Origin of the sequence: Mycobacterium sp., from assembly GCF_019247615.1 — a bacterium.
Taxonomy (GTDB): domain Bacteria; phylum Actinomycetota; class Actinomycetes; order Mycobacteriales; family Mycobacteriaceae; genus Mycobacterium.
In genome coordinates this window covers 1-53,266 of the sequence record NZ_JAFBAT010000226.1, presented here as the reverse complement: position 1 = coordinate 53,266, position 53,266 = coordinate 1, and the positions used below count along the sequence as shown (strand labels likewise).

The 53,266-nt window shown below is 67.4% G+C and carries 44 protein-coding genes and 1 pseudogene; 20 read left to right on the top strand and 25 right to left on the bottom strand.

The genetic code is table 11. The features are described from left to right. The 3 genes and pseudogenes from JO059_RS15820 to JO059_RS15810 form a co-directional block, all read left to right on the top strand. Positions 1 to 183: pseudogene (locus JO059_RS15820) on the top strand (hypothetical protein); the annotation flags it as partial. Further along, the gene (locus JO059_RS15815; RefSeq protein WP_293320302.1) at positions 180 to 1,280 is read left to right on the top strand and encodes a VWA domain-containing protein; all 1,101 of its coding nucleotides are present in this window, start codon (positions 180 to 182) and stop codon (positions 1,278 to 1,280) included. The pseudogene JO059_RS15820 and the gene JO059_RS15815, both read left to right, overlap by 4 nt. Then, a complete protein-coding gene (locus JO059_RS15810) occupies positions 1,267 to 2,169 on the top strand; it encodes a hypothetical protein (RefSeq protein WP_293320301.1) in 903 nt (300 codons plus the stop codon). The genes JO059_RS15815 and JO059_RS15810 overlap by 14 nt, the downstream gene beginning before the upstream one ends. Here the strand turns inward: JO059_RS15810 and JO059_RS15805 are convergent, their stop codons facing one another. Beyond that, the gene (locus JO059_RS15805; protein WP_293320300.1) at positions 2,170 to 3,333 is read right to left on the bottom strand and encodes an acyltransferase; all 1,164 of its coding nucleotides are present in this window, start codon (positions 3,331 to 3,333) and stop codon (positions 2,170 to 2,172) included. Between the two features lie 167 nt (positions 3,334 to 3,500). Here JO059_RS15805 and JO059_RS15800 point away from each other — a divergent pair, with 167 nt between their 5' ends. Both JO059_RS15800 and JO059_RS15795 read left to right on the top strand, forming a co-directional pair. Next, positions 3,501 to 4,790, top strand: coding sequence for a DUF3068 domain-containing protein (locus tag JO059_RS15800; protein WP_293320299.1), 1,290 nt, complete (start codon positions 3,501 to 3,503; stop codon positions 4,788 to 4,790). A gap of 3 nt (positions 4,791 to 4,793) precedes the next feature. Next, positions 4,794 to 6,497 (top strand): hypothetical protein, encoded by a 1,704-nt coding sequence (locus JO059_RS15795; protein ID WP_293320298.1) that lies wholly within the window; start codon positions 4,794 to 4,796, stop codon positions 6,495 to 6,497. On the opposite strand, the gene JO059_RS15790 is transcribed toward JO059_RS15795, so the two are convergent. After that, the gene (locus tag JO059_RS15790; RefSeq protein ID WP_293320297.1) at positions 6,481 to 7,647 is read right to left on the bottom strand and encodes a glycosyltransferase family 4 protein; all 1,167 of its coding nucleotides are present in this window, start codon (positions 7,645 to 7,647) and stop codon (positions 6,481 to 6,483) included. The two genes, JO059_RS15795 and JO059_RS15790, sit on opposite strands and share 17 nt — an antisense overlap. Before the next feature lie 172 nt (positions 7,648 to 7,819). Between JO059_RS15790 and JO059_RS15785 the strand changes: the two genes are divergently transcribed. From JO059_RS15785 to JO059_RS15770, 4 genes are all read left to right on the top strand, one after another. Further along, complete coding sequence (locus JO059_RS15785) at positions 7,820 to 8,587, top strand: class I SAM-dependent methyltransferase (RefSeq protein ID WP_293320296.1); 768 nt, start codon at positions 7,820 to 7,822, stop codon at positions 8,585 to 8,587. 93 nt (positions 8,588 to 8,680) lie between these two features. After that, on the top strand, positions 8,681 to 10,153 hold the full coding sequence (locus JO059_RS15780) for an aldehyde dehydrogenase (protein ID WP_293320295.1): 1,473 nt from the start codon (positions 8,681 to 8,683) through the stop codon (positions 10,151 to 10,153). Positions 10,154 to 10,481: 328 nt separating this feature from the next. After that, positions 10,482 to 10,610 (top strand): hypothetical protein, encoded by a 129-nt coding sequence (locus JO059_RS15775; RefSeq protein ID WP_293320294.1) that lies wholly within the window; start codon positions 10,482 to 10,484, stop codon positions 10,608 to 10,610. Positions 10,611 to 10,711: 101 nt separating this feature from the next. After that, the gene (locus JO059_RS15770) at positions 10,712 to 11,275 is read left to right on the top strand and encodes a TetR/AcrR family transcriptional regulator (RefSeq protein ID WP_293320306.1); all 564 of its coding nucleotides are present in this window, start codon (positions 10,712 to 10,714) and stop codon (positions 11,273 to 11,275) included. A 3-nt stretch (positions 11,276 to 11,278) separates the two neighbouring features. Here the strand turns inward: JO059_RS15770 and JO059_RS15765 are convergent, their stop codons facing one another. From JO059_RS15765 to JO059_RS15710, 12 genes are all read right to left on the bottom strand, one after another. Beyond that, a complete protein-coding gene (locus JO059_RS15765) occupies positions 11,279 to 11,575 on the bottom strand; it encodes a hypothetical protein (protein WP_293320293.1) in 297 nt (98 codons plus the stop codon). Next, positions 11,572 to 13,065, bottom strand: a complete 1,494-nt coding sequence (locus JO059_RS15760; RefSeq protein WP_293320292.1) for a fatty acid--CoA ligase family protein — start codon at positions 13,063 to 13,065, stop codon at positions 11,572 to 11,574. The genes JO059_RS15765 and JO059_RS15760 overlap by 4 nt, the downstream gene beginning before the upstream one ends. Before the next feature lie 94 nt (positions 13,066 to 13,159). After that, a complete protein-coding gene (locus JO059_RS15755) occupies positions 13,160 to 13,957 on the bottom strand; it encodes a crotonase/enoyl-CoA hydratase family protein (protein ID WP_293320291.1) in 798 nt (265 codons plus the stop codon). 36 nt (positions 13,958 to 13,993) lie between these two features. After that, the gene (locus tag JO059_RS15750; protein WP_293320290.1) at positions 13,994 to 15,403 is read right to left on the bottom strand and encodes a wax ester/triacylglycerol synthase family O-acyltransferase; all 1,410 of its coding nucleotides are present in this window, start codon (positions 15,401 to 15,403) and stop codon (positions 13,994 to 13,996) included. A 44-nt stretch (positions 15,404 to 15,447) separates the two neighbouring features. Then, entirely contained in the window at positions 15,448 to 16,656 is a 1,209-nt protein-coding gene (locus JO059_RS15745) for an alpha/beta hydrolase (RefSeq protein WP_293320289.1), read from the bottom strand. A gap of 45 nt (positions 16,657 to 16,701) precedes the next feature. After that, positions 16,702 to 17,220, bottom strand: a complete 519-nt coding sequence (locus tag JO059_RS15740) for a hypothetical protein (RefSeq protein WP_293320288.1) — start codon at positions 17,218 to 17,220, stop codon at positions 16,702 to 16,704. Position 17,221: 1 nt separating this feature from the next. Beyond that, on the bottom strand, positions 17,222 to 18,529 hold the full coding sequence (locus JO059_RS15735; RefSeq protein WP_293320287.1) for a molybdopterin-dependent oxidoreductase: 1,308 nt from the start codon (positions 18,527 to 18,529) through the stop codon (positions 17,222 to 17,224). Further along, a complete protein-coding gene (locus tag JO059_RS15730; protein ID WP_293320286.1) occupies positions 18,526 to 19,179 on the bottom strand; it encodes a methyltransferase domain-containing protein in 654 nt (217 codons plus the stop codon). Before JO059_RS15730 ends, JO059_RS15735 begins: the two co-directional genes overlap by 4 nt. A 244-nt stretch (positions 19,180 to 19,423) precedes the next feature. Further along, a complete protein-coding gene (locus JO059_RS15725) occupies positions 19,424 to 19,783 on the bottom strand; it encodes a Rieske 2Fe-2S domain-containing protein (RefSeq protein WP_293320285.1) in 360 nt (119 codons plus the stop codon). After that, positions 19,780 to 22,299: a nitrite reductase large subunit NirB gene (gene nirB / locus JO059_RS15720; RefSeq protein WP_293320284.1), complete on the bottom strand. Its 2,520-nt coding sequence runs from the start codon at positions 22,297 to 22,299 to the stop codon at positions 19,780 to 19,782. Before nirB ends, JO059_RS15725 begins: the two co-directional genes overlap by 4 nt. 18 nt (positions 22,300 to 22,317) lie before the next feature. Next, positions 22,318 to 22,671, bottom strand: a complete 354-nt coding sequence (locus JO059_RS15715; protein ID WP_293320283.1) for a molybdopterin oxidoreductase — start codon at positions 22,669 to 22,671, stop codon at positions 22,318 to 22,320. Next, a complete protein-coding gene (locus JO059_RS15710; protein ID WP_293320282.1) occupies positions 22,668 to 24,773 on the bottom strand; it encodes a molybdopterin oxidoreductase family protein in 2,106 nt (701 codons plus the stop codon). Before JO059_RS15710 ends, JO059_RS15715 begins: the two co-directional genes overlap by 4 nt. Positions 24,774 to 24,978: 205 nt before the next feature. Here JO059_RS15710 and JO059_RS15705 point away from each other — a divergent pair, with 205 nt between their 5' ends. After that, positions 24,979 to 25,878 (top strand): alpha/beta hydrolase, encoded by a 900-nt coding sequence (locus JO059_RS15705; RefSeq protein ID WP_293320281.1) that lies wholly within the window; start codon positions 24,979 to 24,981, stop codon positions 25,876 to 25,878. Between the two features lie 7 nt (positions 25,879 to 25,885). Here the strand turns inward: JO059_RS15705 and JO059_RS15700 are convergent, their stop codons facing one another. Continuing rightward, positions 25,886 to 27,190, bottom strand: coding sequence for an amidohydrolase family protein (locus tag JO059_RS15700; protein WP_293320279.1), 1,305 nt, complete (start codon positions 27,188 to 27,190; stop codon positions 25,886 to 25,888). Then, entirely contained in the window at positions 27,184 to 28,377 is a 1,194-nt protein-coding gene (locus JO059_RS15695; protein WP_293320305.1) for a CoA transferase, read from the bottom strand. The genes JO059_RS15700 and JO059_RS15695 overlap by 7 nt, the downstream gene beginning before the upstream one ends. Before the next feature lie 519 nt (positions 28,378 to 28,896). Here JO059_RS15695 and JO059_RS15690 point away from each other — a divergent pair. From JO059_RS15690 to JO059_RS15665, 6 genes are all read left to right on the top strand, one after another. Further along, the gene (locus tag JO059_RS15690; RefSeq protein ID WP_293320277.1) at positions 28,897 to 30,099 is read left to right on the top strand and encodes a PPE family protein; all 1,203 of its coding nucleotides are present in this window, start codon (positions 28,897 to 28,899) and stop codon (positions 30,097 to 30,099) included. Positions 30,100 to 30,107: 8 nt separating this feature from the next. Beyond that, positions 30,108 to 30,974, top strand: a complete 867-nt coding sequence (locus tag JO059_RS15685; RefSeq protein ID WP_293320275.1) for a WecB/TagA/CpsF family glycosyltransferase — start codon at positions 30,108 to 30,110, stop codon at positions 30,972 to 30,974. Between the two features lie 66 nt (positions 30,975 to 31,040). Next, complete coding sequence (locus tag JO059_RS15680) at positions 31,041 to 32,504, top strand: sugar transferase (protein ID WP_293320304.1); 1,464 nt, start codon at positions 31,041 to 31,043, stop codon at positions 32,502 to 32,504. Positions 32,505 to 32,517: 13 nt separating this feature from the next. Beyond that, entirely contained in the window at positions 32,518 to 33,981 is a 1,464-nt protein-coding gene (locus tag JO059_RS15675; protein ID WP_293320273.1) for a flippase, read from the top strand. Continuing rightward, positions 33,978 to 36,005: a glycosyltransferase gene (locus JO059_RS15670; RefSeq protein ID WP_293320271.1), complete on the top strand. Its 2,028-nt coding sequence runs from the start codon at positions 33,978 to 33,980 to the stop codon at positions 36,003 to 36,005. Before JO059_RS15675 ends, JO059_RS15670 begins: the two co-directional genes overlap by 4 nt. Continuing rightward, positions 36,002 to 37,057: a glycosyltransferase family 4 protein gene (locus JO059_RS15665; RefSeq protein ID WP_293320269.1), complete on the top strand. Its 1,056-nt coding sequence runs from the start codon at positions 36,002 to 36,004 to the stop codon at positions 37,055 to 37,057. The genes JO059_RS15670 and JO059_RS15665 overlap by 4 nt, the downstream gene beginning before the upstream one ends. Here JO059_RS15665 and JO059_RS15660 read toward each other — a convergent pair. The 4 genes from JO059_RS15660 to JO059_RS15645 all read right to left on the bottom strand — a co-directional run bounded on the left by JO059_RS15660 (position 37,015) and on the right by JO059_RS15645 (position 41,321). After that, complete coding sequence (locus tag JO059_RS15660) at positions 37,015 to 37,644, bottom strand: class I SAM-dependent methyltransferase (protein ID WP_293320267.1); 630 nt, start codon at positions 37,642 to 37,644, stop codon at positions 37,015 to 37,017. The genes JO059_RS15665 and JO059_RS15660 overlap by 43 nt on opposite strands. Before the next feature lie 50 nt (positions 37,645 to 37,694). Further along, positions 37,695 to 38,207 carry a PadR family transcriptional regulator gene (locus tag JO059_RS15655; protein ID WP_293320265.1) on the bottom strand — a complete coding sequence of 171 codons (513 nt, stop codon included), beginning with the start codon at positions 38,205 to 38,207 and terminating at the stop codon, positions 37,695 to 37,697. 138 nt (positions 38,208 to 38,345) lie between these two features. Next, positions 38,346 to 39,026: a methyltransferase domain-containing protein gene (locus JO059_RS15650; RefSeq protein WP_293320263.1), complete on the bottom strand. Its 681-nt coding sequence runs from the start codon at positions 39,024 to 39,026 to the stop codon at positions 38,346 to 38,348. Positions 39,027 to 39,311: 285 nt separating this feature from the next. Continuing rightward, a complete protein-coding gene (locus JO059_RS15645; protein ID WP_293320261.1) occupies positions 39,312 to 41,321 on the bottom strand; it encodes a hypothetical protein in 2,010 nt (669 codons plus the stop codon). A gap of 234 nt (positions 41,322 to 41,555) precedes the next feature. Between JO059_RS15645 and JO059_RS15640 the strand changes: the two genes are divergently transcribed. Continuing rightward, positions 41,556 to 42,881: a glycosyltransferase family 4 protein gene (locus JO059_RS15640; RefSeq protein WP_366516221.1), complete on the top strand. Its 1,326-nt coding sequence runs from the start codon at positions 41,556 to 41,558 to the stop codon at positions 42,879 to 42,881. On the opposite strand, the gene JO059_RS15635 is transcribed toward JO059_RS15640, so the two are convergent. After that, on the bottom strand, positions 42,817 to 43,875 hold the full coding sequence (locus tag JO059_RS15635) for a polysaccharide deacetylase family protein (RefSeq protein WP_293320257.1): 1,059 nt from the start codon (positions 43,873 to 43,875) through the stop codon (positions 42,817 to 42,819). The genes JO059_RS15640 and JO059_RS15635 overlap by 65 nt on opposite strands. 129 nt (positions 43,876 to 44,004) lie before the next feature. Between JO059_RS15635 and JO059_RS15630 the strand changes: the two genes are divergently transcribed. From JO059_RS15630 to JO059_RS15620, 3 genes are all read left to right on the top strand, one after another. Continuing rightward, on the top strand, positions 44,005 to 44,961 hold the full coding sequence (locus JO059_RS15630; protein ID WP_293320255.1) for a methyltransferase domain-containing protein: 957 nt from the start codon (positions 44,005 to 44,007) through the stop codon (positions 44,959 to 44,961). Between the two features lie 39 nt (positions 44,962 to 45,000). Continuing rightward, on the top strand, positions 45,001 to 46,020 hold the full coding sequence (locus JO059_RS15625; RefSeq protein ID WP_293320253.1) for an FkbM family methyltransferase: 1,020 nt from the start codon (positions 45,001 to 45,003) through the stop codon (positions 46,018 to 46,020). A 123-nt stretch (positions 46,021 to 46,143) separates the two neighbouring features. Beyond that, complete coding sequence (locus JO059_RS15620) at positions 46,144 to 46,899, top strand: class I SAM-dependent methyltransferase (RefSeq protein WP_293320251.1); 756 nt, start codon at positions 46,144 to 46,146, stop codon at positions 46,897 to 46,899. 83 nt (positions 46,900 to 46,982) lie between these two features. On the opposite strand, the gene JO059_RS15615 is transcribed toward JO059_RS15620, so the two are convergent. From JO059_RS15615 to JO059_RS15600, 4 genes are all read right to left on the bottom strand, one after another. Further along, positions 46,983 to 47,636, bottom strand: a complete 654-nt coding sequence (locus JO059_RS15615) for a class I SAM-dependent methyltransferase (RefSeq protein WP_293320249.1) — start codon at positions 47,634 to 47,636, stop codon at positions 46,983 to 46,985. Positions 47,637 to 48,496: 860 nt separating this feature from the next. Further along, on the bottom strand, positions 48,497 to 49,963 hold the full coding sequence (locus JO059_RS15610; RefSeq protein ID WP_293320247.1) for an O-antigen ligase family protein: 1,467 nt from the start codon (positions 49,961 to 49,963) through the stop codon (positions 48,497 to 48,499). Further along, positions 49,960 to 51,345, bottom strand: coding sequence for a polysaccharide biosynthesis tyrosine autokinase (locus tag JO059_RS15605; protein WP_293320245.1), 1,386 nt, complete (start codon positions 51,343 to 51,345; stop codon positions 49,960 to 49,962). Before JO059_RS15605 ends, JO059_RS15610 begins: the two co-directional genes overlap by 4 nt. Before the next feature lie 208 nt (positions 51,346 to 51,553). Continuing rightward, entirely contained in the window at positions 51,554 to 53,161 is a 1,608-nt protein-coding gene (locus JO059_RS15600; RefSeq protein WP_293320303.1) for a hypothetical protein, read from the bottom strand. Between the last annotated feature and the right edge of the window lie 105 nt (positions 53,162 to 53,266).

Below are 53,266 nucleotides of genomic sequence, written 5' to 3'. Positions count from 1 at the left end.
GCCGGCACCGACCCGGCACTGGCCGCGGTGCTGGACAAGATCCGCGCCAGCCCCCCCGAGGTGGTCTCGCCCGGCGGCACCGCCGTCACCCGCCGCCCGGAGGACCACCCGACCGTGCCGCTGCTGTGCGCCTTGGGCGTGGCGACCCTCTTGTTCGTCTCGCTGGCGGTGGCGCGCCGATGACCTTCGATCCAATCGTCCCCGCGGGCTGGTTGTTGGCGATCGCGACGGTATTGATCGTGATCCGGGTGGCCGCCCTCACCCGGGTGCTCGCAGGCGCGGGCAGCGGTCGGCTTCTGCGGGTGCTGCTGCGCTGGAGCGCACTCACCGCAGCCGGTCTGCTGTTGGTGCTTGCTGCCGCCCGGCCCGGCCTCCTGCGCGACGACCTGCACGGCGCGGCTGCCGCGGGCGGATCCGCCCGCGCAGCCGCCGCCAACGTGTTCTTCGTGGTCGATCGCTCGGTGGACGGGCGCGTCACCGATTACGGCTCGAACGCAGGCAACTCCAGATCGCGGATGTCGGGCATCCGCGACGACATCGCCGCGCTCGTCGACCAATATCCCGGGGCCCGCTTCGCCGTCATCAGCTTCGCCGCCACGGCCAGCCTGGACTGGCCGCTATCCGACGACGCGTGGAGCCTAGAGCCCCTCGTCAGGGGGATGTCGACCTACACCGAGGTGCCTCCCGACGCGATGTTCCAGGTCAACGCCGAGGCGGCGAACGGCCTATTGCGCGCCAAACTCGCCGAGGCCAGCGAGGCGTACCCCGGCTCCAAGAACCTGGTGTTCTATTTCGGAGAAGGGGCCGGCGGCTCGCGCGCCGCGCAGGGCGGCCTCGACATCCCTCACAGCTCGATTGCCGGGGGCGCGGTGCTGGGCTACGGGACCCCCGCCGGCGGCCCGGTCCCGCAGGCCTTGCTCAACGGCAACGTCGTGTACGAGTGGGACGAGGCCGCCAACCGCGCGGCCAACTCGGGGCTCGACGAAGACGCCCTCAGGGGCATCGCCGGCGTGCTGGGAGTGCCGTATTTCCACCGAGACAACGTGTCCGGGGGTTCCATCGCCCGGGTGATGCCTGCCGTCGACCTGACCGCCTCGGCGGCGCGCGATTCTTCCGCTTACTCGCATTCGGGATCAACCGGCATCGAGCGCACCGAGCTCTATTGGGTGCTCAGTGGGCTGGCTGCCCTGTTGGCGCTGGGCGAAAGCTACCCGACGTTGCGGGACATCCGCCGCAACCGCCCACCCCGACGAGTGGAATCTGCGGATGCTGCAACGTAATCCGCGCTCCCTCGCCCGCCATGGCGGGCTACGCCTGGCCTCGTGGTGGCAACGGGGCCCATCGCGGTTGCGGCTGCGCCGGCGGCTCATCGCGTACTCGCTACCCGTCGCGCTGCTGCTGGTGACCGGGATGGTCATGATCGTCTCCGAGATGCTGGCCGGCCACGCCGCGATCTCCGACTTCGCCCGTCGGGACGTCGATGGCCTGCGAGCCGACGTCTCCGCTCTGCGGGCGTTGAACATCGACCCGGGCCGCGTGTCGTTCGTCGCCGGAGATCTGGCGGCGCTGGAGGGCAACCTCGACGCCGCCGACGAGCGGTTCGCCGCCGCCCTGGCCCGCGGCGCCGACCCGTGCGCGGTACGCATCAACCTCGAGTTGGTCCGCGAGAGCCAGGGAGACCTCGCTGCGGCCGGCGCCGACACGACGCGCGCCCGGCAACGCTACGACGGTGCGCTGCAGAGCATTTTCGGTGCGCCACCGCGCTGCTTCCAAGACAACACCGACCCCGACCCGGATCGCCGCCGCATCCGCAACGATGCCGCCGCCCGAGTCAGCGCCAAGATCGACGCGCTAAGCCGGCTAGCGCCGCCGGCAAGGGCGAACCCGATTCCTTCGATGAGCGCGCCGGCGCCCCCACCACCGCCGCCACCGCCGGCTCCCCCGTTCGGGTCCCGCCGTGCCGGACTGGACGGGGGCCCCGGGGCGCTCAACGACATCAGCCCCGACCGGATCCCGGTGTCCGACGGTGAATCCCAGGGTTCTCTTCCGGGCCACCGACTGGGCACCGGCGACGGCGGCAGCCCCCTGGACCGACTGCAGGACGCCCTCGCCGACGCCGACTCCACCGGCGCCAGCGGTCATGCCGCGGTGACGGGCCCGCATTCGTGATCACGGCGCGATCGCATCGGCCTCGCGGTCGATGTCCTGCCCCTCCCGGGGCCTCACGCGGCGTTCCCACCGGCGCAGCGCTTCCCGGCACGGCGACTCGATCAGCCCGTAGCTGACGGCGGCGACCGCCCAGCCGAAGATCAGCGTCAACACCAGTACCGTCGGCATCCGGCCGGTGAAGGGGAACGTCCCGAGCACCGGGAAGACCAGCGCGAGCGCGGCCAAGTGCCACACGAACAGGCCGTACGACCAGCGCCCCAGGGTCACCATGGCGGCGCTGCCGAGCACACGGTGCGGCGTGTCGGGACGGTCCAGCACCAGCGGGGCCACCAACGCGAACGCCACCAGAGAACCCATCGCCGTCTTCACCGCGAACTGGGTGGCGGTGCCGGGAACCAGTCCCTCGGGACCCGCCAGCGGGGACGCCGCCACCAGATATGCCAGCAGGGCCACGACAGCCATCAAGAATCGCCGCCGCGCCAAGCGCACCGGCAGGCCGAGCCCGCTGTGGGCCCACTCCGCCAGCAACATGCCCGCGGCGAACCACGAAAAAAACGCCGGCGGCCAGTTCAGCGGATTGATGCCGGACCGACCGTGCAGGGGTAGCCAGCCCCAGGCCAGGCTGAGGACCGCGAGGCCGAAGATCGCCCCAGCGCGGGCCCCTACCGGCAACCTGCGGGCCAGCAACGCCAGGACCGGCAAGGCCAGATAGAAGCTGACCTCGACCGACAGGCTCCACATCTGGGTCAGGCCACCGGTCAGGGTCAGCGGCACATAGATCTGGGTGAGCGTCAGGTTGGCCAGCCACACGGTCGGGCTGGCGTGATCCGCGTCGGGCAACAGGGTCAGGATCACGACGACCGCCACGACGTAGGCCGGCATGATGCGGACCGCTCTCGACCGCAGGTAATGGCCCGTGCGGGGCCGGGTAGCCAGGTCCCTCGCCGCGGCGGCGTGGCCGCGCCACAACAGGAACCCCGACAACGCGAAGAACACCGCCACGGCGAGGTCGAAGCGGCCGAACAGCCGGCCGGCGGCGCCGCTGGAGTGCCCCGTCTGGAAGGCGACGTGCGTGACGACGACGCCCATGGCCGCGCAGGCGCGCATGCCCTCCACGGCGGGCAGGAAGCTGCGAGTCCCCCCCACCTGCCGGCCGTCCGTCATGGAGACAAGTGTGCCTGTCGTGCGCCGCCGGCCGGTGGGTTGGTAAGCCGGGGCCTTAAATTCTGCTGTTAGGGTCGAACGGGTTTGCCAGGCTGCTTGGCTGGTCGGGGTGGGTTGCGGCCGACGAGTCTTTCGACTTTCGAGAACCATTAGGAGGACACAGCAACGTGAACCGAGCAGTCATGTTGCGGTTCGCCGCATGCGCGATCGTCGGACTCGGAGCCGCCCTGCTGATCGCCGCGCTGCTGCTGTCGACGTATACCAGCAGCAGGATCGCCAAGATCCCGCTCGACCTCGACAACACGTTGATCAGCGACGGCACCGGAACCGCGCTCGACTCCGCGTCGTTGTCCGGTGACCACATCGTCGTCAACCAGAACGTTCCGCTGGTTTCGCAGCAGCAGGTCAGTGTCGAGTCGCCCGCCAACGCCGACGTCGTCACGTTGCAGGTCGGCACGTCGGTCCGGCGCACCGACAAGCAAAAGGACAGCGGGCTGTTGCTGGCGATCGTCGATACCGTCACCCTCAACCGCAAGACGGCGATGGCGGTGTCGGACGACACCCACACCGGCGGCTCCGTGCAAAAGCCGCGGTCTTTCGGCGACGAGAATCCGCCCACCGCGATCCCGCTGCGCCACGAAGTTCTTTCCTTCCGTTTTCCGTTCCACACCGAGAAGAAGACGTACCCCTACTTCGATCCCATTGCGCAGAAGCCGTTCGACGTCAACTACGAGGGGCAAGACGACGTCAACGGCTTGACCACGTACCGGTTCACCCAGAACGTTGGCTACAGCCCCGACGGTAGGCTGGCCGCCCCCGTGGTGTACCCGTCGCTGTACCCCGGGAACGAGGACGGCAAGGTCACCACATCCGCCGGGATGTGGGGTGTCGGCGGCGACCCGGCCGAGCAGGTCACCATGACCCGCTATTACGCTGCGCAGCGGACCCTCTGGGTGGACCCAATATCGGGCACCATCGTCAAGAAGAGCGAGCATGCGAACCACTACTTTGCCCGCGATCCGCTCAAGCCCGAGGTGACGCTCGCCGATTACCGCGTCACGTCCAACGAAACCACCGTCGAATCCCAGGTCAACGCGGCGCGCGACGAGCGCGACCGGCTGGCGCTGTGGTCGCGGGTGCTACCGATCACTTTCACCGCGGCCGGGGTGATAGCGCTGATCGGCGGCGGATTGCTCGCTTCGTTCAGCCTGCGGACCGAAAGCGTCCTCACCGATCCCGGCCTGGACCGGGGCGACCAGGAATTCTTCGGCCGCAGTGGGCTCGAAGAACCGGTGCCCGGCGCCGAGGCCGAAACCGAGAAGCTGCCGGCGCAGATTCCCACTGCGCGCGAGGAGTCCGGCTCTGAGGGACCCACCGCCGCCCCTGCGGGTTCCGACGAGCCACTCGATCCGGGGCCTGCCGAGCCCAAGCCGCCCGGGCCGCCCGACCGGGAATAGCCGATGCGTTGGGCCCGGCCCGGGTACGCGCTGTTGTTGGCGCTGCTGGTGATCGGGCCGCTGCTGAAGCCCGGGTATTTGTTGCTGCGCGACGCGGTGTCCACCCCGCGCTCATACCTTTCCGATACCGCACTCGGGCTGACGTCGGCGCCGCGCGCGACGCCGCAGGACTTCGCGGTGGCTCTCGCCTCGCGGCTGATCGACGGCGGCATCGTGGTCAAGGCGCTGCTGGCCCTGGGGCTTTGGCTGGCCGGGTGGGGCGCCGCCCGCCTGGTCGCGACGGCATTGCCCGGCGCCGGCGCCGGAGGTCAGTTCGTCGCCATCACACTGGCGATCTGGAATCCCTATGTCGCCGAACGGCTCCTGCAGGGTCATTGGAGTCTCCTCCTCGGTTACGGCTGCCTGCCATGGGTTGCGGCCACGGTGCTGAGGTTGCGCGCGGAGGACGGCTCCGGCTGGCCCCGGATGTGCGGGCTGGCGTTCTGGGTGGCGCTGGCCGGGCTCACCCCGACCGGCTTGTTGCTCGCCGCGACGGTGGCGCTGGTCTGCGCGACCGCACCCGGGACCGGACTTCCGCGCCGGCTGTGCGCCGCGGCGGGGTTGTGTGCCGCCCTGCTGGCGGCGCTGCCCTGGCTGACCGCATCGGCATTGGGCGCATCCTTGAGCCCTCACCGGGCGGCCAACGGGCTGGGGGTCAACGCGTTCGCGCCGCGAGCCGAGCCGGGCCTGGGCACGCTCACCAGCCTGGCCAGCCTCGGCGGCATCTGGAACGGCGAGGCCGTACCGGCTTCTCGCGCAACGCCGTTCGCGGTGCTGTCGGCCGTGGTGCTGCTCGGTCTCGTACTGGCCGGGCTACCGGCGGCGGCACGCCGCGGAGTAGCGGTGCCGCTTCTCGTCCTGGCGGCGGTCGCCGTCCTGGGGCCGGCCGCGCTGGCCACCGGGCCTGGCCTGCACGCACTGCGCGCGCTAGTCGACGCCGCACCCGGTTTCGGCGTGCTGCGCGACGGGCAGAAGTGGGTGGCTCTCGCGGTGCCCGGGTACACGCTGGCGGGCGCCGGCGCGGTCGTGACGTTGCGCCGGCGGCTGCCGACGGGAGTCGCGGCGCCGCTCTGTTGCCTCGCGCTGATCCTGGCGCTGCCGGACCTGGGCTGGGGCGTGTGGGGCAGGGTGTCGTCGGTGCGCTACCCGCGCGGGTGGGCCGCGGTGGCGTCAAGGATCAACGCCGATCCGCAAGCCGTCACCGTGTTGCCCGCCGGTGCCATGCGGCGGTTCTCCTGGGCCGGGCCGGCGCCCGTGCTGGATCCGCTGCCGCGCTGGGTGCGCGCCGACGTCCTGGCGACCGGTGACCTGACCATCGCCGGGGTCGTCGTCCCCGGGGAGGGGGATCACGCGCGCGCGGTCGAGGACCTGCTGTTGTCAGGCCCCGATCCCGCGACGCTGGCCCCGGCCGGTGTGGGGTGGCTGGTCGTCGAAGCGGACAGCGCCGGTGACATCGGTGCGGCCGCCCGGACGCTCGGCGCGCTGGCGCCGGTCTATCGCGACGATCACTTCGCCCTCTATCGGATCGGCGGCGACACCGCTGGTGTCTCGCCGGCCCGACGCAGGGCGACCGTCATCGCGCATCTGGTGTGGCTGGCAGCGCTGCTGGGGGGTGCTGCGGGTGTGGCGGTCGGCGAGTGTCGGCGCCGGGTCAGACCACGCCGCTGACGTACCCGCCTGCCTGCACCGCCTCGAGGACACCGCGCATCGCGTCGGCGCTTTGGGTCCACGAGAATTCACCGCTGCGCGTGTGCGCCTTGGCGCCGAGTTGCTCGCGCAGCAGCGGATCGGACAGCAGTTGCTCGAGGCGGTCCACCAGCTCGGCGCGGCTGTCCACCAATATCCCGGTCACCCCGTCGACGATCGAGTCGGACAGGCCGCCGGAGGATCGATATCCGACGGTGGGCACCCGGTGCTGGGCGGCCTCGATCACCGCCAGACCCCAGCCCTCCTTGCGGGAGGGCAGCACGTGCACCCAGGAACTCTGCAGCACATGGTGTTTGGTCACGTCGTCGACGTGGCCGTGGAAGGTCACCGCCTCGGACATGCCGAGGCGCCGGACCTGGTCGACGAGTCGCTGTCGCCACCAGCCGCCGCCGACGATGTCGAGGTGCAGGCCGGGTATGCGCGGCCGCAGGGCGGCCACCGCCTGCAGTGCATCCTCGATGCGCTTGTGCGGCACCAGCCGCGACAGCACGACCACTCGCGGAGCGGACGAGCGCGGTCCGGACATCGATCGCGGCGGCGCCTCGTCGAGGCCGTTGCGGACGACGGCGATCCGCTCGTTGCCGACACCGAGGGAGACCAGATCCCTGGCCGACGGAAGCGACACCGTCACGTACTGATTGCGCCGGTTCAGCCACGGCGACAATCTCGACTCGACATACCAACCGATCCGGCCGAGGACGGGTCCGGCCACCGGCCACTGTTCGCGGTGGCAGTGATGGACCAACACCACCACCCGCCGGCCATGCACCAGCCGGGCGAGGAACGGCAGGCCGTTTTGCGTGTCGACGACGACATCGGGCCGCGCTCGCCGCAGCGGGCCAACGCCCAGCCGCGCCCCCAGTTCGCTGAGGCCCATGGCCAGCAACGCCCAGACGTACACCGAGTATCGGCCGCCGACGCGCTTTATCCGCACGCCGTCCATCACCTCGCGGCGCGGCGCACCGGGATAGCGGGCCGTGCGCAGCGTGACCGCGACCCCGGACGCCGCCAGCTGTGCGCCGATGCGCTGCAAGTAGGCCTCGCTGCCGCCCCCCTGCGGGTGCCCCGTGTCGCGCCAGCACAGCAGCAGCACCGAGCGCAGATCAGACATCGGTCAACAGCCTAGACTGCCGGGCGCGGCGAAGCGGCCAAGGCTCGGCAGGGCAGATGCGGGGGTGGGATCCCCCTACCAGGTCGTGGGCCGGATGCGCGGGCCGGCCCGTTATCTGTGAGGCATGACCAACGGGGTTTGACGCCTGCCGGCCCGCCCATAGGGTTGGCCGGTGGCCGTCACCGATGCATTCGCACGGCGGGCAACGCTGTCGCGCTCGCTGCGACTGCTGGCGGAGTTCCGCTACGAGCGGCATGACCCGGCCCGGTTCTATCGCGCATTGGCCACCGATACCGCGGCGATGGTCGGCGACCTGTGGGCGCAATCCCACGGCGAGGCTCCGGTCGGGCGCACGCTGCTGGACGTCGGCGGGGGCCCTGGCTACTTCGCGGCGTCGTTCACCGACGCCGGTGTCCGCTACGTCGGCGTCGAGCCAGACCCGCGCGAGATGCACGCGGCCGGACCGATCGTGCACGACATGACGGCCACGTTCGTCCGCGCGTCGGGCATGGCGCTGCCGTTCGCCGACGACTCGGTAGACATCTGCCTGTCGTCCAACGTCGCCGAACACGTGGCCCGGCCATGGCAACTCGGCCGCGAGATGCTGCGGGTGACCAGGCCCGGCGGCCTCGTCGTCCTGTCCTACACCGTCTGGCTGGGGCCATTCGGGGGTCACGAGATGGGTCTGACCCACTACCTCGGCGGGACCCGCGCCGCCGCGCGCTACGCGCGCAAACACGGTCATCCGGCGAAAAACAACTACGGGTCGTCGTTGTTCGCGGTGTCCGTGGCCGACGGTCTGCGTTGGGCCGCAGAAACCGGCGCTGCGGCGGCGGCATTTCCCCGCTACCACCCCCGATGGGCGTGGTGGCTGACATGGGTGCCGATGCTGCGCGAGTTCCTTGTGAGCAACCTCGTCCTGGTGCTCCAGCCGCGATAATGGAACATGTTCTAATTTGGCGGCGGCTTGGGTAGGGTGGCGCCATGCGCGCCGGCGACGATGCAGCGCGGAGCAATGAGGAGGAGCGGCGCAATGCCCGACAGCCCTAAGACCGAGTACGACAAGCTTTTCATCGGCGGCAAGTGGACCGAGCCGTCGACGTCCGAGGTCATCGAAGTGCACTGCCCGGCCACCGGTGAGTACGTCGGCAAGGTGCCGCTCGCGGCGGCGGCCGACGTGGACGCCGCCGTCGCCGCCGCCCGCGCGGCGTTCGACAGCGGCCCGTGGCCGACGACTCCGCCCAAGGAACGCGCGGCCGTCATCGCCAACGCGCTCAAGTTGATGGAGGAGCGCAAGGATCGGTTCACCGAGATCCTCGCGGGCGAAACGGGTCAGCCCCCGATGGGCATCGAAACGATGCACTGGATGAGTTCGATGGGGGCGATGAACTTCTTCGCCGGCCCGGCGGTCGAGCAGGTCAAGTGGAAAGAGACCCGCAACGGCGGCTACGGGCAGAGCATCGTGTACCGAGAGCCGATCGGCGTGGTGGGCGCGATCGTGGCGTGGAACGTGCCGCTGTTCCTGGCGGTCAACAAGCTGGGTCCGGCGCTGCTGGCCGGCTGCACCGTGGTGCTCAAGCCCGCCGCCGAAACACCTTTGAGCGCAAACCTGTTGGCGGAGGTCTTCGCCGAGGCGGGCCTACCCGAGGGCGTGCTGTCGGTGGTGCCCGGGGGGATCGAGACCGGGCAGGCGCTGACCTCCAATCCCGATGTCGACCTCTTTTCCTTCACCGGTAGCTCGGCCGTCGGCAAGGAAATCGGCCGGCGCGCCGCGGAGATGCTCAAGCCGTGCACCTTGGAGCTCGGCGGAAAGTCGGCGGCCATCGTCCTCGAGGACGTCGACCTGGCCGCCTCGATCCCGATGCTGGTGTTCTCCGGGATCATGAACACCGGGCAGGCGTGCGTCGCCCAGACGCGCATCCTGGCACCGCGCTCGCGCTACGACGAAATCGTCGATGCCGTCAGCGGTTTCATGCAGGCGCTGCCGGTCGGACCGCCGTCAGACCCGGCCGCCCAGATCGGTTCGCTGATCTCGGAGAAGCAGCGCGCCCGGGTCGAGGGCTACATCGCCAAGGGCGTCGAAGAGGGCGCCCGCCTGGTGTGCGGCGGCGGCCGCCCCGAGGGCCTTGACGACAAAGGCTTCTTCGTCCAGCCAACGGTCTTCGCCGACGTCGACAACAAAATGACGATCGCCCAGGAGGAGATCTTCGGGCCGGTGCTGAGCATCGTCCCCTACGACAGCGAAGAGGACGCGATCAAGATCGCCAACGACTCGGCGTACGGGCTGGCCGGCAGCGTGTGGACCACCAACGTGCCGCGGGGCATCGAGATCGCTGAGAAGATCCGGACGGGCACCTACGCGATCAACTGGTACGCGTTCGACCCGTGCTGTCCGTTCGGCGGCTACAAGAACTCCGGCATCGGCCGCGAGAACGGGCCGGAAGGCGTCGAGCACTTCACCCAGCAGAAGAGCGTGCTGATGCCGATGGGCTACACCGTCGAATAGCTGATAGGCCGAAACTGGCGGCCCGGGAATCGCACCCGTCGGCGCTCGATGCCGCGCGTCATGCACCAGCCCTGCGCGACGGCTACGAGAGCGACGGGCTGGGCGCGCAGGCGGCCGCAAGCGCCCAGTCGACGCCACGCCCCGGGGCTAATTATGCAAAAAAGCATAGTTATGACGTCGGTACCCAATCGTGACCGTTGCTTCAACGCACAGGTGTTTGACTTCTCCCCAGCTGGGCAGTTTAGTTAGGGAACAAATTTGCTTATCAGACGGACCGTCTTCTATGCTTGCCACCATAACCATGTGCGGCAAAAAGCCGGGAGAGAAAATGTGGATCATCGAGCTCAACGTCGCCGGCTATCAGTTCACGCGCGAGCTGCCCGACCTGAAGCGCCGCCAGTTCCGCTTCGGGCGTAAGGCGCACTGGCCTACGCCGCGGCACTCAGACGCTGCGTGAGCCTGGCAGGGGCCGCGAGAATGCCGACCACGACTGAGCCGACGACGATCGACCCGAAACCGCACACCGCGCCGACGAAGCGCCGCGACACGCGGAAAAGGATGCTCATCAGCGCCGCCGAGGTGATGCGCGAGCGCGGGGCGGCCGGGGTGACCATCGATGAGGTACTCGCTCGCAGCGGCGCGCCGCGCGGGTCGGTGTACTACCACTTTCCCGAGGGCCGCAATCAGATTCTCACCGAGGCGCTGCGGCACTCCGGTGAGGCGATCACCGCGATGATCGACGATGCCGCCCGTTGGGGCGGCAGGGCCCTGCTGCGGGAGTTCATCGAGCACTGGGAACGGCTGCTGACCGATTGCGACTTCACCGCGGGCTGCCCGGTGGTGGCGGCGGCGATCGGATGCGACGACGACCCCAACCTGTCCGCCGAGGCCAGTGCCATCCTGGGCCGCTGGTGTGCCGCGCTGACGCGGGCGTTCGTCAACGACGGCTTCGCTGACGACGATGCCTGCTCGCTGGCCGTGATGTCGGTCTCCGCACTGGAAGGCGCGATCGTGCTCGCCCGCTCTACCCGCAGCACCGACCCGCTGCACCAGGTCGGCGACCAGCTCGAATTCCTCATCAAGGCAAGGGAATTCGTGGTTCGCAACAATATCGGGCAGTGACTGTCAGTCGCTGGCCGGTAGCGGTTTGACCTCTTTGAGCTGCAGCGCTGTCGTGCCGATGCTCAGGCTGCCGGCGCCCGGCTTGGTCACCAGCACCTCGGCACCGGTTTCGTCGACGTAGCGCTTGCCCATCACGGTCCCGCCGGCGAATGCCGGGTCGAGCTCGCCCGATCGTTCGCCGCCGATCGGGATCATCGGCGCGCCACCGCAGTGGAGGTCGTCGAGGCTGTCGGCGCTCCTGACGACGATGACCTGCGTGTCACACACCTGGCTGGCGAGACGAGTTCCATTCTTGATCATGCGTTGAGCCCTTCTAGCGTCTCGATGATCTCCCGGCGAAGCACCTTGCCGGTGGGGGTGGTCGGCAGCTCGTCGCGAAAGACTACCCGGTCCGGGGTTCGCGACCCCCGCAGGTTCTTGCGGACGTATTCGCGCAATTCGTCGGGATCGGGGTCGAGTCCCGTCACCGGCACCACGACGGCGACTATCGCCTGACCCCACTGCGGATCCTCGACACCCACCACCGCGACGTCGCGCACGTGCGGGTGCTCGATCAGTACCTCCTCCAGCTCGGCCGGCGCGATGTTCTCGCCCCCGCGGATGATGGTGTCGTCGCTGCGGCCGCCGATGTAGAGGTAACCGTCGTCGTCGAGCATTGCGATGTCTTTGGTTGGGAACCAACCGTTTTCGTCGAGAACCGAGCCGATGCCGGCATAACGGCCGGAAACCTGCTCGCCGCGCACGAACAGCTCGCCGGTTTCACCCGGCCCGAGCACGTTGCCATCCTCGTCGCGGATCTGCAGTTCGATGCCGGGCACCGGGCGCCCGACCGATCCCAACCGCCTGGCCACTTTGCGATCGGCCGCACAATGCGCCTGGCGGTGATCCTCGGGGGTGAGCACCGCGATCGTCGAACTCGTCTCGGTCAGGCCGTAGGCGTTGACGAAGCCGACATGCGGCAACAGCTCGAGGGCCCGCCGGACCAGCGGCAGGCCCACCTTCGAGCCGCCGTAGGCGAGGTTGCGCAGCGACGGCAGCTCATCACCGCCGGCCTCGAGCACCGTGACGATGCGGTCCAGCATGGTCGGAACCACCGTCGCGGTCGTCACCCGCTCGGCGTTGATCAGCCGCACCCATTCCCCAGCGTCGAAGTTGGGTAGGTAGACCATCTTCCGGCCGGCGTACAGGTTCGACAGCGCGGCACCGACGCCAGCGATGTGATACGGCGGCACACAGATCAGCGCCGCGTCCGTCGGTTCCGCCGACTCGAATTCGACGGTCCCGGTGACATAGCTGGTCAGGTTGTTGTGCGACAGCTCGACGGCCTTGGGTTGCGACGTGGTGCCCGAGGTGAACAGCACGACCGCGACGGATTCCGGATCCGGAAATTCCGTGTAGGCCTCGCCGGCGCGCGCGGCCGCCAGGAATTCGTCGGAGCTCGTCACCCGCTCCGAGGCGTTCGCCAACATGTCCCGGTAGCGGCCGTCGACGATCACCAGCGGCTCGGGCAGCCGCTGGACCAGCGCTCGAACACCGTCCGCGGACAGCCGGTAATTGATCGGCGTGAACGCCAGCCCGGCGCGTGCGGCGGCGAACATCAGCACCGGCAGCATCGCGCCGCCGGTCCCCACATAGGCCACGTGCTTGGCGTTGGAACCCGCGATGACCCCGGCTCCGCCGTCGGCGAGGTCGCTGAGCTGCTGCGTCGTCAGCCTCGTTGCCCCGCAGACCACGGCCGTACGGTCGGGATTGCTCGACGCAGCCATCTCGAGCAGCAGCGAAATGCTCATCCTCGACCCTTCGTGGATCCCCGCACGTTACAAATCTACGGTGCAGTGTAACCCGCCGCACCAAGGGTTCGGATCGTGCGGTGCGTCCCGGCGGTTAGGTCCCCGTCCAGCGCGGCGGGCGCTTCTCGGCGAACGCGATCGCGCCTTCTCTCGCGTCGTTGGAGGAGAACACGGGAGCCAGGATCTTGATCTGCTCGGCGAACCTCGTTTCGAGGCTCCAACCCCGAGACTCGGTGATGATCCGCTTGGTTGCGGCGACCGCGAGCGGCCCGTTGGCGGTGATCTTTTCGGCCAGCGCGATCGCCGCGTCCAGCACGGTGCCGGGCTCGGCCAAGACATTGACCAGCCCCAGTGCGTGCGCGCGTTCGGCGCTCAGTTGGTCTCCGGTCAACGCCAGCTCCATGGCGATCGAATACGGGATACGCTCGGGCAGCCGCAGCAACCCACCGCCGCCGGCGACCAGTCCCCGCTTCACCTCGGGGATGCCGAACGCCGAGTCCGTCGCCGCCACGATCAGATCCGTGGCCAGCGCCAGTTCCATGCCGCCTGCCAGGCCGTAGCCTTCCACGGCCGCGATGAGCGGTTTGGCGGGCGGACGTTCGGTGAAGCCCATCCCGCGGCCCTCCACGATCACGTTTTCCCCGCGCGCGAACGCCTTGAGGTCCATGCCGGCGGAGAACGATCCGCCCGCGCCCGTCAGGATTCCCACCGACAGACCGGGATCGCCGTCGAGCCGATCCATCGCATCGGCCAGTCCGCGGCTGACTGCGGCGTTGACCGCGTTCTTGGCCTTCGGCCGGTTGATGGTGACGATCAGGATGCGATCTCGTTGTTCGACGAGCACCTCGGGCTCGGCACTGCCGGCTTTTTGATTATCGGGGCTACCAGTCACGGTGCTGATGGTAGCGGCCGACGGTCGGGGCTCGGCTCAAGCCGGGGCCATCGCCGTCTCGACGGGCGTCAACTCTTCGGAAAGCCCTGCGGCCCTTCGTATTTCAACGAAGTCGCTGAGCATGGCCTCGGTTACCTCGTGCGGGTCCTTGAGGGTGGCGCCGTCGGTCAGCACCGAGATGTTGAGCTGATCGACGTAGCTCCAGACGGTGATGTTCAGGCCGCTGCCGGCGGTCAGCGGCCCCACCGAGTAGATCTCCGTGACCAGCGCGCCGCCCACCCGGCCGCGCTCACGCGGACCGGGCACATTGGAGATGTTCAGGTTGAGTATCTTGTTGCTTCCGTCGCGGCCGGACGCCCACCGGAAGAATGCTTGAGTGGGCGCGGGCGGCATGTAAGCGGCCCACCGGCTGACCAGCTCGGGGCCCATCAGCTGGTTGCTCTCCTTCGCCGAGACGGCGTTCTCGTGGCATGTTCGCACCCGCTCGAGCGGGTCGTCGAGATCGACCGGCAGCGCCACCAATATCCCGGTGAACCGGTTACCGGAGATCCGCTCGGGTGAGAAATCGAAGCTCATCGGCACAGACGCCAGCACCGGCTCGGCCCTGCCGTCGTAGCGCAACAGCAGAGTGCGCAGTGCCCCGGTGGACAGCGAGAGGACCATGTCGTTGATCGTCGCGCCCAGGCGCTTGCCGGTCTGCTTCACGTCGGCCAGCGACAGCGTCGCGGTGGCGAACCTGCGCTCCGGGGTGATCATGTGATTGATGAACGTCTGCGGAGGCTCGAACGGCCGGGTCAGTTCCGGGGAGAGCTTGCGCGAGCTCTGGCGGACCCGTCGCAGCCCCTCGGCCGTGTAGCGGATGGTCGCCGGGAGCCGTGCGACGTGACGCAGGTGATCCGCGATTGCGGAACCCATCAGCTGCGGCGTTGTCGGAGCGGGGTCGGACACGTACGGACCGCCCTCCGGCCCGAGCTGCAGGTCCATGCCACGGGCCAACAGGTTCGCCGATGCGACCCCGTCCGCCAGCGCGTGGTGGATCTTGCCGACCACCGCGATCCGGTGGTTGGCGAGGCCCTCGACGAAGTACATCTCCCAGAGCGGGTGCTTCCGGTCCAGCGGGGTGCTGGCGATTTCGCCGATCGCCTCGTCCAACTCGCGGCGGCCGCCGGGCGCGGGCAGCCGCCACGGGCGGATGTGATAGTCGAGGTCCACCTCGCAGTGCTCGCGCCACATCGGATGGTGGAACTTGAACGGGACCTCGATGAGCTGATAGCAGAACGGTTCGAGCTTGTTCAGCCGGCCTTGAATCACGCGGCGAAACGCTTGGATATCGAACTCGCGGGCGTCCGGGTCCAGTTCGATCACAGCCGCCTTGATGGTGTGCATGTGCACGTTCGGCGTTTCGCTGTACAGCAGTACCGCGTCCCACCCGCTCAGCCGTTTCACCGCTGCCTCTTACCCATAGGGCGACCATACCCACGGGCGGGGGTTCAGATAACCTCTTTTGCGCCGATCTGTGTCTTGGCGCGGTACACGTGGTTGAGGAACAGCGAGGCCGCGTGCGCCGCAACGCCCGCCCGTTCGCCGTCGATGAGGTCGAAACCGTGGCCGGCCGCGGGGAGCTCCAGGTAGCCGACCATCGAATGCGACACCGCGCGCAGTCGCTCGACGAAGCTATGGGCCTGCTCGACCGGGATGACGCTGTCCTTGCTGCCGTGAATTACCAAGAATGGCGGCGCATTTCGGTGCACCCGGGCGATCGGCGACGCGTCGCGGAACACCTCCGGATGACGCGCGATCTTTCGTTTGACCACCACCCGCTCCAGGAAGTCGACGAACCGGTCCCGCTCGGGAGTGGACCGGTCCTCCCAGTCGTAGCGACCGTAGATCCCCACCACCGCGTCCACGGAGGTGTCGGCGCCCTCGGGCAGCTTCGCCTGGAGGGCGGCGTCGCCGGGCGTGAGACCCGCCAGCGCGGCCAGGTGGCCGCCGGCCGAACATCCCGCGACCGCAACGAAGTCGCGATCGCCGCCGAACTTGTCGACGTTGGCGCGGGCCCACGCGATCGCGGTCTTCACGTCGATGATGTGGCGGGGCCACCGATGATGCGGCGCGACACGGTAGTCGATGCCCAAACACACCCAGCCCTGCTCGGCTAGCCGCGACATGAGTGCCGAGCCCTGCCCGCGATACTTGCCATGGACCCAGGCGCCGCCCGGGACGAAGATCAGGACGGGCGCGGGGTGCGCGGGCAGATCCTTGCGCCGCCAGACGTCGAGCACCTGCGCCGGGTGGTTGCCGTAGTGCACGGCGCGCCGGTGCAGGTACCGGCGCTGACGCATCCCGTCCCAGATCGGCGGCGTGCGTTCGGCGACGGGCCATTCGAGCTCGAGATCCGCGTTGGAGACGATGCCTCGCAACGCCGCGAGGGCGACGTCCCGCGCGTTCATAGGCTGTGGTGGGGGCGTGTCTTTCACCGTCTTGACGCCCGGCCTCAGCCGCTCTTTGGCAATTGTCGTGATCAGGTTGGGCGCGTGCCGCGCCCCCCACACACTCATCGCGGTCATGGTGCCCAGCGGCTCGAGGTGCTTGCCGACTACCGGCAGGGATGCCCCCGCAACGCTCATGGCCAGCGCATAATCGGCGGGCCGAGCCCGCAACAACCACTTCATGTAGGGCGTCATGCCCCTAGCAGTCATGTACGCACTGTACCCCGGCGCTGGGCGGCGAAACGGACGATTCCCTTAAGGGCCACCGCCGCGAGCCGCGGCTCGCCACCGGGCGACGGCCAGTCGCGTGGCATAGACCAGGGCACTCACGGCGAACATCACGGCACTCAGCAGCAGCCATCTGCCCAGAAATGGCTGCTGGGTCTGTCCGGTCGCGGCGTAGAAGGTAGAAGCGCCCTGTTCGATGATGCCCGGAAGGAATATGAGCAGCGTCAGCGCCGCGCCCAGCGCCGGGACGCGAATGTGGTTGCGGGCGCTGAAGTTTCGCTCGTTTGCCGAGGCTCGTCGGCCGGTCCGGGCCAGCAGTATCCGGTCGGCCAGCGCGTAGAGGGGGAAGAGCAGCAGATCATGGGCGATGACGGCACCGGCCAACCAGACGGCGATCGACTGCCACCATGAGCCGGGACTCCACAGGGTCGCCGGTTTGAAGGTGGCGACGAGGTATCCGAGCAGGGCGAAACCGGACAGCGTCGTCAGCAAATGCAGCGGATGAGACCCGTAGACCGCCCGGAATCGCGTTACCCGTCCCGTCATTTCAGCTCGGCTCGAAATCGATGGCGGCCACCCACTTGGTGTTGTGCACACCGGGGAGCGCCGGAACGATGACCCGGGCGGGATAACCGTGGTCCAGCGACAGGTCGGCCCCGTTGACCCGCAGCGCGAGCAGCGCATCGGGGTCGGCAACCTGATTGCCCTGCAACGTCGCGGCACGGAATGCACCGACCCGTTGCAGCGATGTCACCCGCGCCACGCGCGGTGTCGGCACGCCCGCCCGCCGGGCCAATTCGGCGAGCCGCACCCCGCTCCAGGTCTGCACGGTCGACCAGCCCTCTACGCAGGCAATCGGCAGCCGCGCCGTGGATTGCGGCATGGCCGCCAGCGCAGCGCGGTCCAGCACCACCTCGCCAGGTCCCCCGCTGAGGGTCAACACCCAGCCGCTGCTCACGCTTTCGGGCGTGATCGCCGCGGCTTCAGCGGTCTTGTTCACCGGGAAATCGCCCTTGAGCCCACGACCGCCGCGCCCCCGGGGGAGCAGCAGGGCGGCGCCGCGCGCGGCACCCCCGAGGGTTTGCCCGACGGTCAGCACAGCGACCAGCAGCACACCGGAGCCGACCAGGGCCAGGGCGCCGCGCCTGCTCATCGTCGGTTCCGTCGGATCGGCAGCCACCAACCCGTCGGGATCGCGCGGTTCCGGCCGGGTGTCGGTGCGGTTGGTGCGTAATACCTCTCGCATGGGCAGCGAGCGCAGGCCGGCGAGCATGCGCGGAATCTTGAGGGCGATGTGCACGAGGAAACCGGCGATGAAGACCCATGCCCCGAAGTAGTGGGCGTCGTAGAAGCTGAACCCGAAGATGTAGTCGTACTGGATGTTCAGCACCCCGGTGACAATTTCGAACAGCACCCCACCGACCAGCATCAGCAATGACAGCCGCTCCAGCAGCTGGGCGATCGAGCGGGCCGGCGGCCACACGAACAGCCGCGGGATGACAGACCACAGCTTGGCCAGCACCACCGGGATGATCACTAGGCCCAGTCCGACGTGCAGACCCTGGGTCAGCCGGTACAACCACGACGGGCGCGTCGGCCAGTCGAAGAAGGGCAGGCGCAGCCAGCCGACGTCGGCGGGGATGGCCTGGCCGAGCCGCGGCGCGTAGGCCATGTAGGACAGCAACCCGGTGAGGATGACGATCGGCATCGCGATCAACAGCACCAGCCCGAACACCGACGTGAACCATGGGCCACGCAACGGGCTGCGGAACTTCAGGCTCAGCCGCCGCGCGCCCGGCGGCGGATGCCGGTCCAGCGCGCGCCACAGGCGGGCCGGAAAGCCGTAGCCGCTCACAGGGCGGCCAGGTTCGCGATGACCCGGGCGCCGATCAGCCGGACGCCGGTCAGCGTCAGACCGACCTGCGCGGCCAGCGTGGCGGCGCTGTCTACACCGACCGTCGCCCACCGGAACCAGGGCCCCACGTCGCGGTCGGTCTCGAGGCGCACCCAGCGCGGGCGGACGCCGATCACGTCCGTCTCGAACTCGGCCACGCAGCGCCCACCGCGGCAGAGCAGCTCGGCGGCGCGGGCCAGGATGCGTCGTGGGTCGCCGCCCAGGCCGACGTTGCCGTCGACGAGCAATACCGTCTGCCAAGACCCCGTTCCGGGCAGCGGTTCGAACACGTCGCCCAGCAGCGCGGGCGCGCCGCCACGCCCCGCCAAGCGGATGGCCGTCGCCGATCGATCGATGCCGAGCGCCGGTATGCCCCGCCGGATGAGCATGGCGACCAACCGGCCGGGCCCGCAGCCCAGCTCGATGGTCGGTCCGGTGCACATCTGCGCCACCGCCTCGTCGAAGACGTCGTCGAAGGCGTCGCGCGGCGCGCCGCCGGGACATCGGTCGCCCAGCCACCGGTGGGCCGGCAGCGGCCGAACCTCGCCGTCCTCGTGCCGGACCCAACATCTCTCGCCACCGAGCGCCCGATCGTAGAGATGCCCCAGCATGTCACGCCTCTCGCATCGTGCGCGACCAGCCGGCCCGGGCGCGCGTTTGCCCCGGTGGGGGGTGTGCTTACCAACCCGCATCGCCGGCAGGCCGATATCCGCGGCATAGGCCAGCGTTTGGATCAACCGGATCGATACCCGGATCCGCGCGCGGCTAACCCCGCACGCGCGGGACCGCCCGACCGACCGGGCCGAATGGTTCACGCGAGTCATTCGGCGCCGGAGCCGACCCGGATGGGTGCAGCTACGAACGGGCCAGCGAGCCGTTGCACTCCGGTCGCCGGGCGGCGACGCCGTCCATGCTCAGGTGGATGGTTCCGGAGTCGTCGGCGCGCACGGGATAGGCGGTGACGGCCGCGCCGGCGCCCCCGACCTCCTCCCCCGTCGCGAGGTCGTAGGTGAAGCCGTGCAGCGGGCAGACGACGACGCCGGCGTCGCTGAGCCCGTCGGCCAGCGGGCCCCCACGGTGCGGGCACACGGCGTCGATCGCCCGCAGCGAACCGTCACGCAGGCGGAAGACCGCGATCTGCCGGCCCTCCACCGCGTAGGCCCGGCCCCCGCCCACCGGGATGTCGTCCACGTCGCCCAACGTCACCTCGCTCATCGCACCGGCACCTGGGGCAGCGGGATCAGCGGGAGGGACGACCGGAACTGGTTGGGCGCGGGAGAGTTTCGGCTCTCGCTCCATGGGTCACGGTAGGAATCGACCGATTTCTGCATGCGTGCGTCGAGCTCGGCGCCAATCCCGTCGGTGTCCTCGACCACCACCTGGCGGATCCGTTCGATGCCCACCCGCGGCACGAACGTGTACGTGCGCTCGAGCCAGCCCGCATTTTCCCGGTAGTACTGCAGGAACCGGCCCGTCAACGCGATGACCTCTTCCGGGGTGTCGACGGTCGCCAGCAGATCGCCCTTGCGGACGTGCGCGCCGGCCGCCCCGCCGACGTAGATCTGCCATTGCCCGCCGTCGATGGCGACGACGCCGAGGTCCTTGCACAGCGCCTCGGCGCAGTTGCGCGGGCAACCGGTCACCGCCAACTTCATCTTGGCGGGACTCGGGATGCCCTGGAAGCGCTCCTCGATCGCGATGCCCAGCGCCGTCGAGTCGCCCAGCCCGTATCGGCAGAAGTCGCTTCCCACACAGGTTTTCACGGTCCGAAAGCTCTTGCCGTATGCGTACCCCGACGGCATCCCGAGGTCGGCCCACACCGACGGCAGGTCCTCCTTGCGCACCCCGAGCAGGTCGATGCGTTGGCCGCCGGTGAGCTTGATCATCGGGATCTGATACTTGTCGGCCACGTCGGCGATCTTGCGCAGCTGCTCGGCGCTGGTCACGCCGCCCTTGAGCTGCGGCACCACCGAGAAGGTGCCGTCGCGCTGGATGTTGGCGTGGACGCGGTCGTTGATGAACCGGCCGTCCGGTTCGTCGACGAACTCGTCGCCCCACATCATGTGCAGCAGCGACGCGAGCGCCATCTTCGAGCCGGCATCCTCGCGGCCTTCCGGCGCGAGCGCGGCGAACACCGAGGACACCGAGTGCAGCTCGAGCTCGCGGATCTTGGCCATCAGCTCGGGCTTTTCATAGGGGATGCCCGGCACGTACCAATTCGCTTCCGCGCCTTGCGAAATCGCGACCCCTGTTTGGGAGGCCGCCCACTCGACGACCTGGGCGACCAAGCCCTTGCACGACCCGCAGCCCTTGCCCGCGCGGGTCGTCGACATGACGCCCTCGACCGATGCCTGGCCGTCCTTGACGCAGCGCACGATCGCGGCCTTGCTCACCCCGTTGCAGTTGCACACTTGGGCGTCGTCCGCCAATTCGGCGGCGCCGGTGGCCGCGTCCGGCGTACCGAGGTCGAACATCAGCGAGACCCGCTCGGGCGGCAGCGGAAGCCGGCGGTCGAAGGCCTGCATCAAGAACGCCACCTTGCTCACGTCTCCGACCAGGGTGGCGCCGATCAGCTTGTCGTCGCGCACCACCACGGTCTTGTACACCCCTCGCCTGGGCTCGGAGTACTGGACGAATTCGTCGTCGTCACGCTCGGGGGTTTTCACCCCCATCGCCGCCACGTCGACGCCGGCGACCTTCAGCTTGGTGGCGGTACGCGAACCGTGGTATGCCGCAGTGGGATTGGCGCCGGTCAAATGGTCGGCTAGCACGCCGGCCTGCTCCCACAGCGGTGCGACCAGGCCGTAGACTTGTCCACGGTGCTGCGCGCACTCGCCCACCACGTAGATGTCGTCGTCGTCGATCGAGCGCATGTGGTCGTCGACGACGATGGCGCGTTCGACGGTCAGACCGGCGCGCATGGCCAACCCGACGTTGGGCCGGATGCCTGTGGCCATCACCAGCATGTCGCACGGCAGCCGGCTGCCGTCGTCGAATTCGATGGCCGACGGGAGCCCGCTCTCGGTCAGCATCCTGGTCGTCCGCTTGCCGGTGTGCACCTCGATGCCCAGCGCCTCCACCAGGCGCCGCAGGATGGCGCTGCCCTGGTCGTCGAGTTGGGCGTTCATCAATGCGGGGCCACCCTGCACGACGCCGACCCGCAGCCCGCGGTTCTGCAGGCCCCGCGCGGCCTCCAGGCCGAGCAGCCCACCGCCGATAACCGCTGCTCTGCTTCGCCCTTCGGCAAACCGGATCATCGCCCGGCAATCGTCGATCGTCCGGAACCCGAAAACGCCCGGCGCCAAGGTCTTGTTGTCCTGCCAGATGCCGTCGACCGGCGGGAAGAACGCCCGGCTGCCGGTGGCCAGGAGCAGCTTGTCGTAGCGGACCGTGGTGCCGTCGTCGGCGTGCACCAGGTGCGCGAAGGGGTCGATGCGCACCACCCGCACCCCGGCGCGTAGGTCGATGTTGTTCTCGGCGTACCAGTCCAGCGGGTTGAGGTAGATCTCCCCGGCGTCGTCGGAGCCGGCCAACACGTTGGACAGCAGGATCCGGTTGTAGTTGCCGTAGGGTTCGTCTCCGAACACGGTGATGGCGAATTTCTCTCCGCCGCCGCGGGCGAGGATTTCCTCCAGCGCCCGCGCGCCCGCCATGCCGTTGCCGACCACCACCAGGCTGGCCAGGGCGGCGGGGCTGTGGCCGTTGGTTTCGGGTCTTGCCAGTGTACTCATGACTCCCCTTGGCGCGCCCTAGATTTCGACTAGCCCGATGTCGACGAAGACGGTGCCGCTCAGCCCGTCGGGGGCGGCGACGAACACCTCGACGACGGTGTCGACGATCAGGTCCTCGACCACCCGAAGTGGCACGTGCACGGCGTCTTTGGCCCCGATCGGGAAGTAGCGCATCGGGGCGCCGTCGCGCATCAGCAAGATGGTGACCAGCTCGTCGGTGCTGTTGCCGCCACGGAAGTAGACCGGCTGGGTGATCGCCCCGGCCGGCACGACGTAGCGCAGGGACGCGTCCAGCAGGGACGGCGACTCATACCCCTTGCCGTCGAAGGTGAACGCTCCCTGCAGGAATCGAGGTGTGCTGCCATCATTCATGTCTCATCTCCTTCCGGTGCATCGGATTTCACGGCGTTGGACACCGATACCGCGCAGACTTTGAACGACGGCATCCGCGAATGCGGGTCCAGGGCCGGGTTGGTGAGCCGGTTGATGCTCGCCGCGCCACCCCAGTGGAACGGCGCGAACACGGTGTCGGGGCGGATGCCGTCGTTCATCCGCGCCGTCATCACGACCTCGCCGCGGCGCGTCTGCAGCCGCACCTTGTCGCCGCTGCCGACGCCGACACGGCTGCCCAACGTGGGGTGAAGCTCGACCACCGGCTCGGGCTCCGCCTCGGCAAGCTGTGCGACCCTGCGTGTTTGGGTCCCGGATTGGTACTGGCTCGACACGCGACCAGTGGTGAGGTAGTAAGGGAATTCGTCATCCGGGACCTCGGCGGCGCCGGGTTGTTCGACGGGATGGAAGTGGGCCCGGCGGTCGGGCGTCGGGAAGTCCTCGAGGAACAGTCGCGGGGTGTCGGGGTACAGCGGCGACGGGCACGGCCAGAACACGCCCTTGCCGGTGTCGATGCGTTGGTAGCTGATCCCCCGATAGTCGGCCTTTCCACCCTGGCTCGCGCGGGTCAATTCCTCGAAGACCTCCTGCGGATCGGCCGAGAACCCGTGCACCCCTAGGCGCTTCGCCAGGTCGGCCATCACGTCGAGGTCGCTGCGCGCCTCGTCGGGCGGCGTCAGAGCCGCCCGACGCAGGATCACCCGGCCCTCCAGGTTGGTCATGGTTCCCGACTCTTCGGCCCACTGTGTCGTCGGCAGCACCACATCGGCCAGCGCCGCGGTCTCGGACAGGAATATGTCGGACACCACGAGGAAGTCCAGTTGCTTGATTTTCTCCGCGACTCGCAGCGAGTTCGGCGCCGAGACAACGACGTTGGAAGCCATCACCCATAGCGCGCGCACCCCGCCGCCGGTGCCGATGCCGTCGAGCATCTCGTAGGCCGACCGCCCGGACGACGGCAGGTCGGCGGGGTCGATCCCCCATATCCGCGCGACATGGGCGCGCGCGTCGGGGTCGTCGAGCTTGCGGTAGCCGGGCAGCTGGTCGCACTTCTGCCCGTGTTCGCGGCCGCCCTGCCCGTTGCCCTGGCCAGTGATCGTCGCGAATCCACTGTTCGGGCGCCCCGGCAAGCCCAGCGCCAGGGCGAGATTGATGAAGGCCTGCACCGTGTCGGTGCCCGAGCTGTGCTGCTCGGCGCCGCGGGCGGTCAGGATCATCGCCCGCTCAGCCCCCGCCAGCATCCGCGCCGCGGCCACGATGTCCTTCTCCGGCACGCCGGTGATCCGTTCGACCCGGTCCGGCCAGTACAGCCGCACCGCGCGCCGCACCGCGTCGAATCCAGCGGTTCGTTCCGCGATGTATGCCCGATCGATGAGCCCATCGCGGGCACAGACGTTCAGCATGCCGTTCGCGAGGGCGAGGTCCGTTCCTGGGACGGGCTGCAGATGAAGGTCGGCCCGCGCTGCCGTCGCGGTGCGCCGCGGATCAACCACGATGTGTCTGGCGCCCTTGGCCCGGCCGTCGTCGAAATGCTGCATCGCGGGTGGCATGGTTTCGGCGGGGTTGCCACCGACGAGGAGGATGACGTCGGCCCCCGCGACGTCGGCGAGCGGAAAGGGCAGCCCGCGGTCGATGCCGAACGACCGGTTGGATGCCGCGGCCGCCGAGGACATGCAGAACCGGCCGTTGTAGTCGATCGCCGAGGTGCGCAGCGCGACGCGCGCGAACTTACCTAGCTGGTAGGCCTTTTCGTTTGTCAGTCCCCCGCCGCCGAAACATCCGACCGCGTCGACGCCGTAATCCTGTTGCGCCTTCTGGAAGGCCGCGACAATCCGTTCCAGCGCTTCATTCCAGGTTGCCGGACGCAGCGGGGCCGCCCGGTCGTCGCGGACCAACGGCCTGGTCAGCCGTTCCGGGTGCGCCAGCAAATCGGTTGCCGTCCACCCTTTGGCGCATAGGCCGCCACGATTGGTAGGAAAGTCGTCCTGCGGCGCAAGCTCGACCCGTCCTGCCGACACGTCGAGGGTGATCCCGCACTGCAAAGAGCAGTACGGGCAATGAGTCTTCGTTGGCGCCAACGCCATTGGCGATCACCGCTTAGCTGGTGAGCCGGCAAGCATTTGGCCGGCCCGGCTGAATGTACCTCCCACGTCGCCTCCCCGATCGGCGCTTACCGCCGAAGGTACGTCGGCCGTGTTTCCAAGGCATTTCCGCCGGTTGTCCGCACGACTACCGCGAGATCACGGGTCCCTGCGCCTCGTGTGCTTTCGGCCCCGGGATACTTGACCGATGCCGAACGACGACGTTCACCCCGACCTGCGCCGCATCGCCCGCATCGCCCCGCGGCACATGATCGGCCCGCGCAGCCTGCCGATCATGCGGACCCTGGGCGGGCTGAGCGAGCGCCGGCGCAAACCCGCCTCACCCGAGGTCGAGGTGATCACCCTGGGATCGGGGGCCGGCGTCCGGCTGTTCCGGCCGGCGGGCGCGAGCGAACCGACACCCGCGTTGCTGTGGATCCACGGCGGCGGATACGTGATCGGCACGGCACAGCAGGACGACTGGATTTCCCGCCGGTTCAGCTCGAGGCTGGGCATGACCGTCGCGTCGGTGGAATACCGCCTGGCGCCCGAGTACCCGTATCCCGCGGCGTTGGAGGACTGCTATTCGGCGCTCACCTGGCTCGCCGGCCTGCCCGCGGTGGACCGCAAGCGCGTGGCGATCGCCGGCGCCAGCGCGGGCGGCGGCCTGGCGGCGGCGCTGGCGCTGCTGGCCCGGGACCGCGGCGAGGTGAGCCCGGCGTTCCAAGTGCTGGTGTACCCGATGCTGGACGACCGAAGTTCGGCCACCGGCCCAAGCCCGAACCACCGCCTTTGGAGCACGCGCAGCAACCGGTTCGGCTGGAGCGCCTATCTCGGCGGCGCCGACCCGGCGGTCGCCGTCCCGGGTCGCCGCGACGACCTGAGCGGGTTGCCGCCGGCGTGGATCGGGGTCGGCACGCACGACCTGTTCCACGACGAGGACCTGGCCTACGCCCAGCGCCTCATCGACGCGGGGGTGCCGTGTCACGTCGAGGTGGTTACCGGCGCGTTCCACGGGTTCGACGTGGTGGCACGCAAAGCCCCAGTGGCGCGGCGGTTTTTCGACAGCCAGTGCGAAATTTTGCGTGCCGCGCTCGCGCCGGCCTGAGCGCCCGTCACATCGCGAAGTAGACCAGCTCGCCGCCGATGACGGTGGCCGCGACCATGCCGGCGTCCAGCTCCGCCAGGGCCGTTGCCGGCGCCTCGGTCAGCACGCAGAGATCCCCCGGCTGCCCGGCTTCGACGCTTCGCGGCCGGCCCGGATCATCGGGCCGACCCAGGAACATCGTCAAAGCCGTTAGCGCCGAGACACATTCGTTCCCGTTGAGCACGGCACCGCTGGGCGTGGTGCGGTACACCGCGGCCCGCATCGCCGTCCACGGGTCGCCGTGTCCGAAGGGCATGTCGGTGGACAGCGCCACCGGGACGGCCGCGTCCAGCAGCGACGCGACCCGCCACAGCTGGCCGTGCTCGTCGGCGGGCACGTCGGTGAGGTACTGGTCGCCGCGCTCCGCGACGAAGTTGGGCTGTGTCACCACGGTCACGCCGAGGTCGGCCAGGTCGGCGACGTTGTCGTCGGGCACCACCGCGGCGTGCTCGATGCGATCCCCCGGATGGCTACCGGCCGCGCGCAGGGCCGCGATCGTGACCACCAGTTGGGCCGCCGTGACGCAGTGCACCGCGACCGGGCGGCCGTTGCCGTGCTGCTCGGCGACCCAGGCCGTCAGGGAGTCCAGGTCCAGGCGATCGTCCTGCAGGATCTTCTTACCCGGTGCCAGGAAGCTCGGCCGCGGCCGAAACTCGCCGCGACGGTGCGCCACCAACAGCGCAACCATGTCGTCGGCGCCGAGGTCGGGGGTGGCGTCGGTAACGCCCGTGACGCCGGTCGCGGTGATGCGGCGGCTGAGGTCGGCCAGGTCGGTTTCGCGCTGCGCCAGCGCGTCGGACCAGCCGCGGTCCGCGCTGCGCAGGCGCCCGTCGGGGTGTTCGGGCAGGCCGACCCGGCCCAGCGCCTCGGAGTTGAGGATCCACAGCGCACCGCTGCGGTGCTGGATGCGCAGCGGAACGTCGCGCACGACGGCGTCGAGGGCCGTGCGGTCCAGCTCGCCGGCGACCGACTCGTGGTAGCCGACGGCGCGAATCCACCCGTCCGGGCCGGGCGTCGCGTTCGAGAGCAGTTGTGTCAGTTGGGCTTTGGTGCTGACGCCCGGGGGCCCGACGAAGAACGAATCCAGCGCCGACGCCGCCGAGCGCAGGTGCACGTGGTGGTCGTGCAGCCCGGGCAGGACGGTTCCGCCGCCGGCGTAGAGCACGCCCTCCCCCTTGCCGGCCACCAGGTCGTCACCCACCTGGTCGATCTGCGCGCCGACCCGGATGTCGACCGTTCGGCCGTCCAGCAACGTAGCGCGGTGAATCAGCACGACGGGCAGCGCCTTTCGGAGACCATGCGGCGTACGGCGTCGTTGTCGGCGCCCAGTTCGGCCGCCGGGGCGCAGGCCGCCGGTGGCCGCGGCGGCGGCGCGGGGTAGGGCGCGGCCGACGGTTCGGTCGGTAACGCCGCATACGTCGCGGCGACCGCGGCCATAGACACGTGGATCAGTTCGCCGCCGCCCCGGCTCAGCGATTCGAGCACCGCCACGGTCGCCTCCAGCCCGGTCAGCGGGTCGGCGATGGCGTCGCCGCAGAACACCGGTCCTTTCAAACCGGCCCCGTCGGCGGCGCCCACCAGGCCACCGGCCACCGCGGCGTCATCGCCGAACGCCGGCCTCGGTTGCTCGTACCCATTGACGCGCAACCAGATTCGGCCCGGCCGCGGTGCGACGTCGTGCGGCCCGAGCCCCCGGCGCTCCAGCGCGGCGGGGCGTGAGCCCTCGATCACGATGTCGGCGACCGAGAGCAACTCGCGCAGCTCCTCGGCGTCGGCCTCGAAATCGATGGCGTAGGAGAGCTTTTTGCTGTTCATCCAGTCGAAGAATTCGCGGTTGCCGGTGCGTGTGCCGTCTGGACGGCGCCGGCTTTCCACCTTGACAACGGTCGCTCCCGCGCGGGCCAGCAGCTGCCCGCACAGCGGACCCGCCCACATCGAGGACAGGTCGGCGACCAGCAGGCCGGCCAACCCACGCGGGTCCGACCGGAACCCGAGGTGCCGCGCCTGTGGCGACGCGGCGGCGACCTCGCCCAGGCCGGCCGCCGGGATGTCGAGCAGCGCGGCCCGCTCGGTGACGACGGACACCGGACACCTCGCCGCCCACTGGCCCAGCGCCGGCCAGGGGTCGATCGGCACCTCATCGGACTGCAGTAGCGCGGGAACAGCGGCGACGTCGTCGGGGCGCGACAGCGTGATCGCGCACCAGCCGTCCCGGGCCGGCAGCAACCGGGTGGCACCCCCGGCGGACACCCGGCCGCCCCGGGTCAGCCCGAGCAGCCCGGCTCGCCCGGCCAGCAGGGCAGAGGCGTCCACGGCGATACCCAGTCGCTGACCGACGGCCGCGGCCACGTGCTCGGCGCGGGCCAGCACGTTGGCGCGGGAGAAGTCGGGCGGCCCGGCGGGCGGGCCGGTCAGGTACGCCAGCCCGCTCTCACCCCATTTGCTGGCCCATCCGGGCACCGCCGAACACACACTCCTATGGTGCTCGTCGTCATCGCTGCGTGTTTGACGTCCGGTGAACCAGGTCACAAAACGCGATGCGACCGTCATGCGCGCTGAGCACAGAGCTACAGACTCGTGGTCGGCTTGACGCCCTGAAAAAGAACTTATGGTATCTAAATCGCGCTTGCCCTGTAGACGCAGTTTGTCATGAGATACACTCGCAGGCGTGGGTACGGGCCGCACGGTCGTTATGGGTGGGGTCGGCAACCCATGCCGGGGACCTTGGTCCCCAAGCCGGACCATTAGGACCTTTTATGGCGTGTCCGCAGCGAGTTCGCTTGTGAGCGCGCCGAAAGCGCCTATTCTTCGGCGAATGAAAACGGACGTTTCATAAGTTTCCGCCGACATGAGGGCGGCGACGGGGGCACGCACGACCCTTGAGGTCGTGCCCTAGCTAGATGGGTGGTTCCTGATGTCGCATCCAAGCGGCCCGGAGGCGCTGCCGGGCGCTAGCACATTGAGCGCCGGGGACTTGCCGTGATCGATTTTGGCGCAATTCCCCCCGAGATCAACTCCGCGAGAATGTATGCCGGTCCCGGCGCGGGATCGTTGGCGGCGGCCGCGGCAGCGTGGGACGGTTTGGCGGCCGAAGTCCACGCGGCCGCGGGGTTTTACCGGTCGGCGGTTGCGGGATTGATCACCGGGCGATGGCTTGGTCCGGCGTCACTGTCCATGGCATCTGCCCTGGGGCCGTATATGGCGTGGACCGCGGGGGTCGCCGCGCGGGCAGCCGAGACGGCCAGCCAGGCCATGCTTGCGGTGGAGGCCTACGAGGCTGCATTCGCGGCGACGGTGCCCCCACCGGCGGTGATCGCAAACCGCGTTCAACTCGCGGCATTGGTCGCCACCAACTTCTTCGGGCAGAATTCGCCGGCGATCGCGGCCACCGAAGCCGCATATGGCGAGATGTGGGCGCAGGACGCCGTGGCGATGTACGAGTATGCCGCGCACTCGGCCGCCGCCTCCGCACTGACGCCGTTCGGGTCACCGCCGGAGGTCGTCAACCCGGCCGGCGTGGCGGGGCAGGCCGCCGCGGCCGCCAAGTCCGCGGCGGCAGCGGGAACACAGCACCTGTCGCTGGCCGGCGTGGTGTCGGCTGTCCCCGCCGCCCTGCAAGGGCTCGCATCACCCCTGGCGACACCCGCCGCCAACCTTTCATCCCTTACTTCCTTCCTTTTGACACCGACCGGCATCAGCCTGGCGAGCGTCCCGGTCTACGCCATTCCCAGCTATTTCACGGCGGCGGCGACCCCCCTCTATTCCATGGCATCCATCTTCGGGATCGCCCAGTCCGGGCAGGCCATCGAGATCGCCGCCGCCACGCCGGCGGCAGCGGCGGGAGCGGCGGGAGCGGCGGCGGAGGGTGCGGCGGCGGAGGGTGCGGCCGCGGGGGCCGCTACGGCCGCATCGCTCGCGTCAAGCGTGACGGCCGGCGCCGGCAACGCGGCCTCGTTGGGGCCGCTGTCGGTCCCGGCCAGCTGGACCAGCGTGATCCCGACGGCGAAGGTGAGCGCCGCCGCGGCGTTGCCGGACGCGGGTCTCAACGGCGCGAACGTCCCGCCCAGCATGTTGGGCGCCGCGCCGCGCGGCGGTGCGGCCGGTTCCAGCCGGGTGCCCGGGCCCAGGTACGGGATGGTGCCGACCGTGATGACACGCCCGCCGTCTGGCGGGTACGGGTAGGGCGTGACATGACCCAGGACCTGCTTGCTGCGGCTCCTGTGCGCATGGCTATCAGCGGCAACGTCGTCGAGCGCCGCGAATTCGACGAGGTGGTGGCGATCATTGCAGCGCGACTGCAATCCGCATCCCACGTTGGCCTGGCCGTGGGCTCGGTGAACCTCGACCACCTGTACCACTTCCGGAAGATCGGCGCGGCGCCCGCGGGTCCGCTGGAATGGCTTTTGCTGGCCGACGGCATGCCGATCGCCTGGCGGGGTGCACTGCTTACCGGCAGGCCGTGGCCCCGGGTCACCGGCGCGGACCTCCTTCCGGCGGTTTTGGGGTTGGCTGAACGGACCGGCCGACGGGTGGGTTTTTTCGGGGGCACCGCCGAAACCCATCATCTCCTTGCCGAGGTTCTGCGGAGGCGTCATCCAGCGCTCGAGATTTCGGGTATGTGGGCACCCGACGTCGACAGCGTCGCGTCTTGTTCGGAGAGCTCGGCCGCGAAAATCCGCGCCGCTCGCACGGACATCCTCGTCGTCAGCCTGGGCAAGCCGCGGCAGGAGCACTGGGTCGACCAATACGGCCCCGCGACGGGCGCAAAGATTTTCCTGGCCTTCGGTGGAGCCATCGATTTCGTGGCGGGCAGGACGCGGCGAGCGCCCGACTGGGTGCAGAAGGCCGGTCTGGAATGGTTGTACCGGTTGATCAAGGAGCCGCGCCGGCTGGCCCGCCGTTATCTGCTGCAGGGTCCGATCGCCTTGCTGCGCGCGGCGCGCGCGCAGCTCATCTGCTATCCCGCTGCGTACTACGCGGCCTTGTCTACGAGTGATGGTGCCGAAATGCGCGGCGGCCGCCGATCCGCCGTCTGCGCCGAAACGGCGAGCGCGTAGGCCAAAGGAGTGAACATGACGTTGCTTAAACCGCGACTCGGCGCTTCGCGGGCCGCCACGCCCGCGGTGCCCGAGCCCAGCGGGAACGTCGTACGGCGCACCTCGCGGCACTGGCACCAGCGATATTCGCGCCTGCTGAGCATCAGCGACTCGCTGATCGTTTGCGGGTCGGTGTTCCTTGCTCAGTTCGTCCGGTTCGGGCATTCGCCGAACATTTCGGGTTATCCGGGCCCGGTGATGACGCTTTTTTCGTTCGTATTCGTGATGCTCTGGCTGTCGTCTCTTGCGATATTCGAAACGCGGTCGGCGCGGGTCATCGGAGCCGGGATCGACGAATACCGACGGATCGGCAGCGCGTCATTCTGGACATTCGGAATCATCGCGATGGTGACGCTGCTCGTCCGGGTCGAGCTGGCCCGGGGTTACCTGGCGGTCGCACTTCCGGTGGGCACGACGGGATTGCTGGCGAGCCGCAGCATTTGGCGCCGGCATGTCCGTCGTAGGCGCGAGCACGGCGACTACCAGACGACGGTCTTGGCGATTGGAGATCGGCATAACGTTTGCCGCGTGGTGCGCGAATTGGACCATAATCCCTGCGACGGTTTTGTCGTCGCGGGTGCCTGCATACCGGGATCCGGTCCGCCCAGCGGCGAGACTCTGACAGTTGAGGGCCACGAGCTCCCGATACTCGGTGACGAATCGCATGTGCTCGCTGCGATCGACCGCTGTGGTGCGGGCGCGGTGGTGGTGACCCAGACGAAGGGTTTCGGCATCACCGCCATCAGATACTTGATCTGGCAATTGGAAACGATGGACGTCGACCTCCTGGTGTCGCCGGGGGTATGGGACGTCGCGGAAGCGCGACTGTCCCTGCAGCCCATCGCCGGATTTCCGATGCTGCATGTCGAGAAGCCGCAATATAGCGGAGCCCAGCAATTTCAAAAACGCGCCTTCGACTTCTGCTTCTCGCTGGGGGCTCTCTTACTGGCATCGCCGCTTCTCATCGCCGCGGCCATCGCGATCAAGCTGACGAGCAAAGGACCTGTCTTCTACCATTCCGAACGTATTGGGATCAACGGAGAGCCCTTTACGATGCTTAAACTTCGAACAATGGTAGTGGACGCCGATAAGCAACTCGACCGCCTGCTGCCGCTCAATGAGGGAGCCGGCGGCATATTGTTCAAGATGCGTAAAGATCCCCGGGTCACGCCAGTCGGCAGAATACTCCGCAGATTCAGCATCGATGAATTCCCACAATTCATCAATGTGATCAAACAAGACATGAGCGTGGTCGGGCCGCGGCCTCCGTTGAGGCGAGAGGTCGAGAATTACGACGGCGATGTCAGGCGGCGACTGCTGGTGAAGCCCGGTGTCACCGGACTATGGCAAGTTAAAGGCCGCTCAGAGCTTTCGTGGGAAGAGTCGGTCCGGCTGGACCTGTCCTATGTGGACAATTGGTCGATGGCGGGTGACCTGATGTGCATCGCGAAAACGTTGAAAGCCGTCTTGGCGAAAAACGGAGCCTACTAGGTGGCCGCGGGCCATGACTGAGCCGATGGCGCCCAGTGAGGTCGCGCCATCGGTTCCGCTCGCGCGGTTGGCTCACGCGTTCTCGATTCAATTGATCTGTCGCGCAATCGGAATGGTGGCCTCGGCGATCTCGGTCGCGATGACCGCCCGCTATCTGGGTCCCGGCCGCTACGGCCAGCTCACGATCGCGGTCGCGTTCGTCGGTATGTGGACGAGCCTGGTCGACCTCGGTATCGGCCGCGTCATTGTGCGCCGCGCCACCTCGGGGCGCGGCGAGCTCGAGCGCCTGGTCCGAATCTACAACGGGCTGTCGCTGGTGTACTGCGTTCCGCTCGCCGCGCTGGCGGCGGGATCCGGGCTGCTCCTGTATCGCGACCATGACGTGCGCGTGATGCTTGTGGTGTTGTCGGGCCAGCTGCTCATCTTGACGATGACGACACGGCTCGAACCGGTGTTCATGGCCACGGTGCGGTTCGCCGCGGTGGCCGTCTCCGACGTCCTCAGCCGGCTGGTCACGCTGGCCGTGATCAGTGTTCTGGTGGCCGAACGAGCCGATGTCATCTGGTTCGCGGCTGTGCAGCTCGTTCCGACGACGCTGCAGGTGGTCATCCAGAGCAGCGCGGCGGTGCGGCACGTTTCGTTGCGCCCGATCTTTGCGCCAAGGGAAGCCGCAAATCTGTTGCGCGAGAGCCTCTTTCCTATGGGGGTGACGGTGATCACCGTCCTGTACTGGCGCGCTGACGCCGTGATCTTGTCCTTGCTGAACACCGACTCCGAGGTCGGCGTCTACGGGCTGGCCTCGTCGATAACGCTCAACACCTTGGTGGTGTCGGAGTTCTTCCTCAAATCGACACTCTCGACGGCCAGCGAGCTGTTTGCGCGGAACGTCGCGGTATTCGCCGGCTTCCTGCGCCGCGGTGTGGAACTCATGTGTTTCCTGGCCATCCCGGTCGCCGTTGTGGGCGCCATGCTGGCCGGACCCCTGATCAGGTTGTTCGGCAGCCAGGCGTTCGTCGCCCGCGGGTCGCCCACGCTGGCATTGCTTTTCGTTGCGGTGGCGCTGCGTTTCGTCGCCACGACCCTCGGCGAGGGCCTGTTCGCCAGCCACCGTCAGCGGTTCTGGTTCTGGTTGTCGATCGCCACCCTGGCGCTCAACGTCGCGCTCAACCTCGTCCTGGACGGGCGGTTCGGCGCAGTCGGAGCCGGCGTCGCGCTGGTTTGCACGGAGTTGCTCAACATGGCGATCGCCGGCTGGTGGCTGCACCGTCAGTGCGGCTACCGTACGCCGGTGACCTTCCTTCTGCGGGCGCTGGTGCCGACGGCAGCCAGTGTCGCTGTGACGCTGCTACTTTCCGGCCACCACGTGGTTCTCATCCTGGCCGCCGCCGCCGCGGTTTATGTGGCCACCAGCGCGGCGGTCGGGCCGCTGACATGGTCGAAATTGGCGTCGTTGCGCCGGGAGCAGCTGATGACATGACCCGCGAACCGGACCGGGCGTATATGACCCGTCGGCAACGGGCATACCTCAAGCGCCAAATGGACCGGTCATACCTCAAGGCCCCCGTGGGCGGCACGGGCCCGCTACCCTCCCAGCGCTCGCTCGCCGTCCTGATCGTGCCGGAGAGGAGCCGGGATTCGCTCGAGGCATGCCTGGCCGCCGTCGCCGAGCACCTGCCCGAGTTGCGCGTTTACGTCTATGCCGGCAGCGGCGACGGAAATGCCGGTCGCGACGAGCTCGCCGCGCGACACCCGGCTGTGCAATGGGTAGCGGGAGAGGCGAATGTCGGCTTCGCCGCAGCCTTCAACACGCTGGTCGAACACATCCCCAACGACAGCGACCTGCTGTTGCTGAAAGCCGATGCGCGCCTGATCGGTTCGTTGCCGCACACGCGAGAGCTGCTTCGCCAACCTCGAGTTGCGGCGGTCTCGCCGATGGTGCGCGGTGACACGGAACTCGGTGAGGCCCCGTGGGACGTCGCGAGCCGCCGCCAGACCCTGATCCGGGCACTGGTCGCCGCCGCCGGCCACTCGCGCTCGCTTCGTGGGACCCCCGTCTCCGACCGCTACGCCCACCAGCCTCCCGAATCGCACAGTGTCGAGGGTGCTTTGGCGGCCACCTGCCTGGCGATCAGCCGCGCGGCCTGGAACGCCGTCGGCGGCTTCGACGAGGAGTTCCTTCGCTGGGGTGAGGTGGCCGACTGGCAGGCGCGCGCCCGCGCGGCGGGCTGGCATCTGGTCCTGGCCGACGAGTTCGGCGCCGAACTCGGCAATTCGGTGACGGGCCTTGCGCCCGCAGAACTGTGTCGCAACCACGACTTGGCACGCGCCAACACCGCCCTGCTACTGGAACACCAACGCAGCGTTCGCCAGGCAACCGTGTATCTGGCCGGCACAACGCTGCTGGAGCGACTGCAGCGTTCGAAGCGACGCGCACGAAAGGGCGCCGGCGCGGGTCGCCGCACGGGGCTGCCGGCAATCGTGATCACCACCAACCGCCTGGTTTATGGCGGTGCCGAGCGCCAAAAGGCGATGTTGGCCACGGAATTGGACCGGCGCGGTTACCCGGTCACCATCGTGTGCATGCAGCGGTTGGGCCCCGTGTTCCAGGAATTCCCGGAATCGGTGCGCGTGGTGCGCCAGCCCTGGTGGGCGCCGATCGTCGACATTCCGGCGGGTCCGGCCGTGCTCATCAGCGGCGACACCAACACCGAGACCGGATTCGCGACGTTGTGGCGCGCGGCCGCCACCGGCCGGCGCTGGTTGGTTGCCGCGCACACTCCTCCCAATGACGAGCTGCCCATCTACTCACGGCCGCTGACCGCCGCGATGTGCCGCGCGGACGGCTTCATCGTGCTGGCACAACGCCATTGGGAGATGCTGACCGCACAGCATCGGCTTAGCGGGCGGCGATTCGTCGCGCCCAACGGCGTCGTTGTGACCGCCGACCCGTCCCCACGCATCCGGGCCGTCGGCGACCCGCTGCATCTTGTGATGCTCACGCGCATCGTCGAGCACAAGAACCCGCTTCTGCTGATCGAGGCGCTCGGCGGCCTTACCGATATGCACTGGGAACTTTCGATATTCGGTGACGGCCCCGACCGGGAAAGGTTGCAGGCCCGCACTCCTGCCGAGTTGCGGGACCGAGTGCAGTGGCGCGGATGGTCGGCAGGCCCGGGGCCCGCACTGGCCGACGCCGATTTGCTCTGTGTCCCAAGCCGTTCCGAGGCGTTTCCGGTGGTGATTCTCGAGGCGATGGCGCGGGCGGTACCGGTTGCGGCGTCGGCGGTTTGCGCTGTCCCGGAAATGCTTGATTTCGGAAGGGCAGGGTTTGTCGTCGAGCCGGTGTCGGTTTCGGGATGGCGGCAACACCTGGCCCGGATCCTGGCTGACCCCGCCGTATTGCCGTCGGTGGGACGATGCGGGTTCGAGCGTCTGCGCAAGCACTACACGGTGGAAGCGATGGCCGATTCCTACCTCGACGCGATCAACGCCGTTTTATGAGTTCGCTTCGGGTGCTTTGGCTTTCGCCATGGATGCGGTCGCTGGCGCGGGTACAGGCGGAAGCGCTGCGCCGGCGCGGGGTCGACGTGCTACTGGTGACCACCGACCAGCACCCGGAGTCCGATACCGCCCGTGACTACGAGTTGGTACTCGATCCGCGGTTGCGAAAGGCTAAGTCGTGGACCGCCGGCCTGGCGACCTGGCGCCGCGTCCGCGAGTACCGGCCTGACGTCGTGATGGCCGAGCTGGTCCGCGATCCACGCTGGATCGCGCTGGCCGGGCATGCTCCCCGCATTCAGCTGGTGCACGATGCCGATCCGCACGACTTCGTCGAACACCGGCGGGTCTACGAACCTGCGGTATTCGATCGCTGGGGGGCCCGGTCGGCGGCCACCATAACGTTTAGCAACTATGTCGCAGCCGCCGCCGCCACCCGCCGCGACGTCGCCGGAACCCCCGTGCACGTTATCCCGCTCACCAGCGACCTCGACCCGGCGCTGGTCCCACCGCTGACGGGGCCGCAAGGCCGCCACGACTTCGTCATGGTCGGCCGCCTCTATCCCTACAAGAACGTCGGCGTGGTGCTGGAAGCATGGCGGCGACACGTCGTCGGCGGCAGCTGGCGCGGCGATAGCCTCGTGCTCATCGGCCACGGGGGGCCGGACACCGCCGCCCTACCCGAGCACGCGCGCTGCGTCCCCGGCTGGTTCCGCTACGCGGATGTGATCGCCACGCTGGCCGCTGCCAAGGGGTCGGTCGCTCACTACCGGCGCGCGTCCCAAAGCGGCGTGCAGGTGCTCTCGATGCAATTGGGCGTGATGCCGATCGCGTCCACCGCCGGTGGCCTGCCCGAATACCAGCCGCCGGGTCTCCCTGCGGTGGGTGTCGACGACGTTCCTGGGTTGACCGCGGCCTTCGACATGTTGGCCGACCCGTTCGCCGCGGCGGAACACGGGGCCGCGGCCGCAAGCCACTACGCGCGGCGATTCACCGTCGATCGAGCCGCGGATCATTTGCTGGACGTGATTGCGGAGGTGTCGGCGCGCGCCTGATGTTTTCGGTTGCGTGCGACGACCCCTTTGATGATCGCTGCGTAGAGGTGGTGCCATTCGGGGTGCTGGAAGCCGGCGCGAAGCAGTAAACGGTCTGCCCTGCGCTTGGTGCGGGCCTTGCCTCGACGGCTCGTGAGCAATGTGGGTAGAAGCAAGCGGGAGAACTGGTCGACCAGAACCAGGCGTGCACCGGGGCGCAGAACGCGCGCACATTCGATCAGTCCGGCCTGTTGATCGGTCCAGTGATCGAACGAAGTGGTGCTCACGATCAGGTCGATTCCGCCGTCCGGGTAGGGCAACTGCTCGGCCACCCCCACGGCGAACGTTAGTCGTGGATCATGCGCAAGGCTGTTCGCCACCTCAACCATTCGAGGTGCGGCGTCAACGCCTATGAACTCCGTGGCGTCGGGATAGTGGCCAGCGAGGACGCGCAGCAGATAGCCGCTACCGCACCCGAGATCGAGCACGCGTTTTGGCGACCTGACGTTGGCGATGACCAGATCCGCAGCGCGACTACTGATTTCGTGGTGTAGATACCCCCGCCAACCGTGATCGTAGCGGCGCGCTCGATCGTCGAACGCGGCCACATCTCGATATGGCGCGGCGATTTCGCGGTGCCGGCTTTCGTCTTTGCGTGTCATGGTCGGCTCGCCTCGGCGCGCAAGGTGGTCAGCCAGGCTCGCTCGGTCTCATTGCGTCGGATCAACTCCTCGGTGACCAGCTGGCCCCAGCGTTGACCCCCTGCCTGGGCCCGGAGCACGCGGAGTCGCTCAAGGTGTGCACAGATGGCCTCGTCGCGTGCGGTCAACACGGCCGACCGCTCAGCGGGGGTAAGGAACTGGAACTGACCAACGCGGGTCAAAAACTCAGTGTCGTTGCCGGCCTCATCGGCGGGTAACTCGGCGAGCATGTCGTGCAACAGTTCTCGCCCGAGGTCCGTAAGGGCGTAGACGTGCCGCGGGGGACGACTCTCCTGCTGCTCGGCGGTCTTGGTCACCGCGCCTGCTTCCTCGAACCGGCGCAGCGCGGGATACAGCGTGTTGTTGTTCAACATCAGACCCACCGTCATCTCGATGCGTTTGCGCAGTTCGTAGCCATGAGCAGGCCCCGCGGATAAGTGCCGCAAGATAACAATCTCGACATACGACATACGTCCAGTTTATATTAGATTAGGCTGGACCACTCATGCCGGACGGCGGCCGCGCACGAAAGCGACGGTGTTGAGATGCTCGCGCACGTGCTCGGCGTCCGGATGGCGAAAATAGTGCGGATCGCCGCGGCAACTGGCTTATTTCTCGGCGACCAGCGAAATAGTTCCGGAGAAAATGCCAAGCGCACAGAGAGTGTTTGCGCACAGCCGGCGCAGCGTGGGAGTAGGGATTCCGCCGAGGAACCTTTCGGCCGCGAATACGATCCGCAGAAACAGGCGGCCGATCTCGCCGGGCTCGGCGAATCTTTTAGCGCCCAGAGCGAGCAGCATGATTCGAAACCGCCTGGGTACAAACCCAAAGCTTATGGAGCTGAAACCCGCACGCCTGGCCGCTGCACATAACTCCCTGCACGTATATTCCCGCAGGTGCATGCCCTCGGGTTCGCTACACTTGAACACGCGGGACACGTCGTGCGGTCCGGTATATCTGCTGGGGGTGTCGAATATATACCGTCCGTTCCTCTTCAATATGGAACGCGCACTCCTCAGATGGCGTTGCAGGTCATCGGGATGGATATGCTCGATCACCTGGTCCGACAGCACGACATCGTAGGTTTCGGGGCGTTCGAACCGGTCAAGGTGGACGCCGTCGGATATTCCCCATGAAAGATTTGTATACGACACGGGCAGCAGCTCTTCTCCGCGCTGGCGCGTGATCTCTGCCCCCTTGCACTCGTAGCCATTTGCTGCCAGGAACGCGATGAGGCCACCCTTACCGGAACCGATTTCATATACAGACTTCGGCGGTGGCCCGATCAATCCCAGCCATCTTCCGAATATTTCGCGAGGCGATCTGGTATCAGCAACGTCGGATAATTGATTAAGCCAGCCCAACTCGGAGTACAGTCGGGTGTAACACCGGTCAAAAGTCTCCCAACGATTTTCGGGTTGAGATTGGCGTAGTTCGGATGTTAACTGCTTTTCCAAATTCCAATGGTCTAAGATCATTTGCTCGGTAATGTTCGCGTCGGCCGGAATGCCGTACGTCCTCTTGTAGCGTGCTATTAGCCTGTCGCCCCTCGGCTCCATGAACCCGCGTTTCTGCTAACGGCCGTGCCGGGATCGGCGCCGGCTGCGGAGAACTATCACGCCAAAACCGATCACGGCCACGGCAAGCGATGCTCCGCCGGCCCACCACAGCCACCTGAAGCCCGAATGGCGATCGGGCGTTGCGACCGGACTCGCCGTCACGTTCGGGCGATCGACGATCACCGGGTCATGCCCAGGTACGGACACCAGGGCCAGACCTCTGATACCCGACCAGCGCGTGGCGTCGCTATCGAGCCACTTGAGAAGCTCATCGACCCGGGCCGGGGCGCCGTTGGACGTCGCGATCAGCAGTGAGCGGCCGCGGTTGAAGACGGTTTGCAGGGATCCGATCTGTAGCGTCGGGTCCAACGTGAGGGTAGTGGGCTTGCCGTCGGAGTCGAGGGCATTGACGGTGATCGGCCCGCTGGGCCCCGCGGACACCGGAAGCACGATGTCGGGGTGATTCCACCCGTTCGCCGCAATCAGTATCGCCGGCTTGGACGAGTCGATCGCTTGCTGCACGCTTGTCACGGTGGTCTCGATTTCTATCGAGCTGAGTCGCTGCAGGGCGACCATGATGTCCGCGGCGCGCGCCGTGTCGGCAACCGAGTGGGGGTCGATCCCTACCTGGATGCGGGGCATCAACGCCTGCGGCACCGATCGCAGGCCGTCCGGCACCGGCGGCGCGGCGGGGCTGCTTTGCACGGTGCTGTCGCCGTTGATCGTCAACATCAGCACCTGGTCTCCGGGCGCCGCCGTGGAGAAATCTCCGCAACGTCCGACGTTGCTCGAGACGTTTAGGGTCAGATCGAGACCGGTCCATCGCTGCAGGAGCCGATCGGGGATGTCGACCCAGCGGTCGACGGCGCCGCGGCCGTCAGTCGGCCACCGATCGACGGTCTCCCCACCGACCGTTGCGGTGATCTGACCGCCGATGTTGGCCGGTGTAGGCGAGTAGGACCCGAGCAGATGCACCCGCACCGCGTGGATTGACCTGCCAAACCGGGTCTGGTCGAGTGCGATCGACACCCGCGGTTGCAGCCCCTCGGCGTTCAGGTCAGGTTGTCCCAGCTCGCGCAGCGTGGTCGTATCACCCGGTAGGTGTTGGCTGGAATTTAGTGATCCCACAACAGCTTTGGAGGCAAGTGCCAGCTGGGACAGGTTGCCGAACAGTAAAGCGGTGTCTGATTCCGCATCCGGCCCCAGGGTTCCGGACATCAGCAGCCATGGCGCGCCGGGAGCGCCCTGCAGGGAAAGCCCGTTGTCCGGTCCCTCTTTCACGACGATCTGACGTTCCTGCGGTCGCGGCGGCGTCGGCGGGCCCGCCTGACCTTCGGTCAACGGGAGCACGGCTATCTCGGGGTTCTGGCTGCCGTAGCGCGCCGCCGCGGCGGCGGCCAGATGAACGGTGGCGTTGGACTCGGCCAGCGACGGCGACTGCGGAAGGAATATGGTCAGCCTCCGCAGCGCCGGTGGCAGAAACTGGGCCACCGTGACTGGCGGCTGTTCGACCCCGGTGTAGCCGACCGTCCCGTTGATCAGGTTCAACGGGCTCCACGCGTAGAGGCAGGACCCGTCCGAAGGCACCAGATAGGCACGCAGTGTCACCGTCACCGAGTCGTCGGTCACTGTCGCTCCAGCGAGCGGGATGACGATCGGCGCTTGACCCGTGGTGGGCAGATTCAGCCTCGCGATTTCACGGTCACCTTGCGAGACGATGATCGTCCCCGACCGCAGATTGACCGGCATGACGGCGGTGGCGTTCACAACGGAGGGCGTCAGCCCGTTCAGGACCGGCAGCGTCAGCTCCTGCGTCCCCTCTTGTCCATAGAATCCCAAGGTGGAGCCATATCCGAGGTCGGTCAACGCCATGCTCATCGACGTCGTTGTTTGAGCCGGCGCGGCGGGTTCGGTCGTGGGGCTGGGATCCGAGGGCTCAGCCCACGATGTCGGGACAGCCATGACGAAGAAGCCGACCACACCGGCCAGCGCAATGACTCTGCTGAAAGATTTCCCGAACACCAACGGAATGCTAGCGAGCGCCGCTGAACAGTGAACAAGGGCATAAGGACCGCAGCGCCGCGGGCGAACGACTGTTGCACCATCTGGCGGGCTTGTGCCGTTGTTCTCCTTGGGGCCGAACGTCCGGCAAACGCGTCGCGCGTTGCGAGAATCAACTGCGGCCGGCTGCCCAACCCTTTGCGAGCTTTCACGGAGGTCCGCACTGGCGCCGGGGCGTTACCAGCTTATTTGCTGCAGATGTTTGCTAGGGTTTCGGCTGACGCCGGTGCCACGGCGGTGGAGCGGTCTGAAGATGCCCACCCGCGAGGCATCAGATTGGAACGAGGAGACCGTCGGTGCCAGAGCCACGGCCGGGGAGAACGCCCGATTGCCACGCCCGTTGACAAGCGATTGACCGCATCCGCAACACCTCGCTATCCGATCCGGGTACTAACCGTCGGGCCAGCACCGAGCGGACCCCACAGCCGCGGTGGGATGGCGACGGTGATGCTGCTGCTGATCGACGACACCGACCCGCGGTTCCGCATCCGGCTCGTGCCGACCTATGTTGACAGCTCCCTGACGGCGCGGCTGTGGACGGGAATTTCGGGCATGCTCACGGCGTCAGCGCTGCTGTTGTTCGGCCGCGTCGACGTACTGCACGTCCACTATTCGTGGCGCGGCAGCACCGTCCGCAAGTCGGTCCCGCTATTCGTCGCTCGGTTGCGCGGCATCCCGACGATTCTCCATTGCCACACCTCGCACTTCTTCTCTTGGTTCGACGAGCTGCCGCCGCTGCGGCGTCGCGCCGTCCGCGCGGCGCTGCGCGCCGACTATGCGGTGCTGCTGGCGCAATCTCATCTCGCGGGATTCTGCGCCAGACTCGGATACCAAGAATCCAATGTCCGAGTGCTCCACAACCCCGTGGTCATGCCCGCCGCCGATCCGTCGCCACGCACGCGCCGGCCGTTGGGCGTGGTGTCGCTGGGCAGACTGGGGGTCAACAAGGGAAGCTACGACCTTGTCCGGGCGATCGGCTTGCTACCCGACGTTATTCGGGGAAACCTGCGCGTCACGCTCGCCGGCGACGGCGAGGTGGAGCAGGTGCGCGAGTTTGCCCGCGAGAACGGGCTCGGCGATACGGTCGACGTCGTCGGCTGGGTCGGTCCCTTGGAGAGGGACCGGTTATTGGCCGACTCGGCCATCTTCGTGCTACCCAGCTACAGTGAGGGCCTTCCGATGGCGGTGCTGGAAGCAATGGCAAACGGGGTGGTACCGGTGATCACCGCGGTGGGCGCGATACCGGAAGTGGTTACCGACGGCGTGAACGGCGTGCTGGTCGCGCCCGGTGATCCTGGCCAACTGGCGGCAGCGCTGCACTCGCTCGTCGCCGATGCCGAGCTGCGCAACCGCCTGGCCGCCGCCGCCCACGCGCGCGCCGGCGAGTTCGCCGTGGACCGCTGGCGGGATGCACTGCACGACCTGTGGCTCGCCGCCGCGTCGCGGCGACGCCCGGCGCTCAGGCCGCCGCCGCGATCCCACCGGTGCCGCCGTAGCGACGCGGAAGAGCGCCGCAGACCATGAGCCGGAAGTAGTCGAACGACGAATCGCTGCCCACCGCCAACCGAGGCAACGCCAGCGGGTCGCAACGGCGATGGGCGAATCCCGCCGTGGTTGCCAGTGCCCAGCGCACGCCGCGAGCACGCAGCACGTTCTTGGCGCGGTCATCAAAATCCTGTGACCGGCCATTGGGGTAAGCGAAAATCGTTGGGGCTCTGCCAGTCTCACGCTCGAGCGCCGCGCAGGAATCCGCGATCTCCCGCTGGACCTTGTCGTCGCTGCAGCGGGCGAGGATGGGGTGGGTGACCGTGTGCGGATACAGCGTCACCAGACCGTCGCTGGCCATCTCACGCGCTTCGTCCCAGGAGAGCATCCGGAACGGACCGCCGTCGCCGCCGTCGCGGCGGACCAACGCCCCGACGATCTCGTCCAAGACTGTGATCCGTTCCGCGTCGGCCAGCTCTTTGAGCCGCTCGACCGCCGCCGCGTAGGCCTCACCGCGGTGGGCGGTACCGTCGAGCGAACGAGTCCCGAGTCCGAGTGCGGTCAGGTCGACGTCTGTTGCGGTGGTGCGGGCGATCGCCAGCCAGAGCCGGTCGGGCCACAAGGTTTCGTCGGTGCCCATCGGGCCCGTCGCCAGGAACACCGCCGCGGGCAGTTTCAGCTCCCGCAAGACCGGAACGGCGTGGGTGGCGAGGTTTCGCGTGCCGTCGTCGAACGTGATCGCCATGGCGCGCGGCGGCAACGTACCCGCCGCAAGGCGATCAAGGGCCTCCTCGAGCGGAAGGACGTTGAAGTGCTCGCGGACGTACTCCAGTTGACGGCGGAACAGCGACCTCCCGAGCACATGCCAGCACGCCGGCGACAGCGGTTCGTCTTCCACACCGTGGAACATCAGGATGGCGAGCAGGTCATGATGCCGCCGCCGGGCGAAGGCCGGCAGTCCGGCACCGCACAGCAATCGGGCTGCAATGTTCTTCACGGTCGCACGGATTGGAAGCCGAGCGAGGTGTCTCATTCTCGCCATCACTTGGGAACAATAGCCACCGCTCCCGGTCTGACTTCAAGGCGCTTCACGATCATCTGGTGTCATTCGCGTTTGCAATTTCGACCGTCTCCCCGCAGGTGCGGTCGATATTGTGAATCGGTGCTCGCGCTCGACACGATGATCGACGAGGACCTCTTCATCTGTCCGAGGTGCGCCAGTCCGGTGCGCTGCGCAGATGGCCCATGGCGCTGTACCGGAGTTTCCTGCCGGTACGCCGAGGAGGCTTTCCCGACGGTCTCGGGCGTGCCGGCCCTCGTCGATTTCGAGCAGAGCGTGCTCGACGCCGAAAGATTGCGGGCTTCCCGGGGCGCCTCGCAGGTCGGCCGGTCCAAACTCAGCCACATAGTCAATCGGCTGATACACCCGCCCAACACCACCGCGTCTGTCGAGGTGGCCCGAATGCTGGAGCTCCTCCGAGCCGACGCTGCCGCGGACGGGCGGCGGCCCCGGATTCTCGTGATCGGGGGCGCGACGCAGGGCGACGGCCTGGCCGCACTGTACGCCGACTCGACAGTCGATCTGATCGCCTTCGACATCTACGTCAGCCCCTTGGTGCAATTCGTCGGCGATGGCCACGCCATCCCGCTGGCTGACGGCTCCGTCGACGGAGTGATCATCCAGGCAGTGCTTCAGCACATGCTGGAGCCGACCGTGGTGGCAAGAGAGATTCATCGCGTTCTGCGCGGCGGGGGAATCGTCTACGCCGACTCGCCATTCCTTCAGCAGGTATGCGAGGGACCTTACGATTTCACCCGCTTCACCGACAGCGGCCATCGATATCTGTTTCGCAACTTCGAATGCATCGAATCCGGCTGTGTGGCCGGCGCCGGCACGGCCTTGCGTTGGTCGCTCGACCATTTTGTTCGGGCCCTGACCCGCTCGATACGGCTCGGCAGAATCGCGTCCCTGTGTTTTTTCTGGCTCAGCTACGCCGACCACATCCTTGACCCTGGACACTCACTCGACGCCGCCAGCAGCGTCTTCTTCCTGGGCCGCAAAAGCGCCGTCTCGATCACCCAGACCCAGATCGTCGACTACTACCAGGGCGGCATGTAAAGGTGCCGGTGTGTCGAAAGAGACTCGCACGTGCGACCGATGCCATCGTCGCGCCGTAACAGCCCAGGTTTCACGCGGCGCGTCCGAGCGGCCGGTGGTGGCGGGTTGACGGGTGCGGTGCGAGACCTCGTCTCACCGTCGCGACTCACCCAGATAGTGGATGTCGGGGCGAGCCGGAGCAGCGGCGACTGGCCCTACACGCCGATGCTCAATGCCGGCTTGTGTTTCGTGACAGGCTTCGAGCCGGGGCGCGAGGCGCTGCGCGAGCTGCAAGAGAAGTGTGGCCCGAACGAACGCTATCTGCCGTACGCGCTGGGCGACGGCAACCCACAGACGCTGAAGGTCTGCCCGGCGCCGGGGGCGATGACCAGCCTGCTCGAACCCGACCCGCTGACGCAGGGGCTGTTCACACTCTTCGATGGATTCGGTGACGTTATCGACCGGGTCCCCATCGACACCTATCGGCTCGACGATATTGGTGAAATTCAGCACCTCGATTTGCTGAAGATCGACATCCAAGGGGGCGAACTGGCCGTATTCAAAAACGGCGGTGAGAAGCTCGCCGAAGCGGTGGCGATACAGACTGAGGTGTCATTTGTCACCGTGTATCAAAACCAGCCTCCATTCGGGGAGGTCGATTTAGAGCTACGTCGGCAGGGGTTTATTCCGCACTGCATCGCGGGAGAAGTGAAGAAATGGCTGATCGGTGACTTCGTGCTCGGCAATCCCGAGCGGCCGCTGAATCAAATACTGGAGACCGATGTGGTCTATGTGCGGGACTTCATCCACCCGGGCGGGATGAGTGACGAGCAATTGAAGCATCTGGTGATGATCGCGCATTACTGCTATGGGTCGTTTGACTTGGCATTTCGATGTGTGCGGCTATTGGAGGACAGGCGCGCGGTGGAGGCGGGCAGTTCGCAACGGTACCAAAGAATCTGTGAGAACGCCGTTCGATACAAAAGAGCACTCTGGTGGGCGAAATACAATGTGGCGCGGCTGAAGTATCGAGCGGGCGCGTGGGCGAATTCGGCCGCCTCGGCCTTCGGCACCGACTGAAGTGGCGTGGTCTCGTCGGCGGTTCGGTACGGGTCGTGGCCACCGGCGAGACGGGCAAAGCCGCGCGCCGGCAAAGCTTGCGGAAGCACCCGGAACGACCCGGAAGGACACGGAAGGACACGGATGGAAGCTGTGAGCGCTCGGACGGACTTGCAGACCGTCGACAGCTGGAACGAGGGAGTGACACTCGTTTCGTCGATCATCAAAGCTCTTGGCGGCCCGCTGGAGATCCTTGAAGCCGGTTGCGGGCTTGAGTGGCCGCTGAATCTGGAAGGCGTCGACTACCGGTTGACTGGCATCGACCTCAGCGCCGACGCACTCCAAAGCCGTGTCGAGACAATGGGAGACCTGCACGAGGCGATCGTCGGCGACCTCGCGGCACCGGCGACCATCCAACCCGGCAGTTACGACGTCGTCTACAGTTCGTTCGTCCTGGAGCACATACCCGACGCCCAGGGCGCGCTTGCCAACATGCTCAACGGGCTCAAGCCGGGAGGCCTGCTCGTGTTGCTGATCCCGGACAGATGCTCGGCATACGGCTGGACCGCAAGGCGCACGCCCTTCTGGGTTCACGTGGCGTATTACCGGTACTTTCTTCGCTACCCCGACGCTGGAAAGCCTGGCCACTCACCGTTTCCCACCTACTATGCGCCCCTGATTTCCCGTGCTGGCATACGCGACTTCTGCAAGAAGCATGGATGCTCAATCCTTGAAGAGCGCGGCCACACGTATTACGTGCGCGGCAACGGTGCGCGGGTTCGGTTGACGCGGGCGTACGCGAAATCCTTGTGGGCCTTGTCGTTCGGCTCTCTAGCGTGGCGGCACAACAATCTCACGTACGTGATTCGTAAGTCAGAGGCCGCGCACGCTCAGCAATAGGCAATTCATACTTAATAGTGGCCGCCCTACCCGCCTTCGCCCGTTTCACCGCCGACTCAGTAACTCCTTGAAGTCCTTGCCGGTCACGCTTGAATGGCGACCAGAGACTTGATCAATCCGGCGACCCGTTCGTACCAGATGATCGATGACGGGAAATATCGACGCATCTGCGAGATGCCGATCAGATCGATCTCATCGACCTGCTGCTGCGCCTCTTCACGGGTGTACGTACGAATGTGGCCACGGTTCCAGCGCATCGATATTTGCACGCGCGCCTCATAGGGCAACCATTGCATGCCGGGAAAGAGCCAGTGCGGTTCGATTGGAAAATACCGGTATGGGGTCTGCACCCAATGGCGGTCCGCGAGAGAGCGGACGTTGTCGGCCAATTGTTGGCGCCGCACGTGCCCGCCCACGTGTTCGAGCAGCGAATTGGAGTACACCAGGTCGAAGTGGTCACGCGCAACCACGGGGGGGAGATCGCACGCGTCCCCCTGGACCGCGATGATGCCCTCGCAAGCTGTTGCCAGCGGCAGCACGTTAACGGTGGTCACCGAGCGGGGCCGCACCGGCGCGAGTCGCCACGACTCGGGTGTTCCACCCAGGTCCAGCACACGCATTTCCGAGACGGACGGGAACACCTCGATGAGGTGCTGCCATCGTCGCGCCCGGGCACGCCCCGACAGTGATCGCCTCGAATTGACGCCCGTAGCGGCGTCACGCAACCAGTTAGACATCCACTCCGACTCTTTGAGTTGACTCCTGGAATCGCTACCAACAGCCGCGGAGGATGAACGGCGGTGCGCTAGCGGGGCACGGCGTCCGCGCGAACCCGTTATGGGATCCGGTGATCGGAGGCCTGAGCTTCCTGCTCGTGCAAGTAGGCGATACAACCCTTCAGGACGGCGTCATGGTCCCACCAGGATGGCACGCCATTGTTGTCGTATGCATAGAGGTTCGCACTCGCTTGACACGCCATGGAGTTCGAGTCGCCCAGCCGGACCGCCGGAGCTGCGCCGGGACCGATACGGTCGTGACCCAACCGATACGACCGAGGCTGCCAGCTTTGCGTACCCGCCACAGCGACGCCCGCACCCACCACCAAGGCCGACACGATGAGCATCAGCAGCACATGCCGCCGGCGGAACTTGCGGCCTGGCTGTCCGGCACTGACACCGCCGATGTGCGGTGCACAAGGGCTTTCCGAGGAAGCGTTCTGCGGCGAGGGGCCCGCCAGCTCCGAGCAAGTGTCTCTGGTCGTCATCTCAGATGCCACCGTCAACCCTTGCTGTAGTCGGGACACGACCGATAGGGCCGTTCGGCCCTTACCGCAAGCCTTAAGTTTCTACTGATGTGATCATTCCGCAGCAGTTTACGAGCCAATGGTCATGCATCACACGCCATCCGACTCCCTTGGTTTCAGAGTTCAGAGACTCCACACCGATGGTACACCGCTAACCGTACCTTTTGCATCAGAAATTGCTGGTTGCTAGACCTCGTCCCCGTTGACGTGGCGGACAGGTGGTCCCCATCGTCGGCGCCGCGGGCGCGGGCCGAGCCGGGCAAGCATGAGAAACCGCAGCCGGACCCGCCGGATTCACTTCAGGCCAGCGATCGGCGCCGGCCGCCCGTTGCGCTCCAGCTCGCCGGCATCCGGGCTCGGCCGTGGCACCCCGGCAAGCCCCATGGTCGCCCCCAAGGCCAGGCCCAGCGCCAAGGCGTCAATCGGCATCTCCGGCAACGGCCAAACGGCGGATATTGCCAGGAGGCCGCCGGTGGTTGCCGCGCTGATCTTCGCCGGCGGCGACGCACGCCGCAGCGCGCGGGTCAACGGCGCGAGCGCGAACAGGGCGAACGCCGCCATGCCCACCGCCCCGGCTTTTACGAGCCACCAAAGATAGAAGTTGTGGGAGAACGTGGAAGTGATCTTCGTTTCGAATTCGTCGTCGCCGTACGACGGCTGGTAGGCGTAGCCCAGGCCGTGGCCGAACACGGGTGCCCGGGCGATCGCGCGGTTGAGGTTTCCGACTTCCCGCAGCCTGTCTTGGGTCGATGAGTCCACGGAGAGCGCCTCTGTGGACACCCCGCCGAGCACTCGGTGATTGAATGCGGCGAACTGGCCGGCGAGCCAGTCGCCGCTCGACGTACCCTGCAGCAGGAACAGCGACCCGGGGATCGCGACGGCAAAGACCACCGCGCCGATCGCGGCGAGGGCGGCCCCTCGGCGCAGCGTTAACCAGCCGAAGCCGGCAAGGACAGCGACGCCGGCGCCCACCGCCAAGGCGATCAAAGTATTGCGACTGAAGGACAGCATCGTGATGATCAGCGCTGGTGGGCCCAGGGCGAAGTACAGGCCGTGCCTGACACCGCCGATGAGCGCGGCGGCAACCAGTGCGGTGAGCACGGCGGTGGCCAGTGACTGGGTGGACAGGATGATGCGGACGGCGTCGCCGGCGCCCGCGCCGGGAAGGCTTTCCGCGCGGCCGAACAGTTGGACAGCATGCAACGAACTCACAATTGCCATGCCCGCCGAAAACCAGAGAATCAGGACGATCGCACGGATGGCCAACCTGCCGTAATCGCCGTGGATGATCAAAAGACCCAGGATGAACCCGCCGATCATTTCGAACAGGGTCTGCGATTCACGTATCACCACCCAGGTGGTATGTCCGGCCGCGAAGCCGGCAACGGTAGCGGACACTACGGTCAACGCGAATATCCCCGGCAGCGCGAAATCGGAGAACCGCGGTCTCACGATCGGGATCAGGTAGCAGATCGCCAGTACCACCGCCACCTGGTATCCGTTTATCACCGCCGGACCGACGACTTTGCCGACGTGCAAACCTGCCGGCAGCGCCGCGAACGCCCAGAACAGCGCGACCCCGACCATCGCGTCCGGCTTCACCCAGTACACGACCAGACCGAACATCGCGAGGATCAGCATCATGCCGTAGACCGTGTCGCGAACCGAGAACACGCCGACCGCGAAGGAGCCGAACAGGAACACCGCCAGCGTCACCGCAGCCACCGCCCAGCGAGAACGACCCCGCAGGTAGAGGATCACCGTGGCCCGCTCAGCTTTCCGAGGTAGGTGCGCGCCGCGGCCCTGCTGTGCCGGGGAATCCGGGCTTCGGTGAGCACGGTGCCGACGATGTTTGCGCCGGCCGATCGCAGAGCGGCCAATGCGTCGCTGAGTTCGTCGACGGTGGTTCGGCCCGCCCGCACGACCAGCACGGTGGCTTGAACAGCGCCGGCCAGCATGCCGGTGTCGGCCGTCGCCAGCACCGGCGGGCCGTCGACCACCAGCCGGTCAAAGCGTGACGACAAGCCCGTCAGTACGTTGTCGATCAGCTCCGGCGGGTATGTGCCACAGGGTGAGGTCTCGGGGCGGCCGGCTTGCGAAGCGATAATGAACAGGTTCGGAGTCGACGTCGGCGTTAGGGCTTCGGCAGCGATATCGGCGTTGGCCAGCACGTCGCCCAACCCCTTCCCCGACTCAGCATTCAGCAAACCCGCGATCACGGGTCGTTGACTATCACCTTCGATCAGCAGCGTGTCTTCGCCCAGCTCTGCGAGGGCCAACGAAAGGTTCAGCGCCGTGGTTGTGGTGCCTTCCCCGCCGAACGGCGCCGTCACCAGCAGCCGGCGGCCCTCGGGCCCCATGGCCCTGAGCAGTCGGGTGCGGAAGTCGCGTACGGCATTGTCGACGGTGACGTCGACGCCGAACCGAGTTCCACTGCCCCGCATCCCGGGGAGTTCCGCCAAAGTCGGCGCACCCGAAAGCTCTTCCAGCTTCGCTCGGCTGCGCACGCTGCGATCGCTGGCCTCGCGGGCCAGCGCGACCAGGATGCCGAGGAGAACACCGGCGGCAAGACCCATCGCCATGTTGCGCATCGGCACCGGTCTACTGGGACGATCGGGAACCTCGGGCCGCTTCACCAGGGTCGCCCGGGCCACCGGGGTCGGCGGAGCCGCCTGCGGCGGCGCGTCGGCGTCGAGCGTACGGGGAGCCGAACCGAGCGCCGGGACCACCGCGGCAAACGAATCCGCCATCGCTCCGGCGAGCAGCGCGGCACGGTTCGGATCGGTGTCGGTGACGGTGATCGTGAACAGCATTGATTTCGGGGTGTACTTCACCTGCGTTTGTGCCACCACGTCGTCGGGGCTGATTCCGAGTTGAAGCTGACTGACCGCACGCTCTGCCACGGCGCGACCGCCGGCGATCTCGGCGTACGACGACAACCGGTCCTGTGCCGCCTGACCGCCCCAGTACACGTCGTTGACGTCGGTTTCACCGGAAACCGAGATGAAGATCGTTGCCGACGACTGGTAAACCCTCGTCTGGAAGGCCGTGACGGCCGCCGCACCGACCAGGCACACAAGAAGCGCGGCCGCGACGAGTCTCCATCTCGCACGGAGCGTCTGAACAAAGGTGCGGAAATCCATCCACTACCCTCTCTGAGGGACACCACAGGAAGAGCGACGATCCTGTTCGCTCGGCGCCTGCGGGGGGCACTTTCACTGGCAGTATGCAGCATGGCCATCGTGCCGCATCCCAAACAGAGTCCCAAAAAGGGGGCAGCAAGAGGGCTTTATGCTCCCCCCGCACGATCGAGAGGACGCTGGTCTGTCTGCGCCTATTTGCGCCGGTCGTTCACTGTCGGTCGACGGTCACGCCATCGGGCGTTACGTCGAGCGCCGCGATGGGATAGGCCCCGGAGTCGTCGCGCCCGTCGCGTGCCAACTGCATCGGCGGATAATTCACGACGTGTAGGGCGTTGGGTTTGTGCTGTTGCCAGGAGACGTACGCCCGCAGCGAATAATGCCCCGGTGACAGGCCCGTCAGGTCGATGCGAACCGGTTCGGTGACTGCCACCGCGGCCGCCTCCCGGGGTTCGCTCGTGCCGTTGTAAACCAGTGTTTTGAGGTTGACCGTCGCCGGTAGCGTCCGCACCACCGCCCCGGAGGAATCGATCAGCCGGTAGCCCGGCGTCCACCGCTCGGTCGCGGCGGCGGCGCCGCAGTTGGTCCATACCACCGGAACCGTCGCCACCGTTCCGTGTATCGACTCCGAACCCGCCTGAGCGTCGACCGAGTACCGATAACCGGACGACAAGTTTGCTCGCGCCCACAGCGCATACAAGCCGGGGTCCATCGGCGAGTTCGAGTCGCGGTCGGGGAAATTGAAACTCGCCGTCATCGACACGTGATATTGGAGGACGTCGTGCACGGCCTTGTCGTAGTAGGACTGCGGGCTGGTCCCGTCGGGTAACTGGCACCATTCGGTGATCACCGGCGCGGAGGCGAGCCGCTGCTTGGTCGTGTTCACGACGGGATCCCCGGCCTGCACGTAGGCGGACGCACTTGACTCGGCCCATACCGGCAGTGGCGCGTAGACGCCGAGGCAGTCGGAGCGGATGCCGACCGGCGCGGACAGTGTTTTCGTGACGTCGTCACTGAACAGTTCACGCACGATCTCAGGATTCTCGGGGTTGACCACTAATTGTGTATGAGGGAAAGCGTTGACGTTGGCCGCGACGAGCTTGTGAATGGCGGGGGTGGTGATGCTCTGATCGCGGAATTGGCTGAAATACCCCAGCTTTGCGACGCTTTCATGGGGCGACGGGCCCGGCGCGCCCAGCGAGTCCCGCAAAAATGCTATGTGGTTTTCGCTGAAGTCCCCGTACCCGGAAAACTCGAAGACACTCAACCGCTCATCGCCGTCGTAGCGGCGGCCGAGCGCGGCGAGCAACTGAGAAAAAGCGTCCAGATAATTGGGGTCGTTCCAATTGGGTACCACCTGTCTCACGCCGGCTGCGTAGCCGCTCAGCGGCGCCGGGTAGCTGGTGGTCGCCCCGGGAACGGCAGCCATCCAGTCGGGAACACCGATATTGGTGTTGTTCGGATAGGACGCATCGCAGCAGGAGTTATACGCGTAAACCCTGAGTGTCATCCGCATGTTGCGGTTTCCCAGCTCCGTCAGCGCATTGTCGATCGCGCTGAAATCGAACTTGCGATCGTCGGGAGCATCGGCCGGCAATGTGCGCGGGTCGATCGGTTGGAGCTGCCGCCACGACACACGCAAACTGCCGTCATCGGAGTCCGGCCATGCCGCATATCGCTTCTGCGCCGGATTGCCCTGCGGAAACAGCGGTTCCAATAGGTCTTCGTACTGCCCGCGAAGCGGATTGGCGATGTCGTGACCGGGGTCCGCCGTCGGGTGACTGAGCAGGGTGGGCGCCGGTCCCAGGCTCCTTTCCATCGCGGGCAGCGGGTGGTAGCTGATATGACTTCCACATCCGGTCAGCACGAGCGCCGCACAAGCCGCCAGGGCCTGGGCTAGGTTTTTCGACGAGCGCCACGTCGC

What these genes read in the sequence shown, in the direction of transcription:
- JO059_RS15815 (WP_293320302.1), top strand. Translation starts at nt 180, where the DNA reads ATGACCTTCGATCCAATCGTCCCCGCGGGCTGGTTGTTGGCGATCGCG.
- JO059_RS15810 (WP_293320301.1), top strand. Translation starts at nt 1,267, where the DNA reads ATGCTGCAACGTAATCCGCGCTCCCTCGCCCGCCATGGCGGGCTACGC.
- JO059_RS15805 (WP_293320300.1), bottom strand. Translation starts at nt 3,333, where the DNA reads ATGACGGACGGCCGGCAGGTGGGGGGGACTCGCAGCTTCCTGCCCGCC.
- JO059_RS15795 (WP_293320298.1), top strand. Translation starts at nt 4,794, where the DNA reads ATGCGTTGGGCCCGGCCCGGGTACGCGCTGTTGTTGGCGCTGCTGGTG.
- JO059_RS15790 (WP_293320297.1), bottom strand. Translation starts at nt 7,647, where the DNA reads ATGTCTGATCTGCGCTCGGTGCTGCTGCTGTGCTGGCGCGACACGGGG.
- JO059_RS15780 (WP_293320295.1), top strand. Translation starts at nt 8,681, where the DNA reads ATGCCCGACAGCCCTAAGACCGAGTACGACAAGCTTTTCATCGGCGGC.
- JO059_RS15775 (WP_293320294.1), top strand. Translation starts at nt 10,482, where the DNA reads ATGTGGATCATCGAGCTCAACGTCGCCGGCTATCAGTTCACGCGCGAG.
- JO059_RS15770 (WP_293320306.1), top strand. Translation starts at nt 10,712, where the DNA reads ATGCTCATCAGCGCCGCCGAGGTGATGCGCGAGCGCGGGGCGGCCGGG.
- JO059_RS15765 (WP_293320293.1), bottom strand. Translation starts at nt 11,575, where the DNA reads ATGATCAAGAATGGAACTCGTCTCGCCAGCCAGGTGTGTGACACGCAG.
- JO059_RS15760 (WP_293320292.1), bottom strand. Translation starts at nt 13,065, where the DNA reads ATGAGCATTTCGCTGCTGCTCGAGATGGCTGCGTCGAGCAATCCCGAC.
- JO059_RS15745 (WP_293320289.1), bottom strand. Translation starts at nt 16,656, where the DNA reads ATGACTGCTAGGGGCATGACGCCCTACATGAAGTGGTTGTTGCGGGCT.
- JO059_RS15740 (WP_293320288.1), bottom strand. Translation starts at nt 17,220, where the DNA reads ATGACGGGACGGGTAACGCGATTCCGGGCGGTCTACGGGTCTCATCCG.
- JO059_RS15730 (WP_293320286.1), bottom strand. Translation starts at nt 19,179, where the DNA reads ATGCTGGGGCATCTCTACGATCGGGCGCTCGGTGGCGAGAGATGTTGG.
- JO059_RS15725 (WP_293320285.1), bottom strand. Translation starts at nt 19,783, where the DNA reads ATGAGCGAGGTGACGTTGGGCGACGTGGACGACATCCCGGTGGGCGGG.
- nirB (WP_293320284.1), bottom strand. Translation starts at nt 22,299, where the DNA reads ATGAGTACACTGGCAAGACCCGAAACCAACGGCCACAGCCCCGCCGCC.
- JO059_RS15715 (WP_293320283.1), bottom strand. Translation starts at nt 22,671, where the DNA reads ATGAATGATGGCAGCACACCTCGATTCCTGCAGGGAGCGTTCACCTTC.
- JO059_RS15710 (WP_293320282.1), bottom strand. Translation starts at nt 24,773, where the DNA reads ATGGCGTTGGCGCCAACGAAGACTCATTGCCCGTACTGCTCTTTGCAG.
- JO059_RS15705 (WP_293320281.1), top strand. Translation starts at nt 24,979, where the DNA reads ATGCCGAACGACGACGTTCACCCCGACCTGCGCCGCATCGCCCGCATC.
- JO059_RS15685 (WP_293320275.1), top strand. Translation starts at nt 30,108, where the DNA reads ATGACCCAGGACCTGCTTGCTGCGGCTCCTGTGCGCATGGCTATCAGC.
- JO059_RS15675 (WP_293320273.1), top strand. Translation starts at nt 32,518, where the DNA reads ATGACTGAGCCGATGGCGCCCAGTGAGGTCGCGCCATCGGTTCCGCTC.
- JO059_RS15670 (WP_293320271.1), top strand. Translation starts at nt 33,978, where the DNA reads ATGACCCGCGAACCGGACCGGGCGTATATGACCCGTCGGCAACGGGCA.
- JO059_RS15665 (WP_293320269.1), top strand. Translation starts at nt 36,002, where the DNA reads ATGAGTTCGCTTCGGGTGCTTTGGCTTTCGCCATGGATGCGGTCGCTG.
- JO059_RS15655 (WP_293320265.1), bottom strand. Translation starts at nt 38,207, where the DNA reads ATGTCGTATGTCGAGATTGTTATCTTGCGGCACTTATCCGCGGGGCCT.
- JO059_RS15640 (WP_366516221.1), top strand. Translation starts at nt 41,556, where the DNA reads ATGTTTGCTAGGGTTTCGGCTGACGCCGGTGCCACGGCGGTGGAGCGG.
- JO059_RS15635 (WP_293320257.1), bottom strand. Translation starts at nt 43,875, where the DNA reads ATGAGACACCTCGCTCGGCTTCCAATCCGTGCGACCGTGAAGAACATT.
- JO059_RS15625 (WP_293320253.1), top strand. Translation starts at nt 45,001, where the DNA reads ATGCCATCGTCGCGCCGTAACAGCCCAGGTTTCACGCGGCGCGTCCGA.
- JO059_RS15620 (WP_293320251.1), top strand. Translation starts at nt 46,144, where the DNA reads ATGGAAGCTGTGAGCGCTCGGACGGACTTGCAGACCGTCGACAGCTGG.
- JO059_RS15615 (WP_293320249.1), bottom strand. Translation starts at nt 47,636, where the DNA reads ATGTCTAACTGGTTGCGTGACGCCGCTACGGGCGTCAATTCGAGGCGA.
- JO059_RS15605 (WP_293320245.1), bottom strand. Translation starts at nt 51,345, where the DNA reads ATGGATTTCCGCACCTTTGTTCAGACGCTCCGTGCGAGATGGAGACTC.
- JO059_RS15600 (WP_293320303.1), bottom strand. Translation starts at nt 53,161, where the DNA reads ATGGAAAGGAGCCTGGGACCGGCGCCCACCCTGCTCAGTCACCCGACG.